This window comes from Mycoplasmopsis iners ATCC 19705, from assembly GCF_000701805.1.
GTDB lineage: Bacteria > Bacillota_I > Bacilli_A > Mycoplasmatales > Metamycoplasmataceae > Mycoplasmopsis > Mycoplasmopsis iners.
This window is the reverse complement of the sequence record NZ_JNJW01000005.1, coordinates 1-41046: the sequence shown is the minus strand read 5'-3', so window position 1 is coordinate 41046 and position 41046 is coordinate 1. Positions and strand designations below refer to the sequence as shown.

The following is a 41046-nucleotide window of genomic DNA, read 5'->3' as shown; positions in this document are numbered from 1 at the left end:
TATTAGGCACACAGCCAGCGTTCATCCTGAGCCAGGATCAAACTCTCGAAAAAATTGACTGTCATGTTTATATATCTAGTTTTCAAAGAACATTTCTTGCTAATAATTTAGCTTATTAATAATATCAAAATAAAATCAACTTCCAAATAAAATTTTTATTTTTTTCTTAAGCATTTTTTTATTATGTAAAAATGACTTTGATAATTTTGATACTTTCATAATAATAATATTAATTTTCAAAATTAGAAACATTTTTTTAAAATTTTAGTCAGTTGAAGTTTTAAAAAAATATCGGTTTTAAGCGATAAAAAGAGACGATAAAAACTGAAAAAAATAATTTAAAAAAACAGTGTAAAAAAAATAAAAAAATGTTTGACTAATTATTATTTTAGTGTATTATATTAACACAGTCGTAATAGCGAAGGGGAACACCTGATACCATTCCGAACTCAGTAGTTAAGCCCTTTAGTGCCGAAGATAGCAGAGATGTGAAAATAGGGAGCGGCTTTTTTTATTGCATTTTTTAATTATTAATCGAAATTTTGCCTAATAGTCGAGAATTTAATTAGGCAAATTAAAAAATACAGCCGAAATAAGCTGTATTTTTAAATTTGGTATATTAAAGATATTCGAATTTTCCACCGTTTGCTTCAATAGCTTCGATTGCACTTTTTGAAGCATCGTGTAATTCAACATTTAATTTTTTAGTTAATTTGCCATTACCTAATAATTTAACAGGTAATTTTCTCTTAAGTAAATTAGCAGCGAATAATTGTTCTAAATTAACTGTATCGCCATTTGAGAAGACTCTTTCTAAATCTGCTAAATTGATAACTTGATATTCGATGTGGTTCACGTTAGTGAAACCACGTTTACCAATTCTTCTGAATCATGGTGTTTGACCACCTTCAAAGCCTAATCTGTGACCGTGACGTTTGTTTTGTCCTGATTGACCTTTACCAGCTTGTTTACCTTTACCAGCAGCATGACCTCTACCTACACGGTGTTTTTCTGGTCTTGAACCTGCTGTTGCTTTCAATGAGTGTAATTTAATTTCGTTTTGCATAATTATTTATCCTTTTAATCCCAATGATTAACCTAATAATTCTTCAACTTTTTTATCTCTGATTTGAGCAATTTGTTCAGGTGTTCTTAATGCTAATAAAGCTTTTAAAGTTGCTCTAACTACGTTTGCTTTTGAACGTGAGCCATATGTTTTGGTGTAAATATCTGTATAACCAGCTAATTCCACAACAGCACGAACTGTGTTTGATGCAACAATACCTTTACCTTTAGGAGCAGGTTTTAATAAGATTTTTGAAGCTAAGAATTTTGCTTCCACCATGTGTGGAACAGTAATATTTTTGTAAATAGGTACTGTAATTAAATTGTTTTTAGCATCTTTAATAGCTTTTTTAATTGCATCTGGAACTTCGTTAGCTTTTCCGTGACCAAAGCCTACACGACCTTTTTTGTCACCAACAACTACGAATGCTGAGAATGAGAATCTTCTACCACCTTTAACAACTTTAGTAACACGACTAATGTTTACGACTTTTTCGCTGAATTCATTGTCTTGTCTGTCGAATCTTGGATTTCTGTCGCCTTTAGATCTTTCTTTGAATACTCTTGGTCTTCTTTCGAAAGGTTTGTTTTCTTTACCTTCTTTATCAAGTTTTTCAATTTTGTTAGGTCTAGGTGCTTTGTTGAATACTTTTTGAGTACCTTGGGCACTTACTTTAACTGTTTCTTTTTGATTTTCTGCCATTAGAATTTAACTCCTTTAGCGTGTTCTCTAACTGCTTCTGCAAATGCTTTTACACGACCATGGTATACATAACCACCACGGTCAAATACTAATTCGGTAATACCTAATTTATTAATTAATTCAGCCATTTTTTTACCAGCTTCAGCAGCTGATTGAATGTTTCCATGGTATTCGCCTTTTACGTAAGTTGATACTGAAGCAATAGTGGTGCCTCTTGTATCATCGATTAATTGTGCATAAAAGTTTTGGTGTGATTTAAAAACATTAAGACGAGGTTTGTTAGCTGTACCTGAAATTTTTTGTCTTTCACGTAAGTGTTTAACTTGACGTGCTTGATTACGAGATAATTGAGCCATATTATTTTACCTTTCTTAAAGCTACTATTTAGCAGCTGTTTTTCCTTCTTTACGACGGATCACTTCATCTTTATATGCAATACCTTTTCCTGAGTAAGGATTAGGTTTTCTAACTTTACGTACTTCAGCAGCGAATTGACCAACGATTTCTTTGTTGATACCTGAAATAACTAATTCTGTTGGTTTAGCAGCATCAACTTTAAGTTCACTAGGAATGTTTAAGTTAACTAAGTGGCTGTAACCAGCAGCGATTTCTAAAATATTACCTTTAATTGTTGCTTTGTAACCAACCCCTTTAATCACGATTTCTTTTTTGAAGCCTTTTGAAACTCCTAAAAGCATGTTAGCGATTAAAGCGTTAGTTGTACCGTGTAATTGTTTGGTGTGTTTTTCTTCGTTTGCACGAACAGTTGTAATTTGATTGTCTTCGATTTTAATAGCGATTAAGTTGCTGAATGTTCTACTTAATTCACCTAATGGGCCTTTAACTGTTAATGTTGTGTTGTCTAAGTTTACGCTTACGCCAGCTGGGATTGTTAAAACACGATTTCCGACACGAGACATTGACTACCTCCTATCAAATGTAAGCGATAACTTCACCGCCAACATTTTCCTTACGTGCTTGTTTTTCAGTCATCATTCCTTTTGAAGTAGAAATGATTGCTGTACCATAACCTGATAAAACAGTTGGTAAATTGTCTGCTGAAACATAAACTTTTAGACCTGGTTTTGAAATACGTTTAAAATCAATGATTGCTCTTTGTGAGCCTTTGTATTTTAAAACAACTTCGAATGCTTTTTCTTTGCCTTCACCTTTAACTGAGTAAGAAGTAATGTAACCTTCTGCTAATAAAATATCTAGAATTTTGGCTTTTTTATTTGAAAAAGGAATGTTAACAGTTTTAAATTTACGTTGATTAGCGTTTTTAATACGCACAATCATATCTGAAATTGGGTCTGTTATAAACATATTATCAGCTCGCTTTCTTCATGCCTGGAATTTTGCCTTCGTGAGCTAAGTTACGGAAGCAAATACGGCAAACTTTGTATTTTCTTAAAACTGCGTGTGGACGTCCACATAATTCACAACGAGTGTAAGCACGGGTTGAGAATTTAGGATGTTTTTTAGCTTTAACTTTTAATGATTTTTTAGCCATAACTATTTTTCTCCTTTTGCAAATGGCATACCAATTAATTCTAATAAGGCTTTAGCTTCTTCATTTGAGTTAGCTGAGGTGATTAATTGAACATCAAGGCCTTTGATACGACGAATTTTGTCAAATTCGATTTCTGGGAAAATAATTTCTTCTTTAATACCTAATGAGTAGTTTCCACGACCATCAAATGCTTTAGGGTTAGCACCTTTGAAGTCACGGATACGTGGCATAGCCACATTGATTAATTTATCTAGAAATTCTCACATTCTATCTCTACGTAAAGTTACTTTACCACCCATTGGCATACCTTCACGTAATTTTCATGAAGCGTTTGATTTTCTAGCTCTAGTTTGGAAAGGTTTTTGTCCTGAAATAGCTGTTAATTCGTTGATTACTTCTTCGATAGCTTTAGAATTAGTTACTTCTCTACCAGCAGTCATGTTTAGCACGATTTTTTCTAAACGAGGCACTTGCATAATTGAAGAATATTGGAATTTTTCTTTTAATGCAGGTACTACTTTATTTAAATAATGATTTCTTAAGTTATTCATAATTAAAGTTCCTTTTGAGTTCTACGGCTAATTCTAACTTTTTTGTCGCCTTTGATTGAGTAACCAATTTTGGTAAATACAGCTGGTGAAGTTTTTGTAGCTTTTTTAACTAAGATTGAAATGTTTGATGCGTGAATTGGAGCTTCGATTTGTTTGATTTGGCCGTCTTGTCCTTGTGAAGGTTTAACATGTTTAGTTACTTTATTAATATCTTTGATTCAAACTAGATTTCTTTTGCTATCAACTCTGTCAATTTTACCCACTTTGTTTTTGTGAGCACCAGCGATAATAACAACTTCATCGTTTTTCTTAAATTTCATATTTCTCCTTTGTGAAATGTTAGTTTAATAATTTTTAACAATTGGTAAATGAGTTATTACTCAATTGGTTAATTTGACTATAACACTTCAGGTGCTAATGAAACAATTTTTAAGTAACCTTTGTCACGCAATTCACGTGCAACTGGACCAAACACACGGCTACCTCTTAATGTACCGTCTTCTTTAATAATTACCACAGCATTGTCATCGAATTTAATGTGTGTACCATTAGCTCTTTTAATGCCATATACACTTCTTACGATAACAGCTTTAACAACTTGTCCTTCTTTAACAATTCCATTTGGCATAGCTTTTTTAACTGAACAAACGATAACATCACCGATGTTAGCGGTTTTTTTACGGCTACCGCCAAGTACTCTAATTAAACCTACTTCTTTTGCACCTGAGTTATCAGCTACATTTAATTTTGAAAGTTCTAACAACATAGATTATTTTTCACTTTCTGAAGCAACTTGTTTAATTTCAACTAAACGGAAGTGTTTGGTTTTTGATAAAGGACGAGTTTCCATAATTGTAACAACATCATTTACTTGAGCTTGGTTGTTTTCATCATGTACAGCAAAACGTTTGGTTGTTTTGAAACGTTTTGAGTAAAGTCTATGTGCTCTATAAGTTTCTACTTCAACATAAATGGTTTTGTCGCCTCTAGCTGAGGTAACTTTACCTTGTAAAGTTTTACGAGTTTTTGTTTGTCTTTCCATTATTTAACTCCTTTGGCACTTTCAAGTTGTTTGATTGCTGTTAAAACTTTAGCAATGTCTTTTCTTACTAAAGCAATTTTGTGGCTTTGGTCAAGTGTTGACACACGGTTTTTAAATCTTAAGGTTCATAATTCAGCTTTTAATTCAATCACTAATTTATTAAGTTCATCAAGACTTTTGTCTTTTAAATCTTTAAAAAGCATTATTGTTGACCTCCATCTTGTTCACTTCTAGCTACTATTCTTCATTTAACTGGTAATTTGTGACCACCTAATCTTAAAGCGTCACGAGCTATTTCTTCTTTAACACCAGCAACTTCAAACATCATTGTGTTTTCTTTTACTGATGCATATCAAAATTCTGGGCTACCTTTACCTGATCCCATACGAACACCAATTGGTTTTGATGTTTTTTGGAAGTGAGGGAAGATACGAATAATAACATCCCCTTCACGACCCATACGACGAGTAATCGCAATACGGGCTGCTTCAATTTGTCTTGCTGTAATTAATGAAGGTGTTGTTGCTTGCAAGCCAAATTCTCCGAATGAAACTTTGTTACCTTTGTGGGCTTTTCTTTTTAAAGGGTTTACTAAGAATGGTTTACGGTATTTAGTTCTTTTTGGTTGGAGCATTATTTATCTCCTTCTTTAACTTCACCTTTTGAAATTCATACTTTAACACCGATAGCACCATATGTGGTTCTAGCGATTGCTCTAGCAAAATCAACATTTTGTCTTAAAGTATGTAATTTCATTTCGCCACGTGAGTAACCTTCTGTTCTAGCCATATCAACACCATTTAAACGGCCAGAAACTGCTGTTTTGATACCTTTAGCACCAGCTTTTAAGGCATCATTAATAATTAATTTTTGCGCAATTCTAAAGCTTTCACGGTTTTCTAATTTTTGTGCGATAGCTTCAGCTGCTAAACGTGCATTTAATGCAGGTTGTTCAAGATCAACTAATTGTAAATTAATATCAACATTTTTGTCTTTTAGGAATTTGTGTAACTCGGTGTTTAATTTAGCAATATTTTGGCCATTTTCACCTAATAATTTACCTTTGGCTGCTGTGTGAATTAACACGGTAACTTTATTGTTGGCATTACGTTTGATTTCAACTTGACCAATTTGGTATTTACGTACTAATTTATCGAAGAATTTGTAAATGTTAGCATCTTGAACTAAGTATTTACCATAGTTTGCTTTTTCAGCAAATCATACTGTGTTGTGATCTTTTGTAACACCGTATCTAAATCCATTTGGATTAACTTTTTGTCCCATAATTCACCTATGCTCTTTCTTCTAATGTAATTGATAAATGGCTTGTACGTTTGAAAATTGAATATGCTCTACCTTGTGAGTGAGGTTGAAATCTTTTAAGTGTTGGTCCTTCATTAACTAATACTTCTTTAACAAATAATTTTGATGCGTCCATTCCATGGTTGTTGGTTGCGTTCGCGATTGCTGAGTTCACTAAATTAAGAAATAATTCTGATGCTTTTTTATTGGTATTGTGAAGAATACCTAAGGCTACTGCAACGTCTTTGCCTCTGAATAAATCAGCAACTAATCTTGCTTTTCTGGCACTAATACGTTGTGTTTTAACATGTGCTTTAGCTTGTAAAGCCATAATTATTTTTTACCTTTGTCTGCACCGTGACCTGTGTAGGTTCTAGTAGGAGCAAATTCACCTAATTTGTGACCTACCATGTCATCGGTTACATAAACTTCAAGAAATTTATTTCCATTGTGAACAAGGAATGTTAAACCAACAAAGTCTGGGAAGATGTCTGATCTTCTTGATCATGTTTTAATAGGAGCTTTTTTAACTCTACCTTCTACCATATCTTCCACTTTTTTAAGTAAGTGGGCGTCAGCAAAAGGTCCTTTTTTAAGACTACGTGACATTATTTAGCATCCTTTCTTCTTCTAATAATTAATTTGTTTGAAGATTTCTTAGTTTTTCTAGTTTTAACACCAAGAGCTTTTTTACCTCAAGGGGTAAGTGGAGCTTTACGTCCAACAGGTTGTTTACCTTCACCACCACCATGTGGGTGATCTACTGGGTTCATTACTGAACCACGAACTGTAGGTCTAACACCTAAGTGACGGTTTCTACCAGCTTTACCTAAGTTAACTAATAAGTGTTCTTCATTACCAACGCTACCGATTGTTGCACGGCAACGAGCTAAAATACGACGAGTTTCACCTGATTTAAGACGTAAAACAACATATTTACCGTTTTCGTCTTTACCTAAAAGTTGTGCGCTAGTACCAGCTGAACGAGCGATTTGTCCACCAGCACCTGGTTGCATTTCAATGTTGTGTACTGTTGTACCTTCAGGAATACTTGATAAAGGTAATGCATTACCTACCAAGATATCAACATTTTCTCCTGAAATAACTACTTGACCCACTTGAATGCCTTGTGGAGCAAGAATGTATCTTTTTTCACCATCAGCATATGCTAATAAACAAATGTTTGCTGAACGGTTTGGATCGTATTCGATCGATTTTACTACTGCTGGAATATTGTCTTTATTACGTTTAAAGTCAATAATTCTGTAAAATCTCTTTACCCGACCACCTTGGTGTCTAACTGTAATTTTACCTTGGTTATTACGACCAGCGTTTTTCTTTAAAATTACTAATAATGACTTTTCAGGTTTGTGTCCGCTTAAGTTTGCGTTGTAGTCAAGTGAAGACATATTACGGCGACCATTAGTAGTTGGCTTGTAATGTTTTATAGCCATATTTTTAGTCTCCTTTGCTTAAAAATATTTGAGGAATTTGTCTTTTAAGCAATATTAAAATCCTCTAATTATGCTTCTTTTCTACTTCTATTAACAGTTTTTTTACCTGCTTCGGCATTAACTGCTTTATTGTTTGCTGCTTTAGCTTTTTTAGCTGCAATTTTTTCAGCTAATTGAGCTTCTTTAGCTTGATTGTGTGCTTTTTCTTCTTTAGCTTTGTTAGCTTTAGCTTCTTTGTTAGCATCTTGTGCTTCTGCTTCATTTGGATAGTAGTTAATTACATCACCTTCTGCTAAAGTAACCATAGCTTTTTTGTAACGGTTTAAGTAGCCTTCAAAACGACCAATTCTCTTGAATTTTTTATCTACTTTAATTGTGTTAACGCTAACTACTTTAACTTGGAAAATGAATTCAACTGCTTGTTTGATTTGGTATTTGTTTGCTGAGTATTCTACTTCGAATGTATAAGTGTTGCCACTTTGAAGGTTGTTAGTTTTTTCAGTTAAGATAGGTCTTTTAATAATTTGTGTTAATTCCATAATTATCTTGTTCCTCTTTCTTTAAATACTTCTAAACCTTCTTGTGAAAGAATTAATACATCAGCTCATACTAAATCTTCAACTAAAACAGATTCTGGTCTAACAGCACATACATTGCTTAAGTTAGCAACTGATCTTAAAACATTTTCATCTGAAGTAACTAATAAAATGTGTTTTAAGTTGTTTACTTTCAAGCTTTCTAATTTAGCAACAGCTTCTTTAGTTTTAATTCCACTTAATTGGAATTCATCAAGTACTACTGCACCTTTTTGAGCTAATAAGGTTAATGCTGAGGCAAAAGCTGCTCTCTTCACTTTCTTATTAACTTTAAGTGTGTAGTTTCTTTCAGGAGTAGGGCCAAAGGCTCTACCACCACCAACTCAGATTGGTGATCTGGTTGAACCAGCACGTGCACGACCTGTTCCTTTTTGTCTTCAAGGTTTTTTACCCCCACCTCTAACTTCAGCACGACTTTTAACTGAGTGAGTACCTTGTCTTCTTGAAGCTCTTTCTGATAATATAGAATCAAAAATTGCTTGTGAATAAATTTTTTCTAAGCCAAATACTTCTTTTGGAAGAGCTGAAGCATCAAAGCTTAATTCTTTGTCTTTTGAAAAGTCTAATTTTTCAACTTTAGTTTCTTTTTTAGGTGCTGGTTTGTCAACTAAATCTTGTTTTTCAATAAATTCAATAGCTTCAGTGTCTTTAACTTTAGCTTCTGTAACTTTATTAACAATAATTCTAGCTTTGTCTAAACCTACACTACCACGGTATGCACCATCTCTGTGGAATCATACTCTTGTATCGTTTTCTGTTGCTTCACTTACTTTAATGAATTCTTCTACGGCTGCTAAGAAATTAGCGAAATTTTTGTATTCTTTAACGTTTGCTTTTTTGAAGTTGAATGAAACATTACGTTGTTTATCGAATTTTTCTGAAATATAGTATTTTTCTAAGGTTGATTTTTCAGCCATGATTATCTCCTATTATTTTGCAGCTTCTTTAGCTTCTTCAGCAGCGATTAATTTTTCTAATTCATCAGCATGCATACCAGCTAAAACTTCGATATTGTATTTTTTAGCTTTTTCAACTAATTCATTCATTTTAATAACTTCTTGAACGTTAACTAATTTAATAGCTTCTGGGTTTGGTAATCCTTTAACAGCTTGTCTAATAATTACTAAACCTTTGTTAGCACCAGGAATTGATCCTTTAACAAGAATTAAATTGTTTGCAACATCAACTTTAACAATTTCTAAGTTTTGAATTGTGGTTTTTTCTGCACCTAAGTGACCTGGCATTGTCATGCCTTTAACAACACGGTTACCACTAATGTCCCCTAAAGAACCAGTTTGTCTAATTGGCTTGCTACCGCCGCCGCCACCGTGTGATTTAGGTCCGATGTGTTGGTTTCATCTTTTAATTGTACCTGCGAAACCTTTACCTTTTGATGTACCTGTAACATCAACTAATTCGCCAGCAGCAAAAATGTCAGCTGAAATTTTTGCGCCTAATTCATAGCCTTCCATGCCACGAATTTCTTTAATGAAGCGCTTAGGTGTTGTTTGAGCTTGTGCAAATTGACCTTTTAAAGGTTTGTTTGCTTTTTTATCTTTTAAGTCTACAACAGCTAATTGAGTAGCTACATAGCCATTCTTTTCAACTGTTAAAACTTTAGACACAACATTCGGTTGAACTTCGATTACAGTAACTGGGATTGAATTTCCAAATTCTGTATAGATTTGAGTCATTCCGACTTTACGTCCTAAGATTCCTTTCATGATTTCTCCTAAAATATAAATTTATTTAACAATGTCTTTCTGATGTTCGGCATTGACCATTGCTTGCCTATCAAGTTGGATTTATTTTTGTGTAATTTGGATTTGAACACCAGCTGGTAATTCTAATCTTTTAAGTTGGTCCATAGTTTTATCGCTAGGATTGTTGAACACAACTAAACGTTGGTAAGTTCTTGATTCGAATTGTTCACGAGATTTTTTGTTAATGTGAACAGATCTTAAGATAGTTACAACTTCTCTTTTTGTAGGAAGCGCAACTGGACCACTGTATTTCACTTCGTTTTTTTCTGCTAATTCAACAAGTTTTTTAGCAGCATAATCAACAAGTGTGTGTTCAAAAGCTTTCACTTTGATATTAAATTTACTCATTGTTGTCTCCTTTCGTTCTTTAAGAACATTACTCCACATGAATTACTTAAAACACCCTCAACAACTCTTTTTGGTGTATCAACAACCTCATGCTTCTTTGTAATATTGCCTTTTAATTATAAGGCAAAGCAATTTTTTCAAAATAATTAATTGTTCTTTTTTAATATATAAATTTAATTTTGGTCTTAGCTTAAAAGTAAAATTGCTAAAAAGCCTGTTTTATAGGCAAAAATAAAAATAACAAGGTTATTTAGCCTTGTTATAAAATAAGCCTAACTTGTTTCTTCTAAGCTTATAACGCCAGAAATTATTTCACTGTCAGCATTCAAATTATTTTTTAATCTGCGACCAAAAACATAGTGTAATTCGCTTGGGTGAGAATGTGTTTTAGCGCTGCTAAAATATTCATATTGTTCATCAATTTTCCAATCAAGATCAACATAGTTTTTCAAGATTTCAATTTGTTCTTGCATTGTTCTTTTATTTTTTATTTCGGTGGTAATTTGACTAATTGTTTTGTTATTAGTTGTTTTAAAATTACCTGCTATTTTGAGCGAATCATCTCAAAAATAGTAAGGACCGATGGTCAATTTATTCCCTTCAGGATTGCTAATGTCATAATCATTGTTTTTGCCTAAATCATCTATGAAAAAGCTTAATTCGGTTTGTTGATTATCAACAATTTCGCTTAAAAACACAATTTTAGCAATTCTAGCGTTCTCACTACTGTTTCTATCTATAAAGCTCGAATCCTTGCTTGAATATATGAACTTTTGATTGAAAAAATCAGGAAAAACATTTTCATCAAAGTTTTCTTGAATATATTCGGCAATAATATTCTTATAAGCAAACAAACTGTTTTGTTGATCCAATTTGTTTTTCATTGTTGTTGGATATAAACCGAAGCCTTTATTGTTTGCTAAAACAATTATTGATTTATTAACCTTATTTATAGTGCTTTTAGTATTTATTATATTTTGACCAACTTCTTTAAGTAACACTTCGTTTGGTATATTATTTACACCATTTATTGTTAATTGAATAGTATTAGAATCAATTATTTCAACATGTTTAAGTTCACTATTTGCTTCACTTAAAAGTTGATTAAACTCTTCTGAAATAACAAAATATTGGTTTAAGAATTGTTTTAAATTTGCTTTTGCATCATTATTTTTTATATTATTAACTATAAATTCTGTTGGAGCTAATTTGCCTAATTCATTGGAAATTAGCTCCATTTTTTTTTGTTTCACTTTTATTGTTGCATGAAGCTGAAAAGGCAAAAAAAGGTAAAATTAAAGGCACAAAAGTAAGTTTTTTAAAAATAAGTTTTTTCATAGTATTCCTTTAAAATAAGAAAATCTTTAATTAATTATAAAATAATATGAACTAATCGCCAATTTATTCATATTTTGTCCTCTTTTTGGACCAAAGCTCAGAAAAAGTCATAGATGTTTTAGGAGGCAGATAGATAACATGGAAAAAAATAAAATTCAAATTGAAAACACTCTTAAAGAAATAACCAAAAAATTTGGTGAAGAAGCTATTATGCTTTTAGGTAACGATGACTTGAATGAACACATAGAAACATTCTCTAGTGGTTCTTATTTATTAGATGAAGCAATTGGTATTGGAGGTTATCCAAAAGGCAGAATAATTGAAATATTCGGTCCAGAAAGCAGTGGCAAAACAACATTATGTTTACATGCGATTGCTGAAATTCAAAAATTAGGTGGTGTGGCAGCATTTATTGATGCTGAACATTCGGTCGACCCAGCTTATGCAAGTAATTTAGGTGTTAAGTTGGATCAATTAATTTTAAGTCAGCCTGATAGTGGTGAACAAGCATTAGAAATTGTTGATATTTTAGCTAAATCAGGTTCAATTGATCTTATAGTTGTAGATAGTGTAGCAGCGTTAGTCCCTGAAGCAGAATTAAATGGCGATATGCATGAACAAACCATTGGTTCACAAGCTAGATTAATGTCTAAAGCACTTAGAAAGCTAACAGCTACTTTAAACAAAAATAAAACAACGATTATTTTTGTTAATCAAATTAGAGAAAAAATTGGCGTTATGTTTGGTAGTCCAGAAACAACAACTGGTGGTAGAGCGCTTAAATTTTATTCTTCGCTTCGTTTGGATGTGAGAAAAAGCACATCAATTGTTGATGGCAAAAATATCACGGGTAATGAAATAAAAATTAAAGTAGTAAAAAATAAAGTTGCGCCACCTTATAAGAGTTTTACAACTCAAATTATTTTTGGTAATGGCATTGATTCATTGAGTGAATTAATCGATTTAGCCGTTGAAAAAGGCGTTTTCATCAAAAAAGGTGCTTGATACTCTTATGAAGAAAAAAATATTGCACAAGGTAAAAAAGCTTTAAGAGAATTGCTAGAACAAAACTTAGAATTTAAAAACCAAATAGAAAATATTGTTTTAAAACCAAGTGAATAAAAAACAAATAATTTATGGTGTTAAAATTCTTATCAAAATATTGACAAATTAACTTTACCGCAAAATGTGAACAATCATATTTTGCGGTTTTTGCATTGTTTTTTAATTTCCGCATGAACAAAATGCCAATTAATTCATATTTTGTTCATTTTTTAATGTTTTTAATATTTTCAAGCTAAATGAATTAAATGAAGAAAAGATATGTTTGGTGTTTTTTGGGAGGTTTGAGTTTAAGTATTGCCAGTGTTCTAACAAGCGCAATTATTTATAACTCAAGCCCAACGATATTGAAAAAAATTGAGCCAGTAAAAGATAAAAAGGAGGCTTTTACTATCAAAGTTAAAGGTTGTATAGCAAATTCACTTAAACTAAGTTTTGCTAAACCTGTGAAATTAGCAGAAATCAAAAACAAAATCAAATTTAAAAGTAATGCGGACATTGACAAAATCAATTGAAACAAAATTATTGACAAAAATTTTGAGCTTTTTGTTCCGTCTAAAACGAATACAAAGTCTTTAATTGAGTGAGCAAGTCTTTATAGCATTGATCAATTAACAATTCGCGGAATAAATAAAACAATAGCTACAAAACTATTGAATTTAAGAAGAGAAAAGAATAGTAATATTACATGAGAAGATATTTTTCAGATAAAAGGAATTGGTGAAAAAACCTTAAAGAAACTACAAGAAATAATAAAACTATAAATTCTTTTAGTTTATTTTGCTTACTAATTATTTTTAGTTATTTATTGTGTCAATTTAGTGAACATTGATACGTTTTTGTATGGCCTAACTTGGCTATTATTACTATTTTAATAATTAAAAAAGCTAAATTTATTTACTTAATACTATTAATCTATTTAATAGTTGGTTTATTGTCTTTTAATTTTACAAAAACGGAATTAAGGGGACACTATTCGATTGAATGTACAGTTTATAAAACAACAGAAAATTATTTTTTAATTAATTGAAACGGCGAAAAAATAATTGTCTTTAACACCCCTTCAATAACAAGACAAAACATAAGAGAATTTTCTAAAATTATAATTGACGGTGAAATAGAGAAATTTCATTTTGATACTAAGTTAATTAATTGAGTAAAAGAACATAACATCAAATATAAATTAACCAACCCATCTCTTCGGTCAATTATTCATCCTGAATTTAGCTTATCGCATTATATTCGCCATACCAAATTTGTCCAATTAGGCTATTTTAATGCTTATTGAGGCAAATTATTGTTCGGTTTAAATAATTCAAGCAATCAAATGATTAATGATCATTTTAAAAATTTAAGTATCAGTCATATGGTTGTTGTATCTGGCTTTCATATAGATGTTTTAATGATAATTGCCTTTCTTTTCAAGTTTAAAAACAAAAAAATAGATGTGCTTTATAAATCTTTTATCTTTGTGGTTATTTGATTTTATCTTTGCTTGTTAATTAATCCTATTTCTGGATTAAGAGCATTTTTTATGAAAATTTTTATTTTGCTTTGAACAAGAAAGAAAAGAAAAAGGGTGCTTGAAGCATATGACTCTTTAATTTACTCTATGACGATAATTTTTCTTCTTAATCCCAAATGAGTTTTAAGTATTAGCTTTTTATTAACCACCATAAATAGCTTTTATTTAAATTTTTTAACACGCCAATTCAAGAAATTAAAAGTGCTTCAAAATTCAATAATAAGATTTATTTTAACTATATTTGCAATTTCAATGATCAATGTTTTAACAAGCTTAATATTAAACAAATCATTTAACTTTTCAAGCTTATTTATAGTTATTTTAATTGCGCCAATAATTCAAATTCTTTATTTATTTTCCTTGATATTTTGATGGAGTCCAGAATTTCTGAATTTTCTATTTTTTATACTTCATCAAATTATTCATTTATTTACCAAAATAAATTCAATGATAAAAATAGATTATCAAATAAATTACATTTGATTATATGTTTATCCTTTGATGCTTTTTCCTGTTCTTAATTTATTTTTTTATTTTTTGAAAACAAAAATTAATAACAAAAAACCACACTTTCGTGTGGTTTAATGATATGGCGATCCCAAGAAGAGTCGAACTCCTAACCTTTAGGGCCGTAACCTAATGCTCTGTCCAGTTGAGCTATGGGATCTTTTGGAGGCACCAACGGGACTCGAACCCGTACATCAAAGTTTTGCAGACTTTTGCCTTGGCCAATTTGGCTATGGTGCCAATAGCTTTAATATTATAAGCCATTTTACAAATATCCGCAAAATTTCTATTTAATTATACTATCAGTTTTTAAAAAGTAAAAACATATATAAGAAAAAAAAGTAAAAAATCAATTAAATTTTTTGGTACATAACTTACTAAATAATATATTTATATATTTTTATATTTATTTTTATTAAAAAATATATTTTCTATTAAAATATTAGCGCAATACATAAAGACAGCAACGGTTGTAAAACTTAATTAAGTTGCCAAATGTATTTCTTACATTTTAAGTATTGCCAAGAAATTATGAAAGGAGAAAATATGCACCAAGTTAAAGAATCTGCTTTCAGATTGGTTAAAAAAGAAACAGTAAAAGAAATTACTGAAAAACTTCAAAATGCTAAATCTTTAGTTGTAGCAGAATATCGTGGATTATCAGTAGCTGATTTAACAAAACTTCGTGTTTTAGCTAAGAAAAGCAATGTTGAAATTAAAATTTACAAAAACCGTCTTTTCAAACTAGCTGCTGATGCTGCTAACCATTCAGATTTAAATAATCACTTAGTTGGACCAAACGTTTTTGCATTTAGCAAAGATGACGAATTAGCAGGATTTAAAGTTTTAGCTGCTTTTGCAAAAGAAAACAAATTATTAGTTGCTAAAGCTGGTATCTTCGAAGGTAAAGTGGTTGATGCTAAAGGCGTTAATGAAATTGCTACATTACCAAACTACGAAGAAGCTCTTACAATTCTTGCTCGTTCACTTATGAGCCCACTACAACAAGTTTCACTTTCATTAAAATTAATTAGCGAAAAGAAAGAAGAAACAAACTAAAAAATCTCATTTGAAAGGAAAATTATGGCTAAATTAGAAAAACAAACATTTATCGAAGCTTTAAAAGAAATGTCAATTAAAGAAGTTATGGAATTAGTTGAAGCAATGAAAGAAGAATTTGGTATTGACCCTTCAGCAGTTGCTGTTGCTGCTGCTCCTGCAGCTGGCGCAGAAGCTGAAGAAAAATCATCAGTTTCAGTTGTTATTGCTGCTGACAATGGTAAAAAATTAGCTATTGTTAAAGCTGTTAAAGAATTATTAAACTTACCTTTAATGGACGCAAACAAATTAGTTTCAACATTACCAGCAGTTGTTAAAGAAAACATTACTCCAGCAGAAGCTGAATCAATTAAAGCTAAATTAGTTGAAGCTGGTGCTTCAGTTGACATTAAATAATTAATAAATTATTTTGATCATGTCTTAAGGCATGATTTTTTTATGCAAAAAAAATGCGCATTTAAGAGCGCATTCTTTACTAAATTAATTTATCAAAAATGTCATCACCTGTTTCCACAACAATTGGAACTTCAAAGTTACGAGCAACAATATTTCCCGAAGTACCTAAACCATTTACATCTGGAAGAACTTTTGGTTCTTTAAATGATTTTGAAAAAATTGTTAAAGGTAATAATTCTCTAGTGTGATTAAATCCTGGGTATAATGGATCATTTCCATGATCACTAGTCATAATTAATAAATCATCTTCATTCATTACATTGATCAATTTGGCTAATTTAGTGTCTAATGTGGCAATATTTGAAGCATATCCATTAACATCTCTACGGTGTCCGTAGTGTGAATCGAATTGAACTAAGTTAGTAAATACTAAACCACTGGTTTCTGGATCACTTGCCAATTTAATTGTAATGTCCATAGCATCAGCATCACCTTGTGAAGGGTAGTGTTTTGAAATACCTTGACCAACAAAAATATCATTAATTTTACCAACACTAATTGTTGGAATTCCTTTATCTTGTAATGAATTTAAAATAAGTTTTGGTGGTTTATTAGCGTAATCGTGACGGTTAAATGTTCTTACATATTTTCCATCTGGTCCTGTAATGAAAGGTCTAACTATAATTCTACCTACATTTCATTCAGGTTTAGATGAACAAATTTCACGTGCCAACTTACCATAACGATAAAGGTTGTCTAATCCTATTCATTCCTCATGAGCAGCAATTTGTAAAACTGAATCGTTTGAAGTATAAACAATAATTGAACCATTATTTTTTTGTTCTTCAGCTAATTCATCAATAATTACTGTTCCAGAAGCTGCTTTATTTCCTACTATTTTTCTTCCATCGAAAGCTTTTTCTAATTCTTTAATCAAATCTTCTGGGAAACCATTTTCTGCAAAAGTAGGGAATGGAACATTGGTTTTAATACCCATCATTTCTCAGTGACCTGCTAATGTATCTTTAGCATTTGAAACTTCTTGAACTCTAGCTACATAACCCATAGGTTTTTTAACATGATAGTTACCTTCAAGAGTTGTAATATTTCCAATTCCTAATTTTTTTCATGTATCTATAAAGAACATTGAAGATTTAGAAGCAGAAAGAATTGTGTTTGCTCCTTTGTCTCCAAAAGCTTTTTGATCTCTATCTGGTCCAATACCTAAACCATCAGTAACGATCATAAAAATTCTTTTAAATTTTGGCATTTTTTCTCCTTATTTAAGCTAATTAAGCTTATTTATTGTTTAATTCGTCAAAATATCTTTCGACTTCAAGATTACAATCTTGAATAACAGCATCTACGTCCGCAAATGAATTTAACATTGAACCAGAAGCTCTTTCGTGGCCTCCGCCACCTCATTTAACTGCTACATTTCTTACAATTGGACCATTAGATCTATATTCTGTTCTAATTCTGCCGTCTTCTTCTTCGATAAATTGAACTCATAATGGGTAATTTTTAATATTACCAATTAAATTAACTCTAACAACTTCTGTTGGTTTTTTGCCTAATGATTTAATAGTTTCTAAATCAATCGATGTATAGGCTACTTTACCAACTGTTTTTAAGTTACCTAAAAGAATTGATTGCAATTTCAAGTCTTCGAAAGAAGTTTCGGCTAGACCTCTGAATATTTTTTCAGAATTTAAGCCATTTTTATATAAAAATGCAACTAATTCATGTGTTCTATCGGTTGTGTTTGAGTAAGTAAATCTTCCACTGTCAGTTACTATTCCTAAGAAAGTGTAAGTTGCTGCTTTTTCACTGACTACTCACTGATTTTGATAAGCTAATTCAGCTATCATTTCAGCAGCAGCTATACGTGAAGAATCAACTCAACGAGTACAATTATATAAATCATCTTCATTTGGGTGATGATCAATTCTAACTGTTTCGCTGAATAATTCATCATCTAAAAGTTGTCTACATTCAATTCTTTCTTTAAAATTTGCGTCAACAATAATTGCTAATGATTTTTTTAATTCTTCATTAGAAGGTAAATTGTCAAAATCAAATTCTAAAAAGCTACTAAATGTACCTTTATTATCTCCAACAGCATAAATTTTTTTACTTGGATAATTTGTTCTTAATAATTCTCTTAAGCCAAATTGGCTACCTAAACAATCGCCATCTGGCCTTATGTGATGAAAAATTACTATTGAATCATATTGTTTAATTTTTTCAGTTATTTCTTGTCAAGAACCAATAAGCATATTATTTATTTTCTCAATCCTTAATTGCTTGATTTAAATGATTCAATACTTCTGGAACTTGATCAAATGAATCAAGACTAATTCCTGCAGCGTTGTCATGTCCGCCACCACCATAAATGTTAGCAACAACATTTACTTTTGGTCCATTAGACCTTAATCTACCTCTAATTTTGCCATCAGGTAATTGAATAAAGAAGGCTCAACATGAGTTATCTTCGATGTTTGCTAATTCATTAACAAATGAAGCAGCTTTAAGACTGTCAAAACCATATTGGTTCATTAAATCTTCTTTAATTTCAAAATATAATACTCTGCCATCTTTTTTGAAATTTTTCAAAATTTCACCACTAAATTTAATGTCGTTTAATGAACGTTTGTTTAATTCATGAAAAATTCAAGATGGATTTAAACCACCTTTATCATATAAAAATGAAACTAATTGGTGGGTTCTAGATGATGTATCAGGGTACATGAATCTATTGCTGTCTGTAACCATACCTAAATAAATGTGTTCAGCAGCTTTAGTTGAAACTTTTCAGTTGGCATCATATGCTATTTTTGCAATCATTTCAGCAGCAGCCACATAATGTTCATCAACTCATAAATAGTCATATTTAATATCACTATCGTTTGGGTGGTGATCAACTCTTAAAGTTGCTGTCATTCTTTTTTCTAAAAGTAATTGTGCGCACTCAATTCTATCGCTTGATGAAGCATCAACTACAATTCCTAATGAATTTGTAAAGTCTATATCTTCAATTTTGTCAAAGTGATAGTTCATAAAATCAAAAACATGCGCATTATCCCCTGGTGTATAAACCTTTTTATTTGGGAAATTTTGTCTAATTAATTCTGCCAAACCTGCTTGACTTCCTAAACAGTCACCGTCAGGCCTAATGTGATGAAAAATGATAATATTATCGTATTTTTCAATAGCTTCAATAGCTATTTTGCTTGATCCTATTTGCATATTATTCTCCTTAATTTTTAAATTAATATATCTATCTATAAATTATAAATATTTAATAAATAATTAATAAACATTAATAAATAAAAAACATAGAGCTAATATGTCTATGTTTATGTTTTTGGCGTTAATTATTTTTAATAAAATTTTGATATTTAATTTTTAAACTGTGTTTTCAAGCTAAACCTAAAGCAGGGGTTAAAATTAAACCTACAACTACAATTAAAATGTTTAATAAAACAACAACAATTTTATTTTCACCACTATAAAATAGTGGTTTAGCAAAATTTAAGAATGCATAAACTTGTAAATGTAGTTTATTATATAAGTTTGCGTTTTCACTATTTGCTTCACTTAAATGTTGTACTGTTGATTGCCCAATTAAGAATGAACATAAAGCGAAAAGATAGAAAATAATCAAAGGAATAAATGAAAGTCAAATTGTTTTTTTAGAAATTTCAACATGCTTTCTATTTAAAATTAATAATCCAAAACCTATGGCAGGGTTAACAAAGTGGATTAACACAGAAGCTATAAAATTAGGAATTGAATACACTCCTTTTTTAAGACTATCTGGGAAAATTAAAGTTCAAAACACAACAAATGTAATCGTGATATAAACTGTTGCTAAAAACGCCATTTTTTGTGCGAAGCTTTTTTTAGGTAGAAAAGTTAAAAAACCAAATGCCAAAATTAAAAAAGTGTTTGATAAATAGGTAAAAGTTGAAGTGTAGCCTCAATAATTGCTTATTAATTTGGGTAATAAATCTAATTTAATTAATTCTCTTTGGTTTTCAACACTTAATTTATTGATTGAAGCAATATAATCTTGTGTTTTTACAACTCAATTAATCAGTATGCCCGCAATCATTAAAATTGCCATTAGGATAACAAATGAAAAATTAATATATTGAGTTTTCTTTCAATCCTTTTTGATTTTTTGTATAAATTTAGTCATTTTTCTTTATTCCTTTCATTGGCTCTCAATCAATAAATAAGCCATTGTTTTTTAAATATTGTAAAACTTTTGTGTAAATAAAAGTATCAATTTCTAAAGTTGTTTTAGTCAAGTAATCATGAAAATTATGATCAGCATTAAAAAAGTTAGCTAATAAGTGAGTGGGTAATTTATAACCGTTTGAATGTTCTTGACATTCGAATCCACCTTTATTATAGTCGAAAAACACTATTTGATCTTTTCTGCCACAAACATGACATTGATAATAATTAGGCTCTAAACCTAATGGTTTTAACAATGAATGAACTAAATAAGTTTTAGTAAATAAATATTGAGCAGAATTTAAATCATTAATAAATTCTAACAATTCTTGATATTTAAAAAAAATATTTTTCGTCGGGTAATGAGCGAACTGTTTTAAAAAAATTATGATTTTTTGTAAAAACTTTAATAAGGCTGAATTATTGTAATCAATATCAGACAACAAATGGGCTTTTTTTAGTTTACTTGTTTTGTCTCTTAACCTTGCTGAAAAATATTCAATTTCAATTAAAGAGCCAATTAACAAATTACTTCTATTTTTCGAATTTGGCTTATTTATACCTTTAGCCGTCAATCAAAAACAATGGTTTTCGTCCATAACTTGAATATTGGCGTCATTAGGATTTTCAGATGATTCTCTAATATCAAGCAGAATAACTTTCTTTATTGTTTCAGCCATATAACCCTCATTAAATCATTAAGTTAGTAATAAATATTAATTATTTGATAAATTAATCATTATTATTTAATATTAATTTTAATTATATATTAATGCTTTTTGATAAAATACAATAACTAAAAATTGAAATTAATGGAGAAATTGTTATTATGGAAAAGGATAATGTTTTAAAGATCTTTTTGGATGCTTTAGAATCTACACCTGGAATTGCCCAAATTATGTGTTTACAAAATGATCTAGAATGTTCACATGAAAAAATCAAAGCTGAAAAAATTAATGATAATTGAAATTTTTCAGCCTCATTAATTTTGCTTAAAAACACAAATTGCAAAGATGTTTTAAATTCAATACATTCGCTACTAAAATACAAATTAAAAAAAGAAAAACTTAACTTAGGAAAAATAAACATTATTATAGAAGGAATTGCTAATGATTAAACAGATTGATGGAAAAATGTTTGCCCAGCTTGTGCTGTCAGGCGCTAACAATTTAATTAACGCGAAAAATAGAATTGATGCTTTAAATGTGTTCCCTGTGCCTGATGGAGATACAGGAACTAATATGTCACACACTGTACAATCAGCTGTTGATATCATGCCAAAAATAAATTCAGATAATCTAGGCGAAGTTTCTGCTCAAATAGCTAAAAGCATGCTTTTTGGTGCTAGAGGTAATTCAGGAGTTATCTTAAGCCAAATTTTTAAAGGTTTTGCCATTGGTTTTGAAAATAAATCTGTTGTTGATGTTTTAGGTTTATTAGAAGGTTTTAAACAAGCAACTAAAAAAGCTTATTCATCAGTTTTAAAACCTATTGAAGGAACAATCTTAACTGTTATTAGAGAAACAACAGAAGAATTAGAAAAAGTTGTTAATGAGCAAACAACATTTGAAGACTTTTTTGCTTTGGCAGTGTCTTTTGCTAGAAAAGCATGTGATAACACCCCAAACAAATTAAAAGTTTTAAGAGAAGTTGGTGTTACTGATTCAGGTGGCGAAGGCTTCTATACTGTTCTTGTTGGTATGGATAAATTAGTAAAAGGTGAAAAAGTCGAAATATCAACTGAAACTGAAGAAATTGAAAAATTTGTTAGTGACAATGAGGTTTATGACGGTGAATTTGGTTATTGCACTGAATTTATTTTAGAGTTAAATAAAAATGTAGAATTTAATCTTAAAATGTTTGAAAAAGCATTACATAAAAAAGCTAATTCATTAGTTGTTGTTCAAGATGATGATATTGTTAAAGTTCATGGCCACACATTAAAACCCGGTGATATGCTTAATTTGGCTCAAAAATATGGTGAATTTGCCAAAATTAAGTCAGAAAACATGACTAAACAAGCAAGTGAATCAAAAAACAAAAACATTCTTTTAAATAGTTCAAATGGTGAATTAAATGAATGTGGAATTATTTCATGTAATTTGGGTTCTGGTATTATCCAAAGAATGAATGATTTAGGTGCTGATGCAATAATTGAAAGCGGTCAAACTCAAAACCCTTCGGCAAAAGAAATAATTGATGCTATCAATATGGTTAATGCGAAAAATGTTTTTGTGTTGCCTAATAATTCAAACATTTTCCTTACAGCTCAACAAGCTGCTCATACTATTCAAGATAAGAGAGTGTGAGTTATTCCAACTAAGAGTCAAGTTCAAGGAATTGTTGCTTTATTAAACTTCGATAAAGAAACAAATGCTAAAGATAATGAAGAAATCATGAAAGATGCAATTAAGTTAGTTGTTACAGGCGAAGTCACTCGTGCAGTAAGAAACACTAAATTGCATGGAGTAAAAATTAAAGAAGGACAATTTATTGGTATTGCCGATTCTAAAATTATTACTTCTAATGACACTTACATTGAAGCGGCTCAACAATTAATTAAAAAAACAATTAACAACAGCACAGAATTAATCACAATTTACTATGGTAATGATGTAACTGAAGCTGATGTTAGCGAACTACAAAACTTTATTATCAATGAATATGATGTTGAAGTAGAAATTGTACATGGCAACCAACCAACATATCATTTCTTAATTAGTTTTGAATAGGAGAAAAAATGTTTAAAATTGCCTTTGATTTAAATGGGAATGATAACGGGATAACTGCTGGTTTAATTGCAACCAGCAATTTTCTTAAATTGAACCCTAATTTTGAAATTACTTTGATCGGTCCTGAAAATGAAATTAGAGAATTTTACAAAGACGAAATGCCAAAAAATGTATTTATTATTGATAATAATCTAGTCTCTCAAGACAAAAAAAATATTCGTCAAGCACTTCAAGAGCCTACATCAATGAATCGAGCTTTTGATCTTTTGGCTAATAATCAAGTTGATGCTATTTTATCTTCTGGAGATTCTGGATTATATTTAGCTGCAGCTACATTGAAAAGCAAAAGACTTAAAGGTATTTCTAGACCAGCTTTTATGCCTATAATGCCTACTATAAAAGGTGAAAAATTTTTACTTTTAGATGTTGGCGCCAATTTAGAAACAAAAGCCGAATACATATATGAATGAGCTAAAATCGCAAAAATCTTTGCACAAATTTTAATGAAAAAAGCAAACCCAAAAATAGGTTTAATAAACATCGGAACAGAAGAATATAAAGGTTTAGACACTACTAAAGAAGCCAATGAATTACTTAAAAACGACACTTCGCTAAATTACCAAGGCTATATTGAAAGCAGAAACTTACTCAATGCTATTACTGATGTGGCATTAATTGATGGTTATGGTGGCAACTTAGTCCTAAAAAGCTTAGAAGGTGCGATTTTATCTTTTAAAAATTTACTAAAAGATAAAATTATGGCTAAAACAATTCGTAAAATTGGTTATCTTTTCCTTAAAGGCGCATTTAATGATGTTGCTGAAACTTTAGATTACAGAAATGTTGGCGCAGCTTGAGTTATTGGAGTTAATGGTTTAGTAATTAAATCTCATGGTTCGAGCGATGATAAGGCTTATTTAGGTGCGCTTGGTCAAATTAAACTAGCCTTAGAAAATGATCTTTTAACAAAAATCAAAAAAGAGTTGAATCCTAATGAAATTTAATAGTTTAAAAGAGTTATTACAACATTTTAATATATTTCCAAACACTTATTCCTTTTATCGTGAAGCTCTAACACATGTTTCTCACTCTAATTTCAAGAAAAATAGTCTTAAAGACATTAATAGCTATGAAACTTTAGAATTTTTAGGCGATTCAATTTTGCAATTTTTAGTTTCTAATTATTTATTAAAAAGATTCAAACACATTGGACCAGGTAATTTAACTTTACTTCGTTCAAAAATGGTTAATACTAAAAATTTAAATGAAATTTCTTTCAATTTAGACTTAAGAAATTTTTTATTTACTGCCCCTGGACAAATGTCTTTAGAAGTGAAAAAATCTGAAAAAGTTGGCGCTGATATTTTTGAATCATTAGTCGCTGCAATTTATTTAGATCAAGGAATTGAAAAAACAAATCAATTCCTAAAACACACTTTATTCCCTTCGGCAGATAAATTAATCAAAGAAAATCTTAAAGATGCCAAAACTACTTTTCAAGAATACATCCAAAGTTTTTCAAAACATGCTGTCAATTATGTAACTATACAAAAAGATGGAGTATTTGAATCTAAGGTTATTCATGCTGAAAATATCTTTGGAAAAGGTTCTGGAAAAAGTAAACTTGAAGCTGAAGAGAACGCAGCTAAAGATGCTCTTGAAAAATTACAAAAATAGGTATTTAGACTTATTTATAGCTTAAATGGTAAAATTTAATCTGATATTCGATTTAACAATTTAAAAAACCGGCATTAATTTTGCCGGTTTTTTCTAACTAAATAAGGGGGTGTTTGACCGCTTATGGGTTCTTCTAAATATTGTTTGTTAGTTAATTTATCTAATTCAGCTTTTTTACTATCTATTTGAGCAAAATTTGTGCCTTTAAAGCCCTTTAATTCAAATGTTAAATTCTGATTATTCAAATTTAACATTTGATTATTTTTATGATCTATAAAGTCGATTTTAATAGGTATTGAACCTAAATCGTAATTCGCGTTATAAAAATCATTGTTTGGGTCTATTGTGATTTTTACTTCTTTTATTAAGGTGTTATCTGAATTCTTAATGTAATACAACAATACAAGTTGTGAAATTATCAATGACAATTTTTTCTCAAATTCTGCTTTGTTGCTTATTACATATTCTGGACTTACTTCAAACATTGAAAAGTTGTTTCACATTGCTAAATTGTTAACATTTTGCATAATTCCAAAATTAACAATATCTTCTAAATTAGCTTCAAAAAAGGCATTTGCGTCAATTCCTTGCGGATAAACTAACTGATCATTTTGTTTTGTCAAAGTAGAATAAGAAAAGTAATTTTCACTGGTTTTTTTGTTAAGCAAGCCCAATTCATTTTTAATATAGAAACCATTAAACAAGTGTTTATGTTCTGTAAAATCAATTGAATATCACGGATAAATAGTTTCGCCAACTTTCACATTTAATAAACCTATTGAATAACTATTATTCAATAAATCGGTGAATTCAAAATTAACTATTTCATAGAGTTTTTGGTCGTTCAAATTATCAATTAAAAAGATTTCTTTTCAATTATCAATCAAATATTTGAAAGAATTAATGTTATATTGTTTATATAAAATGCCACTATGCATCGTAGCGTCAAAATCAATTAAATTTAAAATATTATTTTTGAATTTAATCAAAGGGTTGTTATATTGTTCATTTAAATGAATGCTATTATCATTTAAATCAAGTATTTGGTTAGTTAATTTATCAGGATATTTTTTATAAACTGTTTCATTATTAAAAAAACCATCTAAATATAAAGTAATTGGTTGTGCTATTTCTTCAGTGTTTTTTTGATTTCAAAAGCTAAATTTAGCTGATAAATATCCTGAATTTAATACTATATTGCTCATTTGTACTTTGCCTAATTCGCCTTTTTCACTAGTGAATTGGTATTTTTTTAGATAAAAATTTAAGCTGTCTAAAAAATATTTTTGCTGTTCCAAAGACTTGGCAAATGCTGTTAATCTAAGATTATCAACTGCATTTTTATTTTTAATAAAAAGTGGGTTGTTTGATAACGCTTTATAAATTAATAATTGTAAATTTGGAAGCACAACTTGATTTGATAAATAACCAAATTGGTTATGTTCACTTCAAATTTGATTTTGATAATCGTTTTTATTTACATAATTTTTAGGAGCAAATGCTGTTAAAACATCAATATTTGTTAAATTAGCTTCATCTAAAATTTTATAACTATCATTTTCAATAATAACTGAATCTTTTTTAACTAAAAGATCTGTTTCATAGTCTTTTTCAATTACAATTCCGTTGCCAAACAATAAATCTAATTTATTGTTTTTAATGTTTAAATCAATTAGATCTTCACTAAAGTTGTCTTGGTCTAATTGATAATTAACAAAATAAATTAATTGTTCTTTAGTCAAATTGGAAGGAATATTTAAATTATTTAAATAATTTATTAGTTTAATGTTATTTTGCTTATCCTGACAACTAATTGGCAGGGCAATAATTGGCAATAAACTGCTTCCTAAAAATGATCATTTAATTATTTTTTTATTCATAATTTTCCATTCTACTTAATTTGGCGTTAATTAAATGATATTAAAAAATGGCAAAATGCCATTTTTATTTATTATTATAAACCTCAATCCGATTGATTGCTTTACGCAATTTGTATTCAAAGATGGCTCTTTCTTTTTCGTTTTTAACTTGTTGAATTTTTCTCAACAAGTCTTCTTTATCAGATTCTGCTCTTTTAATATTGATATCACTTGCATAAATAATGTCATCAGTAATGATCTTAATGCTTTTGGCGTCAACATAAAGCAAACCTGAGCCAATTGAACAAATTTTGTAATCTTCACTATGAGGATAGTTAATTGTCATTTTGCAAACGTCAATGTTACTTACAAAAGTTGAGTGGTCGGCTAATATAGTCATAGCCCCACCATCTTTTGTTTTTAAATTAACCGCTTCAACTTCTCCTTCATAGAAAATACCATTAACGGTAATTATTTTTAAATAAGTTTTTTTAGCCATTATTCTGTTTTTTCTTCTTCAGTATTATTTGAAGAATTGATTTGTGCTAATTGTTTTTGGTATTCTTGATATCTTTCTTCAACATCCTCAATCGAACCAGCATAAAAGAATAAGTCTTCTGGATAGTTGTCGTATTTACCTTCTAAAATTTCTTTAAAGCTTCTTATAGTGTCGCTTAATTTAACATATTGACCTTTTTTACCTGAGAATTTTTCAGCAACTGTAAATGGTTGCGATAAGAAAATTCTAATTCTACGTGCTCTAATAACTGTTGTTTTATCTTCTTCACTTAATTCACCCATACCTAAGATAGCTATAATATCTTGTAATTCTTTGAATTTTTGCAAAATACTAATAACACCATAGGCAACATCATAGTGCTCTTGTCCAACAACTAATGGATCTAACAATCTTGAGTTAGATTCAAGCGGATCAACAGCAGGATAAATACCTAAAGCAGCTATATTACGGTCAAGAACTGTTTTGGCATCAAGGTGAGTAAATGTTGTAGCAGGAGCAGGGTCAGTTAAGTCATCGGCTGGCACATAGACAGCTTGAACAGATGTAATTGAACCTTTGTGTGTTGATGTAATTCTTTCTTGAAGTTGTCCCATTTCAGTTGCTAAAGTTGGTTGATAACCAACAGCTGAAGGCATACGTCCTAATAAGGCACTAACTTCAGAACCTGCTTGAACAAAACGGAAAATATTGTCAATGAATAAAAGCACATCTTGATTTTGTTGATCACGGAAATATTCCGCCATTGTTAAACCAGTTAAAGCAACTCTCATACGTGCGCCAGGAGGTTCGTTCATTTGACCAAAAACTAAAGCTGTTTTATCTAAAACGCCAGCTGCTTTCATTTCATGATAAAGGTCATTACCTTCACGTGTACGTTCTCCAACACCAACGAAAACTGATAAACCACCATGTTGTGTAGCAATATTGTTAATTAATTCTTGAACTAAAACTGTTTTACCAACGCCGGCTCCACCGAAAAGACCAATTTTTCCACCTTTAGCATATGGAATCAATAAGTCAATAACTTTAATTCCAGTTTCGAGAATTTCACTAATTGTTTTTTGATCTTCATAGCTTGGAGCTGGAGCATGAATTGAATTATATTCATCTGTTTGTGGTTCAGGTAATAAATCAATTGGATCACCTAAAACATTAAACATTCTACCTAAAATAGCATTACCAACTGGAACACTAATTGGTTTGCCAGTGTCATAAACATTCAAGCCTCTTGAAAGACCATTTGTTGAAACCATTGCAATGGTTCTAACTGTTTCATCCCCTATGTGTTGAGCAACCTCAAAAGTAAATTTTTCACCATTGTTTTCCAATACCAAAGCATTATTAATGGCAGGTAATTTACCTAATTCAAATCTAACATCAACAACGGGGCCAACTATTTGGACTATTTTACCAACATTCATGTTTTTATTATTCATCTTGTTTATAGTAGAATTAGTCGCATTTAATTGCGAATTAACATTATTATTTTGCGACATTATTATCCTTTCATTATTAAACCGCGTTAGCTCCAGCAACTATTTCATTTAATTCTTGAGTAATGTTGCTTTGACGTCTACGGTTATATTTGATTTGTAAGTCTTCAATTAAATTATTGGCATTATCAGTAGCTGTTTCCATAGCGCTTCTTCTTGAAGCTAATTCACTTAGTTTCGATGAAGAATATGCTTTGTAAATTTGCGCACTAATAAATAAAGGGATTGCTTCACTAAAAACTCTTCTTGCAGAAGGTTCAAATTCAACTTGGCTTTTAGCTGTGTTAATTGATTGTGTCAATTCTTGATAACAGTCATCAATTAAATGATCAAACGGGAAGATTTTTTCTTCAAATTCTTGTTGAACTAAATTATTTATATATTTACTATAAATAATATGAATGCTATCAACTTGTTTATCCAAATAAAGTTTATAAGCTTCAGTCATAATCAATTGCATTAATTTATAATGGTCAATTGTTTCGTCTGAATGAAAGATATTTAAAACTTGTTCATTGAAAATTGGTTTTAAAGCATTAGCACCTTTATTACCAATAATAATTAATTTATCTTCCTTTTTTATAGTCTTTTTAGCTAATTTAATTACACTTGAGTTATATGATCCGGCCAATCCGAAATCACCAGTTAAAACAATGTATAATTTTGAATTTGTTTGTCTTGGCACAAATAAATTTTTAATTTCCTGTTCAGTCATGTGGGTTAAAATGCCATAAAAAGCTTCATTAACTACTGACACATATGATTGAACACTTTCATATTCTGTTCTTGCTTTTTTAAGTTTTGATGAAGCAACCAATTCCATTGCGTGAGTTATTTTACGAATGGCTTTAACTGCATTAATTCTATTTTTAATAGTTTGTAAGCCGGCCATTATTTATTTAACAACTTCGCTGGAATAGGTAAATAGTCTTTTGGATTATAGTTAGGTAATTTGTTGATTATTTTTTCAACAATTGAAATTAATGCATTAATTAATTCGTTTCTAATTTCATCATTTAAAGCAAATTTGTTTGCTTTAAGTTTTTCATAAATGGTTTTTCCCGCTTCTGTTTCATTAACAAATTTAATAATTTTGGTACGGAAATTCTTGATTTGGTCAATTGGTAATGGATTAATAATTTTTTCCTTAACACTCATTAAAATAGCGATTTGCACCATTTGTGAATAAGGGGTGTATTGTTCTTGTTTTAAAAATTCATATACTTTTGCACCATGACGTAAGATGTTTTTAGTTGATTCGTCTAAATCTGAACCAAATTGAGCAAAAGCAAGCATTTCATTATATTGTGCTAGTTCTAATTTTAATGATGAAGCAACTTCTTTCATTGCTTTAACTTGCGCACTTGAACCTACCCGACTAACTGAAAAACCAACATCAACCGCTGGTCTCTGACCAGAGTTAAATAAGCTTTCTCTAGTAAAAATTTGTCCATCAGTAATTGAAATAACATTAGTTGGAATATAAGCTGAAATATCACCTTGTTGAGTTTCAACAATTGGTAAAGCTGTGATTGAGCCTCCACCAAATTCAGGAGTAACTCTAGTTGCTCTCTCTAATAATTGTGAGTGTAAATAGAAAACATCACCAGGATAAGCTTCACGACCAGGAGGTCTTCTTAAAAGCAATGATAATGTTCTATAAGCCACAGCATGTTTTGATAAATCGTCATAAACAACTAAAACATTTTCGCCTTTTGACATTCATTCTTCAGCAATTGTAACTCCAGTATATGGAGCGATGTATTGTTGTGGTGCTAATTCACTAGCTCCCGAAACAACAACTGTTGTATATTCCATTGCTCCCATATCTTTTAATTTTTGAACAATTTGTGCCACTGTGGAATTTTTTTGCCCAATAGCCACATAAACACATTTTACGTTTTTGCCTTTTTGATTGATTATTGTGTCAATAGCAATAGCAGTTTTACCAGTTTGTCTATCGCCAATAATCAATTCACGTTGACCTTTACCGATTGGAATCATTGAGTCAATAGCAATAATACCTGTTTCTAATGGTTGGTTAACTTCTTGACGGGTCATAACGCCGGGTGCTACTTTGAAAATTTCACTTAGTTTTTGGCTTTTAATTTTACCAAGACCATCAATTGGTTCACCTAATGAATTAACTACTCTACCAACTAATTCATCGCCTACTGGAATTGATATAACTTCACCACTACATCTACATTCATCACCTTCAGAAAGTTCACTAGCATTACCAAAAATCGCAACACCAATAACTTCTTCTTCAAGGTTTAAAACTAGGCCATAAATATCATTTTTGAAAACAATAATTTCGCCATTTTTAGCTTTTTCAAGACCACTAACAAGCGCTATACCATCACCTATTGTGATAACATGACCAATTTCTGAATAATCAATTTTTGAGGCATTAAAGTTCTTAATTCTATCTTTGATAATTGCTGATATATCATAAACTGAATTAGCCATCTTAAACCTCCTCTTTTTTTGTAATAATATTTTTTAGTTTCTTTAAGTCAGCACCTAAAGAATTTTCGATAATAAAACTATCCATTTTGATTTTAAAGCCACTTATTATTTCAGGATCAATAATGTGTTCAATATCAACTAAACAATTATTTTCTTTTTCTAATTTGGCTTTAATTAAGGCTAATTTGTCTTCTGGGATAGGAAATGCACTATAAATTTTTGCAAATTTCATATTAAGATTTTCATTAACCATTCTTAAATACACACCAATAATTCTTAACAAATTATTTGATGCTTTATGTTCGACTACAACTTTTAAAAAGTCTTTAACAATAGTTGATTTTTCAAAATTAGCAAAAACATGTTCAATAAATTCATATTTTCTTTCATTGCTAATTTCATTATTTTTTAGAACATCAATAAATGATGTATCTTTTTTTAATTCTTTGAATAATGCAGTTAACAATAATGTTGTTTCTTTAGCTACGCCCATTTCTACAGATAGTTCATAGATTGCCAAGGCATAAGCATCCAAATTTGTTTTTTTGTACATTAGTTAACTTGTCCTTCTTTTAAGAATTCATCAATAATTGCTTGTTCTGTTTCAGGCGAAACTGTGCTTTGTAAAATTTTCTTTGATAATTCACTAGCAACTTCAGCAATTTGATTTTTTGATTCTTCAAAGAATTCTTCTTTTTGTTTTGCCACGTCCATCCGTGCTTCTTCAAGCATTCTCTTTGAAGTATTACGAGCATGCGCAATATAGTTCATCATGATTTTGTTTGAACGATTGATACCATCTTGCACAATTTGTGAAGCTTCGTTTTGAGCTTGAGCAAGCTTTTCATTCGCTTGATCTAATTGTTGTTGTGATTGATCTTTTAGTGCTTTAGCACTATCTATATTATTTTGAATATATTCTTGTCTTGCTTTAATTGCCTTTTTTATAGGTTTATAAGCTAAAAAATATAAAAATAAAATACTTAATGCTAGTGCTATTAAAGTAGCAACCATCATCGGTCAGGTGGGAAAAATCTTGGCAAATTTTTCAGTTAAACTTTCCGATAAAGTTTGTTCTTTAAGTGCACTTTCAGAAATTGAAATAATCATTTTAAGCGTAAACGAAAATTAAAATGAATGAAATAACAAGCGAGTAAATAGCTGCTGATTCAGCAACACCTGAACCAATAAGCATCATAAGACGGATTTTTGAGTTAGCTTCTGGGTTTCTTCCAACAGCTTCGGCTGCTTTACCAGCTGCAAAACCTTGACCCATACCTGTTCCAAAAGTTCCTAACATTGCTAAACCAACGCCAATAGCAACTAATCCTTTATTTATGTCCATGTTTACCTCCTAGTAAATGTTTTGATTTGTAGTAATTGTTTTCATTTTTGTTTTTTTCTGTTTTTTAGGTTCTGGTTCTTCTGCTTCACGAACTCAATAAATCAAAGTTAAAGTGGTGAAGACAAGAGCTTGAATAAAAGCACTGAACACATCAAAGTAAAGGTGCAATAATGGTGTGAAAATACTTCCTAAAAAGAATCATTGATGATGTTCTTGACCTGGTATTTTAGTTCAAATAAAACCAAAGAATCAATAAAATAGGAATAAAAGCGTTCCACCGCCTATGATATTACCGAAAATCCGGAAGCTCAATGAAATTAGTGGAGCAAATTGTCCAATTGTTTCAAGCGGGTTCAAATATTTTTTCAAATAACGGAATTTTTGGTAAATTAAACCAACAACATAAATTCCTAATCAGCTAATTAAACCTAAGGTTAAAGGCACTGAATAAGAAGTCACAATGGGCTCTAGTCCCAATGGGGCAATTAAATTACCTATTAATAAAAAGGTTGCTAAACCAAAAATGTAAATTCTTGATTTTTCTATTTTGCCTTCAGCTGTTTCATCAAACGAATTATCGACCATTGTAACATAGCCTTCCATTATCACTAAAAAAGCATTGGGTGCTTTATCAGCTTTAGCTGATTTTTTGATTGAGATAAAAACTGCTAAAGATAATGAAAAACAAATTAACACTGTGATAAATAATGAAAATAACTGTGGATGATTTCAATCATTAATGTGTTCTATTAGCTCTGCCATTCTCCCTCCTTTCTCTTCAATATTGTCAAAAAGATTGCACATAAATACTTATCGTTACACTCAATGTTCCAAATAAAAAAGCGACAATATTTATTGGGTAAAAACATCCTGCGTAAATTGGCTTTGTGTATAAATTTTGTTTAGCATGCTTGTTAATCATTAAGATTACAAAAACTAAGACACCTAATAACAACATAATCCCCATAAAGCCCAAAAACGACAAGAAATTAAACTTAATCTTTCTTTTTGAGGTTATTAAAAGGCTTTTGCGTAAAAGCAAATCCTTTAATTGATAAGAAATGAATGAAAAACAACTTCCAATACCAAACCCAAAGGCTAACGAAAGTCTTGCGAAAGGATAAAAAGCAACGAAAATTGCTGTAATTATTAATGAATAAATTAAAAATATTTTTCAGTTAATTTTTGATAAGTTGTTTTTCATAATACTTCTTATGTTATTAGTAATAACATAAAAAAAGTTATGTTACATCAATAACATAACCCTTATTATAATACTATATATATAACTATATATATAATTATTTATAGTTTTTCGAATTTTTTAAAGTGCAAAATCAATTAGCCAATAAGTCTATTTTATAGCTTTTTTTGCTTTTTTCTTCTACTATCAAAGAATTCCGAAATAGAAATACGATATTTTTTTCAAGCCTTGCTTTTTCTTCATTCAAAAACAAATTTTTTATTAATAATATCAATATAAAACTTGCTTTGGAAGCATCAAAGAAGTATAAAAAGAAAAATGTAAATAATAATACAAGTCAAGAATGATATGAAGTTAAATGGTCAATGCGTTGCAGTTTTAAGCAATTCTTTTTGACTGTTATATTCGGTCATGCCCAAATAGAAATAATTACTTTTTCAAGGTTTTGGCACTCCTGGAATTAAATTGGTTGTTAAATTAATTATGAACATTAAAGTAGCTAAACCTGCGAATAAGCCAAAAGTAATTAAAGTATCTTTAAAAGTATATTTATGTTTAATTGAGCAATAAATTATTATAGGAACAATTAACACATAAACATGAGCAAAAACAAAATCTCAAAAATAGAAGTTATCTACACCAACCCCACTGGTTTTTTGTCAATCTTGTTTTGGCATTTCTGGAATTAATAAAGCAACAATTGCTCCAACTATAGCGAAAGGTCCAAAATATTTGATTCAATGTAGTTTATTAATAATCAAAATAATTGAAGTAAATATCAACATTAATCTACATAAGTGTAGCGGAATAATTTCTCATTTGTTTGGAAAATTATTAAAAGCTAAAATAGCACTTCTAACTCCAACCATTACTAGGCTAATTGAACCAAAAACTGTTCAAAAAGTCCTTTTTGACATTCACATAATTCTATCTTTTTGTAAAAAATGTCTCCGAATTGGCCTTTTGAAAAATCATAAAAGAAAAGCGATTAAAATAACTGTTAAAGAAATAGCATAAAAAATGATTTTAGATGTTGGCAATCATTCAATACCATTCCCTGAACCTGATGGTGAAAAGAAACCATAATTATCCATTATTAAAAACCACCAAAGCCCATTTTGGTCAAATCGCCAAAATTGCCACTTTTAATTTTTTTACCCATTTCAGTCATGTTTTTTGACATTTGATCAAAATCATTTAATAGTCTATTAAATTCAAATGCGCTTCTTCCGCTTCCTTTAATAATTCTTTCTTTACGGCTAGCTTGTCTCAATAATTTAGGATTTTTACGCTCTTTCATAGTCATTGAATTAATTAAAATTTCATAGCTAGCAAATTTTTCTTCTGCTTGTTGAATTTTTTCTTCATTTACTTTATTAGCTAAACCAGGGATCATTTTAATTAATTTGGCCATTTTACCCATTTTTTTCATTTGAGCCAAGTTTTGCATTAAATCATCAAGAGTAAAGTTGCCTCTAAGAATTTTTTGAACTGTGTTTTGTGCCACATCTTGATCAATAACTTCTTCAGCTTTTTCAATTAATGAAAGCACATCACCCATACCTAGGATTCTGTCAGCCATTCTATCAGGGTAAAATAGATCTAAATTAGAAACTTTTTCACCTGTACCAATGAATCTAATAGGAATGTTTAACATTTTACAAATACTTAAAGCAGCTCCACCTCTAGCATCTGAATCTAATTTGGTAATAATTGAGCCAGTTAAATGTAAATTATCATTAAAAGCTTGGGCTACATTTAAAATGTCTTGACCACTTAAAGCATCTGCTACAAAAAATATTTCATTTGGTGAAGCAATTTTTTTAATATCCTTTAATTCTTGCATTAAAGGTTCATCAATTGCTAAACGTCCAGCAGTATCAATCAAAATTAAATCGTGCTTATTTTCATTTGCAAAATCAATTGCCTCTTTAACGATATTTTGTGCGCTATCAGTTGTGCCTTTTTCAAAATAATCGACTTGAATACTTTTAGCTAAAGTAACTAATTGTTGTACAGCAGCGGGACGATAAATATCAGCCGCAACTACTAATGGTTTGTTAACTAGACCTTTCTTTCTTAAGTAATAGGCTAATTTTGCTACAGCAGTTGTTTTACCTGAACCTTGAAGACCTGACATTAAAATAATGTAAGGTCTTTTATTAATATTAATTTCTTTAACTGAGCCACCTAAAATATCAACTAATTCAGCATGCACTATTTTAATCATTTGTTGTGAAGCATTAAGTGAACCAACCAAGCTTGAATTTAAGGCTTTTTCCTTAACATTTGCAATAAAATCTTTAACCACTTTTAAGTTAACGTCGGCTTCCAATAAAGCCATTTTTATATCTCTAGTAGTTTCTAAAATGTCAGCTTCATGAACAACTGTCTTTTTTGCCATTTTAGCAATAGACTTTTGAATCCGATTTTCTAAAAAATTTAACATACTTCTCCTTTATTTAAGTGCAACTGTATAAACTTTACCAAAAATTTCATAGCCTATTTTTTTGTAAATAGAACCGGCTTTTTCATTGTGATAAAACAACATGGCTATCATATTATTATCAATTATGAAATTAGTTAAAGCAGTTGTTACTTTTGTGCCATAACCACAGTTACGATAATTTGGTAAGCAATATACGCCACCAACCATAGCAACTTGATCAGTTTTAGCTGATATCATTGCATGCGCAATAACTATATTTTTTTCTTGATCAACAATAATAAAATTATTGCTAATGCCTCTCTTAAAGTTTTCTTGATAAACAACTAATTCTTTGTCAAAGTTTGATCTAAATTGAGCAAATTCATCAATTTGCATTCTTGATTCTACAATTCCTGGAACATCTGAATATTCAGCTTTTTTAACTTCAGGGCTATTTTCCATTGTTTTTTTGTCACATTTAGCTAAAAATTGTTCATGGATTTGAAATCTTTCTGCTTGATTAGTAAAGAATTCTTGATGTTTAGCAAACATTTTGTCGCTAATATTAACATTTTTAACATTGTGTTCAATAATTAAATTATTTAATAATTCATTATCAATTAAATTTTTTGGGTCAAAAAACAATAATGTTGTTCCGTAAATTAAAATAACACTGGCAATCTTGTTATTTTCTTTAATAACAAAGGTTTTCATAAATTCATTTTCAAGCCCAAATTGATTAATGTCGGCAATTAAAAACAAATTATAAATAGGCTCAGTTTTTAAATAATCTAAAATATTTGCCTTGTCTTGCTCAATAGCTTTAATTAACATATATCTCCCTATAATAAATAAAAATCCTTAAGTATAAGGATTTTACATTATTTTTCTTCTTCGATTCTTTTAACTTCTAAATCGATAAGTTTCTTTAATTCAACTAATTCTTCGTAAGTTAAAGTAATACCTTTGCTTGAACGTGAGTGGTCTTCGCTTCAATCTCTAATATCATATTTTGGTTTGTTGTTATTTCATGAAACTAAATTTAATTCTTTTACGTATCCACCTACTGTTTCGGCGATTTTACCTACATTATGAATGATTTCATAAGTAATTTCTTGTCTTCTAGCTGGCATCTAAACTCCTTTTAATTTAATTAAATATATAATAATAAATTTAATATTTATATTTTATATTAATATTAATATAAATTAGTAAATAACTTAAGAAATTAAAAATCTTATAATTATTAGCTTTTTTTACATAGCAAATTTAAAAATATTTATTAAAAAAGCGCAAATAAAAATTGAATAAATTTTTTATTTTTTTAATTTATGGTTTATAATAAGTTAGCAATTTAGCAAAAAGCTGGAGGGGTAGCGAAGCGGCCAAACGCGGGTGGCTGTAACCCACTTCCTCACGGTTCGGGGGTTCGAATCCCTCCCCCTCCACCATTTTGCCCCATCGCCAAGCGGTAAGGCAACGGGTTTTGGTTCCGTCATGCGTTAGTTCGAATCTAACTGGGGCAGCCATATCACTTCTTTTTGGAGTGATTTTTTTTATACTTTTTGACTAATAAAAATAAAAACTAGCTAATGCTAGTTCCTTTCTATCGAGTTTACTTATTTATTTTGTTTTTTAGAAAGCAATTCGTTCATTTTTTTAAGTTCAGCTAAGATTAATTCTTCATTTGTTGGTTTTACTTCTTCTACTACAACTGGTTTAGGGTTTTTACGTTCTTTACGCGCTCTATGTGCACCTATAATTAAGAAAATTACATATAGAGTCACAAAAATAAGAACAGCAATAATTAAGAATGAAATTAAAGCTGCTAAGAATTTACCAATTAAAACTGGGCCAGCTTTAAGTTCACTAACATCTTTAACTTTGAAGTATGAAGCAATAGCAGCCATGATAACATCATTTGCTAATGATGAAACTACTGCGTTAAATGCTGTACCTAATAAAAGACCGATTGCTAACATGAACATGTTGCCACGTTTAACAACTGCTCACGCGTCTTTTCCTGCTTTTTTAAACATGTGTTTTATTATAATAAAAGATTTAATTTATTGAAATATTTTGCCAATATATCTTTTTCATAGTGTTTTTAGTGCATTAAAGAAATAAAAAAAATAACCCAAAGGTTATCTAGTGACTTTTGTCAAATGGTGGAGAGTAAGGGGCTCGAACCCATGACCCTCGCCTTGTAAGGGCGATGCTCTCCCAACTGAGCTAACTCTCCAAAATGGCAGTCTGTACGGGGATCGAACCCGTGTATGCATGGATGAAAACCATGTGTGTTAACCGCTTCACCAACAGACCAAATGGCGCCGATTACAAGGATCGAACTTGTGACCAACTGGTTAACAGCCAGCTGCTCTACCGCTGAGCTAAATCGGCAATTTTTGCTTTATTATTATAAATAAAAATTATTTTAAACAAAATATTTTTTTATTTATTTTTTCTCTTTTGTACGATCCTTACAAAAAAAGCAACATTGTTGCTCGGTGGCTTTCGCCAAATGGAGGAAACGAGGGGAATCGAACCCCCATAGTCAGCATGGCAAGCTGATATTTTGCCATTAAATTACGTTTCCAATTTTTGCATAAAAATTTATACCATATTTTTACGATGTGTCAAAAAAAATCTAAATATTTTTCTCTATTATTTAATACATTTTTATTTAAATATCAAATTTGATTTATTAATATTTTGAAGTTCTTTGGTTTTGTAGGTTTATTAATAAATTCTAAGTTTGATTTTTACCAAAATTTGAAAATTAAAAAAATTTAGCAAGGACACGAAAAAAATTAGCAGAAAAAATATTAGTCTGCTAATTTTTGTGCTAAAATAATTTCATATGTTTTAAAAACACTGATTAAGAAAGGAAAAATAATATATGGCTAAAGAAATTATTTTAGGTATTGACTTAGGTACTACAAACTCTGTTGTTGCTATCGTTGACAACGGACAACCTATTGTTTTGGAAAATTTAAATGGTAAAAGAACCACTCCTTCTGTTGTAAGTTTTAAAAATGGTGAAATCATTGTTGGTGATAATGCTAAAAAACAAATTGAAACCAACCCAGATACAATTGCATCTATAAAAAGACTAATTGGAACAAATAAAACTGTTAAAGCTAATGGTAAGGAATACAAACCAGAAGAAATTTCAGCAATGATTCTTGAACACTTAAAGAAATATGCTGAACAAAAGATTGGTCACTCAATTAGCAAAGCGGTTATTACAGTTCCTGCCTACTTCGACAACTCACAACGTGAAGCTACAAAAATCGCTGGTAAAATTGCTGGCTTAGATGTATTAAGAATCATTAACGAACCAACCGCGGCTGCTTTAGCTTTTGGTTTAGATAAAACAGATAAAGAAAAGAAAGTTCTTGTATTTGACCTTGGTGGTGGTACATTTGACGTTTCAATTCTTGAATTAGCAAGCGGTACATTTGAAGTATTGGCAACTGCTGGTGATAACCACTTAGGTGGCGATGACTGAGACCACAAAATTGTTGAATGATTAGTTAACAAAATTAAAACCGAACACAATGTAGATGTTCAAAATGATAAAATGGCAATGGCTCGTTTAAAAGAAGCTGCTGAAAAAGCTAAAATTGATTTATCTTCATCAATGATGGCTACAATTTCACTTCCATTCTTATTGTTTAAAGATGGTCAACCAGTTAATGTTGAAGCAGAATTAAAACGTAGCGAATTTGAAAAAATGACTTACGATCTTCTTGAAAGATGTAAAAAACCAATTGAAAATGCTTTAAGAGATGCGAAATTATCTTCAGCAGATTTAGATGACATTTTAATGGTTGGTGGTTCAACAAGAATGCCTGCTGTTCAAGAATTAGTTGAAAAAATGACAGGTAAAAAACCAAACCACTCAGTAAACCCAGATGAAGTTGTTGCGCTTGGTGCTGCTGTTCAAGGTGCAGTTTTAGCTGGTGATATTAACGACATTCTTTTAGTTGATGTTACTCCTTTAACTTTAGGTATCGAAACGGCCGGTGGAATTGCGACACCATTAATTCAAAGAAACACAAGAATTCCAATTACAAAGAGCCAAATCTTTACAACTTTTGCTGACAACCAAACAGATGTTACTATTAAAGTTGTTCAAGGTGAAAGACCTTTAGCATCAGAAAACAAAGTTTTAGGTGAATTTAACTTAAGCGGAATAGAACCTGCTCCAAGAGGAATCCCTCAAATCGAAGTAAGCTTCAAAATAGACGCTAACGGAATTACAACTGTTACTGCTAAAGATGTAAAAACTAATAAAGAACAAAGCATTACAATTCAAAACTCAACAAAATTGAGTGATGAAGAAATTCAAAGAATGGTTAAAGAAGCTGAAGAAAACCGTGAAGCTGACGCTAAGAAAACAGCAGATATTGAAACTATTGTTAAAGCAGAATCATTGGTTGGAAGGTTAGAAACTTCATTAAAAGAAAATAAAGACAAATTAAATGAAGAACAAATCAAGAAAACTGAAGAAGAAATTGCTAAACTTAACGAAATGATCAAAAATAAAGAATATGACAAATTAAGAGAACAATTAGACAATTTTGAAAAAATGTTTGAACAAGTTTCAAAAATGGCTCAAGAACAAGCACAAAGCGAAAACAAAGGCTTTACAGAAGAAGACGCAAAATAATAATTAATAAGTCCATAATTGGACTTATTTTTATTTTTAAAATTGACTAATTAGCCTATGAAAAAGTCTTTTTAGCTTAATTAAGCTAAAAATTGCAATTAAAAAAATATCAGCTAAACTGATATTTTATAATTTTGTTATTTGGTCGTTTACAACAACAAGAACTTTGTCG

General features: G+C 30.1%; 51 protein-coding genes, 8 tRNA genes and 1 rRNA gene. 13 read left to right on the top strand and 47 right to left on the bottom strand.

The genetic code is table 4. The features are described 5' to 3' along the window. Positions 1 to 405: 405 nt before the first annotated feature. Positions 406 to 511, top strand: a 5S ribosomal RNA gene (rrf, locus tag T395_RS0101960). Positions 512 to 619: 108 nt separating this feature from the next. Here rrf and rplO read toward each other — a convergent pair. The 21 genes from rplO to T395_RS0101855 form a co-directional block, all read right to left on the bottom strand. Beyond that, the gene (rplO, locus tag T395_RS0101955; protein ID WP_220094634.1) at positions 620 to 1066 is read right to left on the bottom strand and encodes a 50S ribosomal protein L15; all 447 of its coding nucleotides are present in this window, start codon (positions 1064 to 1066) and stop codon (positions 620 to 622) included. A gap of 27 nt (positions 1067 to 1093) precedes the next feature. Next, a complete protein-coding gene (rpsE, locus tag T395_RS0101950) occupies positions 1094 to 1768 on the bottom strand; it encodes a 30S ribosomal protein S5 (protein ID WP_029512822.1) in 675 nt (224 codons plus the stop codon). After that, entirely contained in the window at positions 1768 to 2124 is a 357-nt protein-coding gene (rplR, locus tag T395_RS0101945) for a 50S ribosomal protein L18 (RefSeq protein WP_029512821.1), read from the bottom strand. The genes rpsE and rplR overlap by 1 nt, the downstream gene beginning before the upstream one ends. A 24-nt stretch (positions 2125 to 2148) precedes the next feature. Continuing rightward, positions 2149 to 2688: a 50S ribosomal protein L6 gene (gene rplF, locus T395_RS0101940; RefSeq protein ID WP_029512820.1), complete on the bottom strand. Its 540-nt coding sequence runs from the start codon at positions 2686 to 2688 to the stop codon at positions 2149 to 2151. A 10-nt stretch (positions 2689 to 2698) separates the two neighbouring features. Continuing rightward, positions 2699 to 3094: a 30S ribosomal protein S8 gene (gene rpsH, locus T395_RS0101935; protein WP_029512819.1), complete on the bottom strand. Its 396-nt coding sequence runs from the start codon at positions 3092 to 3094 to the stop codon at positions 2699 to 2701. Position 3095: 1 nt separating this feature from the next. Then, positions 3096 to 3281, bottom strand: a complete 186-nt coding sequence (locus tag T395_RS0101930) for a type Z 30S ribosomal protein S14 (protein ID WP_029512818.1) — start codon at positions 3279 to 3281, stop codon at positions 3096 to 3098. A gap of 2 nt (positions 3282 to 3283) precedes the next feature. Next, positions 3284 to 3832 (bottom strand): 50S ribosomal protein L5, encoded by a 549-nt coding sequence (gene rplE / locus T395_RS0101925; protein WP_029512817.1) that lies wholly within the window; start codon positions 3830 to 3832, stop codon positions 3284 to 3286. Positions 3833 to 3834: 2 nt separating this feature from the next. Then, positions 3835 to 4152: a 50S ribosomal protein L24 gene (gene rplX / locus T395_RS0101920; protein WP_029512816.1), complete on the bottom strand. Its 318-nt coding sequence runs from the start codon at positions 4150 to 4152 to the stop codon at positions 3835 to 3837. Positions 4153 to 4229: 77 nt separating this feature from the next. After that, the gene (gene rplN, locus T395_RS0101915) at positions 4230 to 4598 is read right to left on the bottom strand and encodes a 50S ribosomal protein L14 (protein ID WP_029512815.1); all 369 of its coding nucleotides are present in this window, start codon (positions 4596 to 4598) and stop codon (positions 4230 to 4232) included. Between the two features lie 3 nt (positions 4599 to 4601). Next, positions 4602 to 4874, bottom strand: a complete 273-nt coding sequence (rpsQ, locus tag T395_RS0101910) for a 30S ribosomal protein S17 (protein WP_029512814.1) — start codon at positions 4872 to 4874, stop codon at positions 4602 to 4604. Continuing rightward, positions 4874 to 5077 carry a 50S ribosomal protein L29 gene (gene rpmC, locus T395_RS0101905; protein WP_029512813.1) on the bottom strand — a complete coding sequence of 68 codons (204 nt, stop codon included), beginning with the start codon at positions 5075 to 5077 and terminating at the stop codon, positions 4874 to 4876. The genes rpsQ and rpmC overlap by 1 nt, the downstream gene beginning before the upstream one ends. Continuing rightward, complete coding sequence (gene rplP / locus T395_RS0101900) at positions 5077 to 5508, bottom strand: 50S ribosomal protein L16 (RefSeq protein ID WP_029512812.1); 432 nt, start codon at positions 5506 to 5508, stop codon at positions 5077 to 5079. The genes rpmC and rplP overlap by 1 nt, the downstream gene beginning before the upstream one ends. Beyond that, positions 5508 to 6158, bottom strand: a complete 651-nt coding sequence (gene rpsC / locus T395_RS0101895; protein ID WP_029512811.1) for a 30S ribosomal protein S3 — start codon at positions 6156 to 6158, stop codon at positions 5508 to 5510. Before rpsC ends, rplP begins: the two co-directional genes overlap by 1 nt. Positions 6159 to 6165: 7 nt before the next feature. After that, positions 6166 to 6507 (bottom strand): 50S ribosomal protein L22, encoded by a 342-nt coding sequence (rplV, locus tag T395_RS0101890; protein WP_029512810.1) that lies wholly within the window; start codon positions 6505 to 6507, stop codon positions 6166 to 6168. 2 nt (positions 6508 to 6509) lie between these two features. Further along, positions 6510 to 6785 (bottom strand): 30S ribosomal protein S19, encoded by a 276-nt coding sequence (rpsS, locus tag T395_RS0101885; protein ID WP_029512809.1) that lies wholly within the window; start codon positions 6783 to 6785, stop codon positions 6510 to 6512. Beyond that, positions 6785 to 7630, bottom strand: a complete 846-nt coding sequence (gene rplB, locus T395_RS0101880; RefSeq protein WP_029512808.1) for a 50S ribosomal protein L2 — start codon at positions 7628 to 7630, stop codon at positions 6785 to 6787. Before rplB ends, rpsS begins: the two co-directional genes overlap by 1 nt. A gap of 68 nt (positions 7631 to 7698) precedes the next feature. Then, complete coding sequence (gene rplW, locus T395_RS0101875; protein ID WP_036458395.1) at positions 7699 to 8169, bottom strand: 50S ribosomal protein L23; 471 nt, start codon at positions 8167 to 8169, stop codon at positions 7699 to 7701. A 2-nt stretch (positions 8170 to 8171) separates the two neighbouring features. After that, a complete protein-coding gene (gene rplD, locus T395_RS0101870; RefSeq protein WP_029512806.1) occupies positions 8172 to 9143 on the bottom strand; it encodes a 50S ribosomal protein L4 in 972 nt (323 codons plus the stop codon). Between the two features lie 12 nt (positions 9144 to 9155). Continuing rightward, a complete protein-coding gene (gene rplC / locus T395_RS0101865) occupies positions 9156 to 9950 on the bottom strand; it encodes a 50S ribosomal protein L3 (protein ID WP_029512805.1) in 795 nt (264 codons plus the stop codon). Positions 9951 to 10031: 81 nt separating this feature from the next. After that, complete coding sequence (gene rpsJ / locus T395_RS0101860; protein ID WP_029512804.1) at positions 10032 to 10337, bottom strand: 30S ribosomal protein S10; 306 nt, start codon at positions 10335 to 10337, stop codon at positions 10032 to 10034. A gap of 272 nt (positions 10338 to 10609) precedes the next feature. Continuing rightward, positions 10610 to 11575 carry a hypothetical protein gene (locus tag T395_RS0101855; RefSeq protein WP_029512803.1) on the bottom strand — a complete coding sequence of 322 codons (966 nt, stop codon included), beginning with the start codon at positions 11573 to 11575 and terminating at the stop codon, positions 10610 to 10612. A gap of 238 nt (positions 11576 to 11813) precedes the next feature. On the opposite strand from T395_RS0101855, the gene recA reads away from it, so the two are divergent. From recA to T395_RS0101840, 3 genes are all read left to right on the top strand, one after another. Beyond that, positions 11814 to 12797, top strand: coding sequence for a recombinase RecA (gene recA, locus T395_RS0101850; RefSeq protein ID WP_029512802.1), 984 nt, complete (start codon positions 11814 to 11816; stop codon positions 12795 to 12797). Positions 12798 to 13021: 224 nt separating this feature from the next. Further along, entirely contained in the window at positions 13022 to 13501 is a 480-nt protein-coding gene (locus tag T395_RS03530; RefSeq protein ID WP_156933073.1) for an MAG0490 family ComEA-like DNA-binding protein, read from the top strand. Next, a complete protein-coding gene (locus T395_RS0101840) occupies positions 13426 to 14847 on the top strand; it encodes an MAG0480 family ComEC-like protein (protein WP_156933072.1) in 1422 nt (473 codons plus the stop codon). The genes T395_RS03530 and T395_RS0101840 overlap by 76 nt, the downstream gene beginning before the upstream one ends. A gap of 5 nt (positions 14848 to 14852) precedes the next feature. Here the strand turns inward: T395_RS0101840 and T395_RS0101835 are convergent. Both T395_RS0101835 and T395_RS0101830 read right to left on the bottom strand, forming a co-directional pair. Then, positions 14853 to 14929 (bottom strand) — tRNA-Arg (locus tag T395_RS0101835). A gap of 3 nt (positions 14930 to 14932) precedes the next feature. Then, positions 14933 to 15009, bottom strand: a tRNA-Cys gene (locus T395_RS0101830). Positions 15010 to 15315: 306 nt separating this feature from the next. Here T395_RS0101830 and rplJ point away from each other — a divergent pair. Together rplJ and rplL are read left to right on the top strand one after the other, a co-directional pair. Beyond that, complete coding sequence (gene rplJ, locus T395_RS0101825; RefSeq protein ID WP_029512799.1) at positions 15316 to 15828, top strand: 50S ribosomal protein L10; 513 nt, start codon at positions 15316 to 15318, stop codon at positions 15826 to 15828. Positions 15829 to 15852: 24 nt separating this feature from the next. After that, positions 15853 to 16224: a 50S ribosomal protein L7/L12 gene (gene rplL / locus T395_RS0101820; RefSeq protein ID WP_029512798.1), complete on the top strand. Its 372-nt coding sequence runs from the start codon at positions 15853 to 15855 to the stop codon at positions 16222 to 16224. A gap of 79 nt (positions 16225 to 16303) precedes the next feature. Here the strand turns inward: rplL and T395_RS0101815 are convergent, their stop codons facing one another. From T395_RS0101815 to T395_RS0101795, 5 genes are all read right to left on the bottom strand, one after another. Next, positions 16304 to 17494, bottom strand: coding sequence for a phosphopentomutase (locus T395_RS0101815; protein ID WP_029512797.1), 1191 nt, complete (start codon positions 17492 to 17494; stop codon positions 16304 to 16306). Positions 17495 to 17522: 28 nt separating this feature from the next. Continuing rightward, positions 17523 to 18503 carry a bifunctional oligoribonuclease/PAP phosphatase NrnA gene (locus T395_RS0101810; protein WP_029512796.1) on the bottom strand — a complete coding sequence of 327 codons (981 nt, stop codon included), beginning with the start codon at positions 18501 to 18503 and terminating at the stop codon, positions 17523 to 17525. A gap of 1 nt (position 18504) precedes the next feature. Next, a complete protein-coding gene (locus tag T395_RS0101805) occupies positions 18505 to 19473 on the bottom strand; it encodes a bifunctional oligoribonuclease/PAP phosphatase NrnA (RefSeq protein WP_029512795.1) in 969 nt (322 codons plus the stop codon). Positions 19474 to 19597: 124 nt separating this feature from the next. Continuing rightward, positions 19598 to 20428, bottom strand: a complete 831-nt coding sequence (locus T395_RS0101800; protein ID WP_029512794.1) for an MAGa3780 family membrane protein — start codon at positions 20426 to 20428, stop codon at positions 19598 to 19600. After that, complete coding sequence (locus T395_RS0101795; RefSeq protein WP_029512793.1) at positions 20421 to 21149, bottom strand: DNA repair protein RecO C-terminal domain-containing protein; 729 nt, start codon at positions 21147 to 21149, stop codon at positions 20421 to 20423. The genes T395_RS0101800 and T395_RS0101795 overlap by 8 nt, the downstream gene beginning before the upstream one ends. Positions 21150 to 21298: 149 nt before the next feature. On the opposite strand from T395_RS0101795, the gene T395_RS0101790 reads away from it, so the two are divergent. The 4 genes from T395_RS0101790 to rnc are packed head-to-tail and all read left to right on the top strand — an operon-like array spanning position 21299 to position 24878. Beyond that, positions 21299 to 21586: a hypothetical protein gene (locus tag T395_RS0101790; protein WP_029512792.1), complete on the top strand. Its 288-nt coding sequence runs from the start codon at positions 21299 to 21301 to the stop codon at positions 21584 to 21586. Next, positions 21579 to 23201: a DAK2 domain-containing protein gene (locus T395_RS0101785; RefSeq protein WP_029512791.1), complete on the top strand. Its 1623-nt coding sequence runs from the start codon at positions 21579 to 21581 to the stop codon at positions 23199 to 23201. The genes T395_RS0101790 and T395_RS0101785 overlap by 8 nt, the downstream gene beginning before the upstream one ends. A gap of 8 nt (positions 23202 to 23209) precedes the next feature. Continuing rightward, positions 23210 to 24205, top strand: a complete 996-nt coding sequence (gene plsX / locus T395_RS0101780; protein WP_029512790.1) for a phosphate acyltransferase PlsX — start codon at positions 23210 to 23212, stop codon at positions 24203 to 24205. Further along, positions 24195 to 24878, top strand: coding sequence for a ribonuclease III (gene rnc, locus T395_RS0101775; RefSeq protein ID WP_029512789.1), 684 nt, complete (start codon positions 24195 to 24197; stop codon positions 24876 to 24878). Before plsX ends, rnc begins: the two co-directional genes overlap by 11 nt. Before the next feature lie 74 nt (positions 24879 to 24952). On the opposite strand, the gene T395_RS03525 is transcribed toward rnc, so the two are convergent. The 14 genes from T395_RS03525 to T395_RS0101710 all read right to left on the bottom strand — a co-directional run bounded on the left by T395_RS03525 (position 24953) and on the right by T395_RS0101710 (position 37332). Continuing rightward, positions 24953 to 26758, bottom strand: coding sequence for an MAG3240 family lipoprotein (locus T395_RS03525; protein WP_051617799.1), 1806 nt, complete (start codon positions 26756 to 26758; stop codon positions 24953 to 24955). Between the two features lie 64 nt (positions 26759 to 26822). Continuing rightward, positions 26823 to 27236 (bottom strand): ATP synthase F1 subunit epsilon, encoded by a 414-nt coding sequence (atpC, locus tag T395_RS0101765; protein WP_029512787.1) that lies wholly within the window; start codon positions 27234 to 27236, stop codon positions 26823 to 26825. Further along, the gene (atpD, locus tag T395_RS0101760; protein ID WP_029512786.1) at positions 27236 to 28693 is read right to left on the bottom strand and encodes a F0F1 ATP synthase subunit beta; all 1458 of its coding nucleotides are present in this window, start codon (positions 28691 to 28693) and stop codon (positions 27236 to 27238) included. The genes atpC and atpD overlap by 1 nt, the downstream gene beginning before the upstream one ends. A 76-nt stretch (positions 28694 to 28769) precedes the next feature. Continuing rightward, a complete protein-coding gene (gene atpG, locus T395_RS0101755) occupies positions 28770 to 29642 on the bottom strand; it encodes an ATP synthase F1 subunit gamma (protein WP_029512785.1) in 873 nt (290 codons plus the stop codon). Continuing rightward, positions 29642 to 31222 carry a F0F1 ATP synthase subunit alpha gene (gene atpA, locus T395_RS0101750; protein WP_029512784.1) on the bottom strand — a complete coding sequence of 527 codons (1581 nt, stop codon included), beginning with the start codon at positions 31220 to 31222 and terminating at the stop codon, positions 29642 to 29644. Before atpA ends, atpG begins: the two co-directional genes overlap by 1 nt. Position 31223: 1 nt before the next feature. Further along, positions 31224 to 31775 (bottom strand): ATP synthase F1 subunit delta, encoded by a 552-nt coding sequence (atpH, locus tag T395_RS0101745; protein ID WP_029512783.1) that lies wholly within the window; start codon positions 31773 to 31775, stop codon positions 31224 to 31226. Further along, a complete protein-coding gene (gene atpF, locus T395_RS0101740) occupies positions 31775 to 32332 on the bottom strand; it encodes a F0F1 ATP synthase subunit B (protein WP_029512782.1) in 558 nt (185 codons plus the stop codon). The genes atpH and atpF overlap by 1 nt, the downstream gene beginning before the upstream one ends. A 1-nt stretch (position 32333) precedes the next feature. After that, positions 32334 to 32561 (bottom strand): ATP synthase F0 subunit C, encoded by a 228-nt coding sequence (gene atpE, locus T395_RS0101735; RefSeq protein ID WP_029512781.1) that lies wholly within the window; start codon positions 32559 to 32561, stop codon positions 32334 to 32336. Between the two features lie 15 nt (positions 32562 to 32576). Then, positions 32577 to 33329, bottom strand: a complete 753-nt coding sequence (locus T395_RS0101730; RefSeq protein ID WP_029512780.1) for a F0F1 ATP synthase subunit A — start codon at positions 33327 to 33329, stop codon at positions 32577 to 32579. After that, a complete protein-coding gene (locus T395_RS03645; RefSeq protein ID WP_156933071.1) occupies positions 33304 to 33771 on the bottom strand; it encodes a hypothetical protein in 468 nt (155 codons plus the stop codon). The genes T395_RS0101730 and T395_RS03645 overlap by 26 nt, the downstream gene beginning before the upstream one ends. Positions 33772 to 33926: 155 nt before the next feature. Beyond that, on the bottom strand, positions 33927 to 34865 hold the full coding sequence (locus tag T395_RS0101725; RefSeq protein ID WP_029512779.1) for a YwaF family protein: 939 nt from the start codon (positions 34863 to 34865) through the stop codon (positions 33927 to 33929). A gap of 2 nt (positions 34866 to 34867) precedes the next feature. Beyond that, on the bottom strand, positions 34868 to 36220 hold the full coding sequence (gene ffh / locus T395_RS0101720; protein ID WP_029512778.1) for a signal recognition particle protein: 1353 nt from the start codon (positions 36218 to 36220) through the stop codon (positions 34868 to 34870). Positions 36221 to 36229: 9 nt separating this feature from the next. Then, on the bottom strand, positions 36230 to 37033 hold the full coding sequence (locus tag T395_RS0101715) for a GNAT family N-acetyltransferase (protein ID WP_029512777.1): 804 nt from the start codon (positions 37031 to 37033) through the stop codon (positions 36230 to 36232). Positions 37034 to 37080: 47 nt separating this feature from the next. Beyond that, positions 37081 to 37332, bottom strand: coding sequence for a YdbC family protein (locus T395_RS0101710; RefSeq protein WP_029512776.1), 252 nt, complete (start codon positions 37330 to 37332; stop codon positions 37081 to 37083). Positions 37333 to 37566: 234 nt separating this feature from the next. Here T395_RS0101710 and T395_RS0101705 point away from each other — a divergent pair. Further along, positions 37567 to 37650, top strand: a tRNA-Tyr gene (locus tag T395_RS0101705). Between the two features lie 3 nt (positions 37651 to 37653). After that, positions 37654 to 37728: transfer RNA gene (locus tag T395_RS0101700), tRNA-Gln, on the top strand. Positions 37729 to 37818: 90 nt separating this feature from the next. Here the strand turns inward: T395_RS0101700 and T395_RS0101695 are convergent. The 5 genes from T395_RS0101695 to T395_RS0101675 all read right to left on the bottom strand — a co-directional run bounded on the left by T395_RS0101695 (position 37819) and on the right by T395_RS0101675 (position 38795). Beyond that, positions 37819 to 38238 (bottom strand): large conductance mechanosensitive channel protein MscL, encoded by a 420-nt coding sequence (locus T395_RS0101695; RefSeq protein WP_029512775.1) that lies wholly within the window; start codon positions 38236 to 38238, stop codon positions 37819 to 37821. A gap of 127 nt (positions 38239 to 38365) precedes the next feature. Further along, a tRNA-Val gene (locus T395_RS0101690) sits at positions 38366 to 38441 on the bottom strand. A 4-nt stretch (positions 38442 to 38445) separates the two neighbouring features. Further along, positions 38446 to 38521: transfer RNA gene (locus T395_RS0101685), tRNA-Glu, on the bottom strand. Positions 38522 to 38524: 3 nt separating this feature from the next. Next, positions 38525 to 38599: transfer RNA gene (locus tag T395_RS0101680), tRNA-Asn, on the bottom strand. Positions 38600 to 38721: 122 nt separating this feature from the next. After that, a tRNA-Gly gene (locus T395_RS0101675) sits at positions 38722 to 38795 on the bottom strand. A gap of 303 nt (positions 38796 to 39098) precedes the next feature. On the opposite strand from T395_RS0101675, the gene dnaK reads away from it, so the two are divergent. Next, the gene (dnaK, locus tag T395_RS0101670) at positions 39099 to 40874 is read left to right on the top strand and encodes a molecular chaperone DnaK (protein ID WP_029512774.1); all 1776 of its coding nucleotides are present in this window, start codon (positions 39099 to 39101) and stop codon (positions 40872 to 40874) included. Positions 40875 to 41046 lie beyond the last annotated feature (172 nt).